The sequence below is a fragment of the Citrobacter sp. CtB7.12 genome (assembly GCF_001297795.1).
GTDB classification, from domain to species: domain Bacteria; phylum Pseudomonadota; class Gammaproteobacteria; order Enterobacterales; family Enterobacteriaceae; genus Citrobacter_A; species Citrobacter_A amalonaticus.
Map to the genome: position 1 here is coordinate 172295 of NZ_LIFT01000003.1, position 57671 is coordinate 229965.

Here is a 57671-nt window from a genome sequence, read left to right on the forward strand (position 1 = left end):
TCTGATTTGCCTTCATGCGGCGACGATCTTTCTCTACCGCCACTTTCGAGGTGGTTTCCGGCTCCAGTTCCACCAGCTCACGCAGATAGTTGGTCTGGGCGAGATCCAGTTCCGTCCAGCCGCCGCGCGGCAGACCTTTCGGCAACGGAATATCACCGTAGCGTACGCGAATCAGACGGCTTACCTGCACGCCAACGGCTTCCCACAGGCGACGCACTTCACGGTTGCGCCCTTCGGTCAGGGTGACGTTGTACCACTGGTTGATCCCTTCACCACCGCTGAACTTGATGGTCTTGAACGCTGCCGGACCGTCTTCCAGCTGCACGCCACGGCTTAGATCGCGCAGTTTAGCATCGTCAACCTGGCCAAAGACGCGCACCGCGTATTCACGTTCAACTTCACGGCTCGGATGCATCAGGCGGTTTGCCAGTTCACCATCGGTAGTGAACAGCAGCAGACCGCAGGTATTGACGTCCAGACGCCCTACCGCAATCCAACGAGCACCGCGCAGTTTCGGTAAGCGATCAAACACCGTAGGACGACCTTCCGGGTCGTTACGCGTGCACAGTTCACCTTCCGGCTTGTAATAGGCCAGAACGCGACAAATTTGTTCCGCCGACTCTTTCACTGAAATCAGGTGACCGTCGATACGAATTTTCAGGCCGGGAGTCACTTCAACGCGATCGCCCAGCGTGGCAATTTTGCCGTCTACGCTGACGCGACCTGCTGCAATGATGGATTCAATTTCACGGCGGGAGCCGTGGCCAGCGCGCGCCAGCACTTTCTGTAACTTTTCGCTCATAGAGCTTCCTTTAGCTGTCGCCTTCACAGGCGTCGAACAGGAGAATCAACGGCGCTTCTCAGCGCCATTTTAAGGCCGCGTAGTATACAGAGTTGCGTCCTTATAAGAAAGGTTTAACGTCTCCGACGCCTTCACGCAAGACAACCGGAGAATCATCGGTTAAATCAATCACCGTTGTGGGTTGCTGGCCCAGATAACCGCCATGAATAATCAGGTCCACCTGCTTTTCCAGTCGATCTTTAATTTCTTCCGGATCGGACTCGGTAAAATCACTGCCTGGCAGCATCAGCGAGGTAGAGAGCATCGGCTCGCCCAGCGTCTGCAACAGTTCGAGCGCGATCGGGTTCGACGGCACGCGCAGACCAATGGTCTTCCGTTTTTCCTGCAACAACCGACGCGGTACCTCTTTCGTCCCCTTAAGGATGAAGGTGTAGTTGCCCGGCGTGTTGTTCTTGATCAGGCGAAAAGCCACGTTGTCGACAAACGAATAGGTCGACAGTTCGGACAGATCGCGACACATCAGGGTGAAGTTATGTCCATCCGGCAACTGGCGAATACGGCAAATCCGTTCCATCGCGCCTTTGTCTTCAATTTTACAACCGAGCGCGTAGCCGGAGTCGGTTGGATACACAATCACCCCGCCCTTACGCACAATCTCAACCGCCTGGTTGATCAGGCGCTGCTGTGGGTTATCAGGATGAATATAAAAAAACTGGCTCATACTTCCCTCACTGTGGTGTTTTGTGGCTGCTCCCACGTCTGCCAGACGCCTTCAACGCCTGCCGGCAGCCAGAGCTTGCGACCCAACTCGATCCACGGGCAAGGTTGATGAAAATCAGATCCTTGCGATGCCCATAGCTGATGCTGGTGGGCGAGCGTAGCCAGTTGCGTGCGCTCATTCGGGGACTGTTGGCACTGCGCGACTTCCATCGCATCACCACGATGTTGCGCAAAATACGCCACCAGCCTTTTCAGCCATTTAGCGCTAAGATCATACCGCCCAGGATGGGCCAGTACCGCCTTACCGCCAGAATGATGAATGACATCAATAGCTTGTTCTATTGTACACCACTGTGGCGGAACGTATCCTGTTTTCCCGCGCGCGAGATACTTTTTAAACACATCGGCCATGGTGGTCGCTTTACCACACTCCACCAGATAACGGGCGAAATGGCCACGGGTCACCGCGCCGCCATCGGCCAGGCGCAATGCCCCTTCCCATGCGCCGGTGATGTGCGCTTTTTCCAGGCGGTCAGAGATGAGCCGCGCCCGCTGCTGTCGGCGTTCCGTCTGTTGCGCCAGAAACGCGCACATCGCCGGATTTTCAATATCAATGTTCAGACCCACAATATGGATTTCGTGGTTTTCCCAGACCGTGGAGATCTCAACGCCAGGGATCAAATTTAGCGCAAGGCCAGAACGTGAAATTTCTTCGCTTGCCGCGGGGATCGCGGCTGTGGTGTCATGGTCGGTAATCGCCAGCGTGCCTACACGCATCTCGACGGCGCGGTGGACTAGCGCTTCTGGCGTCAGCCGGCCATCGGATGACGTGGTGTGACTGTGCAGGTCATAAATCACTGCATAATTCGTGTCGCTCAAGGCGAACTCCCGTCTCTCAAAAATAGTCTTTCCTGCGCATCATAACGGTTCCGGCAAATTTACTGAAATCAGGTGTTGACAATAACCCATCGAACTAGTTAACTAGTACGAAAGTTCACAAGCAAAAGGGTATCGAAATGAAAGCAACGTTTGTTCTGCACGGTGGGTGGCGCACTTCCTGATTTCGGGCAGTGTATTTCGCGTGTAGATCGCCACCAGATACCCGGCCCGCCAACAGCGCGGGCTTTTTTTTGAACAAAATTAATGAGAATAACCATGCAGACATCAAAACCGACACTTGAACTCATTACCTGCGATGCCGCCTATCGCAAAAACCCGACGGAATTGTTCCACCAGGTTTGCGGCAATCGTTCGGCAACGCTGCTGCTGGAATCTGCGGATATCGACAGCAAAGACGACCTTAAAAGCCTGTTACTGGTGGATAGCGCGCTACGCATCACCGCTACCGGTGACACTGTCACTATTCAGGCCTTAACTGACAATGGCGCCGCATTGTTGGCATTGCTCGATGCCGCCCTGCCCGCAGGCGTTGAAAATGAACGCCAGGACGCAGGTCGCGTGCTGCGTTTCCCGCCAGTCAGCCCATTATTAGACGAAGATGCGCGTCTGTGCGCACTCTCGGTCTTTGACGCCTTCCGCCTGCTGCAGGGACTGGTGAACGTCCCGGCGCAAGAGCGCGAAGCGATGTTCTTTGGCGGTCTGTTTGCGTACGATCTGGTTGCCGGTTTTGAAGATTTACCGCAGCTTAAGGCTGGCAACCGCTGCCCGGATTACTGTTTCTATCTGGCGGAAACGCTTGTGGTGATCGACCACCAGAAACAAAGCTCCCGCATTCAGGCCAGCCTGTTCAGCGAGAATGAGGCGGAAAAACAGCGTCTCACCGCACGTCTGGCACGTCTGAGCCAGCAGTTGACCGAACCTGCGCCGCCGTTGCCGGTCGTTTCCGTGCCACAAATGCGCTGTGAATGTAATCAGAGCGATGAAGAATTTGGCGCAGTGGTTCGCTCAATGCAGAAAGCGATCCGCGCCGGGGAAATTTTTCAGGTGGTCCCGTCCCGCCGCTTCTCACTGCCCTGCCCGTCGCCGCTGGCGGCCTATTACGTGCTGAAGAAGAGCAACCCCAGCCCGTACATGTTCTTTATGCAGGACAACGATTTCACCTTGTTTGGTGCGTCGCCGGAAAGTTCACTGAAATACGATGCCACCAGCCGCCAGATTGAAATTTACCCGATTGCCGGTACGCGTCCTCGTGGTCGTCACGCCGACGGAACGTTAGATCGCGACCTCGACAGCCGCATTGAACTGGAGATGCGCACCGACCATAAAGAGCTTTCCGAGCATCTGATGCTGGTTGACCTGGCGCGTAACGATCTTGCCCGAATCTGTACGCCAGGCAGTCGGTACGTGGCAGACCTGACGAAAGTTGACCGTTATTCTCACGTTATGCACCTGGTCTCTCGCGTCGTCGGCGAATTACGCCACGATCTCGATGTCCTGCACGCCTACCGCGCCTGCATGAACATGGGCACGCTGAGCGGGGCACCGAAAGTGCGGGCAATGCAGTTGATTGCCGAAGCCGAGGGCCGTCGACGCGGCAGCTACGGCGGTGCAGTCGGTTACTTCACCGCGCATGGCGATCTGGATACCTGCATTGTGATTCGCTCCGCGCTGGTGGAAGACGGTATCGCCACCGTCCAGGCGGGCGCCGGTATTGTGCTCGATTCTGTTCCCCAGTCAGAAGCCGACGAAACCCGTAACAAAGCGCGCGCGGTCCTGCGTGCCATTGCCACCGCGCACCACGCACAGGAGACTTTCTGATGGCTGACATTCTGCTGCTCGACAACATCGACTCATTCACCTATAACCTGGCAGATCAGCTGCGTACCAACGGTCATAACGTGGTGATTTACCGTAACCATATTCCGGCTCAGACCCTGATTGAGCGTTTGGCCACCATGAAGAACCCGGTACTGGTGCTGTCTCCAGGCCCTGGCGTACCCAGTGAAGCAGGTTGCATGCCGGAACTGCTGACCCGTCTGCGCGGCAAGCTGCCAATTATCGGCATCTGCCTGGGCCATCAGGCGATTGTCGAAGCCTACGGCGGCTACGTCGGACAGGCAGGTGAGATCCTGCACGGTAAGGCATCCTGCATTGAACACGATGGACAGGCTATGTTTGCCGGTCTGACGAATCCGCTGCCGGTTGCCCGCTATCACTCTCTGATCGGTAGCAATATCCCCGCCGGCCTGACCATCAACGCCCATTTTAACGGCATGGTGATGGCGGTTCGTCATGATGCCGATCGCGTGTGCGGCTTACAGTTCCACCCGGAATCCATTCTGACCACCCAGGGTGCACGTCTGCTTGAGCAGACGCTGGCCTGGGCGCAGCAGAAGCTGGAGCCGACCAATACCTTGCAGCCGATCCTCGAAAGACTGTATCAGGCACAGACCCTGAGCCAGCAGGAAAGCCACCAGTTGTTCTCCGCCGTGGTACGCGGTGAACTGAAACCGGAACAGCTGGCTGCCGCGCTGGTCAGCATGAAGATTCGCGGCGAGCATCCGAATGAGATTGCCGGTGCGGCAACCGCCTTACTGGAAAACGCTGCGCCGTTCCCCCGCCCTGATTATCTGTTCGCCGATATCGTTGGCACCGGCGGCGACGGCAGTAACAGCATTAATATTTCTACCGCCAGTGCATTTGTCGCGGCGGCATGCGGCCTGAAGGTGGCAAAACACGGCAACCGCAGCGTTTCCAGTAAATCCGGCTCATCAGACCTGCTGGCCGCCTTCGGTATCAATCTCGATATGAATGCCGACCGATCGCGTCAGGCGCTGGACGAACTGGGCGTTTGCTTCCTGTTTGCCCCGAAATATCACACCGGATTCCGTCATGCGATGCCGGTACGCCAGCAGTTAAAGACCCGTACGCTGTTCAACGTACTGGGGCCGCTGATTAACCCGGCGCATCCGCCGCTGGCGCTGATTGGCGTTTATAGCCCTGAACTGGTTTTGCCGATTGCCGAAACCCTGCGCGTGCTGGGTTACCAGCGTGCCGCGGTCGTACACAGCGGCGGAATGGATGAAGTCTCTCTGCATGCGCCGACCATTGTGGCGGAGCTACATGACGGCGAGATCAAAAGCTATCAGCTGACGGCAGATGACTTTGGCCTGACCCCTTACCACCAGGAACAACTGGCAGGCGGTACGCCGGAAGAAAACCGTGACATTCTGACACGCTTACTACAAGGTAAAGGTGACGCCGCCCATGAGGCAGCCGTTGCCGCAAACGTCGCAATGTTAATGCGACTGCATGGTGAAGAAGATCTCAAGGCTAATGCGCAAACCGTTCTCGAGGTCTTGCACAGTGGTTCCGCTTATGACCGAGTCACCGCTCTGGCGGCAAGAGGGTAAATGATGCAAACCGTTTTAGCGAAAATCGTCGCAGACAAGGCGATTTGGGTGGAAGCCCGCAAACAGCAACAACCGTTGGCCAGTTTTCAAAACGATGTCCAGCCCAGCTCGCGTCACTTTTATGACGCCTTACAGGGCGCGCGTACGGCTTTTATTCTGGAGTGTAAGAAAGCCTCCCCGTCTAAAGGCGTGATCCGCGATGATTTCGACTCGGCGCGGATTGCCGGGGTGTATAAACATTACGCCTCCGCCATTTCCGTTCTGACGGATGAGAAGTACTTCCAGGGCAGTTTTGATTTCCTGCCGATCGTGAGCCGCATCGCGCCGCAGCCGATTTTGTGTAAGGACTTTATTATCGATCCTTACCAGATTTACCTTGCGCGCCACTATCAGGCCGACGCCTGCCTGCTGATGCTTTCGGTCCTCGACGACGAGCAGTATCGCCAGCTTTCTGCCGTGGCACACAGTCTCAAAATGGGCGTGCTGACAGAAGTCAGTAATGAAGACGAACTGGAGCGCGCCATTGCGCTTGACGCGAAAGTGGTCGGGATTAACAACCGCGACCTGCGCGACCTGTCGATTGACTTAAATCGGACGCGCCAACTGGCGCCGAAACTGGGCCAGGGTGTGACGGTGATTAGCGAATCGGGGATCAACACCTACGCTCAGGTTCGCGAGTTGAGCCATTTTGCTAATGGTTTCCTGATTGGTTCCGCACTCATGGCGCATGACGATCTTAACGCCGCCGTACGCCGTGTTCTGCTGGGCGAGAATAAGGTCTGTGGCCTGACGCGTCCGGAAGATGCCAAAGCCGCCTGCGAGTCTGGCGCGATCTATGGTGGACTGATTTTTGTCCCTTCATCACCTCGTTTTGTCAATATTGAACAGGCCCGCGAAGTGCAGTCCGCCGCCCCGCTACAGTATGTTGGCGTATTCCGTAATCACGACATCGCCGACGTCTGTGAAAAAGCAACACAGCTTTCACTGACAGCCGTACAGCTGCATGGCCGCGAAGATCAGGCGTATGTTGATGCACTACGCGCCGCGCTGCCTGAAAACGTACAGATCTGGAAAGCGCTGAGCGTCGGTGACACTCTCCCGGCCCGCGACTATCAGCATGTCGACAAATACGTGCTGGATAACGGCCAGGGCGGCAGCGGTCAGCGTTTTGACTGGTCGTTACTGCAAGGACAATCGCTGGATAACGTATTGCTGGCAGGCGGTCTTGGCGCGGATAACTGCGTTGAGGCGGCTAAAACCGGCTGTGCCGGTCTCGATTTTAATTCAGGTGTAGAGTCACAGCCGGGCATCAAAGATGCACGCCTTCTGGCCTCGGTATTTCAGACACTGCGCGCATATTAAGGAAAAGGACATGACAACATTACTCAATCCCTATTTTGGTGAATTCGGTGGCATGTATGTGCCGCAGATTCTGATGCCTGCTCTGCGTCAACTGGAAGACGCGTTTGTCAGTGCGCAAAAAGATCCCGAGTTTCAGGCCCAGTTTACCGACCTGTTGAAAAACTACGCAGGGCGTCCCACCGCGTTGACCAAATGTCAGAACATCACCGCCGGGACCAATACCACGCTGTACCTGAAACGTGAAGATCTGCTGCACGGCGGCGCGCATAAAACCAACCAGGTGTTAGGTCAGGCATTGCTGGCAAAACGCATGGGTAAAACCGAGATTATTGCGGAAACGGGCGCGGGCCAGCACGGGGTAGCTTCGGCGCTCGCCAGCGCCCTGCTCGGCCTGAAATGCCGTATCTACATGGGGGCGAAAGACGTTGAGCGCCAGTCACCAAACGTCTTCCGTATGCGTCTGATGGGTGCGGAAGTGATTCCGGTTCACAGCGGTTCAGCCACGCTGAAAGACGCCTGTAACGAGGCGCTGCGTGACTGGTCTGGTAGCTACGAAACCGCGCACTACATGCTCGGCACCGCTGCTGGCCCGCACCCGTTCCCGACCATCGTGCGTGAATTCCAGCGCATGATCGGTGAAGAAACCAAAGCGCAGATCCTCGAAAAAGAGGGTCGCCTGCCGGACGCGGTGATCGCCTGCGTGGGCGGCGGTTCCAACGCCATCGGGATGTTTGCCGATTTTATTAATGAGCCAAACGTTGGGCTGATTGGTGTAGAACCGGGTGGTCACGGGATTGAAACCGGTGAACACGGTGCGCCGTTGAAGCACGGTCGCGTCGGGATCTATTTTGGTATGAAAGCGCCAATGATGCAGACCGATGAGGGACAGATCGAGGAGTCCTACTCCGTCTCTGCGGGTCTGGATTTCCCGTCCGTCGGCCCACAGCATGCGTACCTGAACAGCATTGGTCGTGCCGACTACGTGTCGATCACCGATGATGAAGCGCTGGACGCCTTTAAAACGCTCTGTCTGCACGAGGGCATTATCCCGGCGCTCGAGTCGTCACACGCCCTGGCCCACGCGCTGAAAATGATGCGTGAGAATCCGGAGAAAGCGCAACTGCTGGTGGTTAACCTTTCCGGTCGTGGGGACAAAGACATTTTCACCGTACACGATATTCTGAAAGCGCGAGGGGAAATCTGATGGAACGCTATGAAAGTTTGTTTGCACAACTAAACGATCGCAAGGAAGGTGCCTTTGTTCCCTTCGTGACCCTCGGCGACCCTGGCGTTGAACAGTCGCTGAAGATTATCGATGCCCTGATTGAGGCAGGTGCAGATGCGCTGGAGTTAGGGATCCCTTTCTCCGATCCGCTCGCTGATGGCCCGACCATTCAGAGCGCCACGCTGCGCGCGTTTGCCGCTGGCGTCACGCCGACCCGTTGTTTTGAGATGCTGGCCGCCATTCGCGAAAAACATCCGACCATTCCCATTGGTCTGTTGATGTACGCGAATCTGGTATTCAGCAAAGGTATTGACGCGTTTTATGCCAAATGTGCCGAGGTCGGCGTGGATTCGGTTCTGGTCGCCGACGTGCCGGTGGAAGAGTCCGCGCCATTCCGTCAGGCGGCGCTGCGCCACAACGTTGCGCCGATTTTCATCTGCCCGCCCAATGCCGATGATGACCTGCTGCGCCAGATCGCCTCTTATGGCCGGGGTTATACTTATCTGCTGTCTCGCGCAGGGGTGACGGGCGCAGAAAACCGCGCTGCGCTGCCTTTGCATCATCTGGTAGAGAAACTGAAAGAGTACAACGCCGCGCCTGCTTTGCAGGGCTTTGGCATCTCGGCACCGGAGCAGGTGTCTGCCGCCATTGACGCCGGCGCCGCTGGCGCGATCTCCGGTTCCGCGATCGTCAAAATCATTGAGAAAAATGTCGAGCAGCCTGATCAGATGCTCGCAGAACTCAAATCATTCGTCAGCAGATTAAAAGCCGCTACCCGTCAGTAATACCCAAAGACCGCCAGTCTCGCGCTGGCGGTCCCATTATTTAGCCTGCTTCATTTTGTACATCTCGCCATCTGCATACTGAATGGCATCATCAATGCCCTCAGTCACTTCGGCTACGCCCCATGAGATGGAAAGCGGCACCTGCGTCTCCTTCACGAGAAACTGATACTCATTGATTTGCTGGGTGATACGTTCCGCGATGGCGACCGCATCGCTCGTTTTCGCCTTATACAGCACAATCACGAACTCATCTCCCCCGGTGCGAATCACCAGATCGTCACTGGTGCGGGTATTGGACAACATCCGGTTGGCAATAATCTGTAGCGCTCTGTCCCCGGCAACGTGTCCCCAGGTGTCGTTAATTGCTTTGAATTTATTGCAATCAACCAACACCACCGAACTGTCAGAGAGATCCCGCCGCTTGATGATGTCGAGAATTTTACGGTTGAAACAGCCCGTCAACGAGTCGATGTAGACTTTCAGATCGCTCTCATTTAGCCAGGATTTTAACCCCATCATGATCAGTACAAAGAAGAACGGTGCCATCAGGATCAGCAACCCCGCCTGGGTGTCATGCATCGCAAACCCACTGAGCGAGATAGCGTAGTGAATGACATATTTCTCAGAGAGCACTTTGAAGGCAATTTCCGGACGCTTTTTACATTCCCCCCACAGACAAAGCGACTGCTGATTCAAAGTATTCACCAGCGAAACGTTCAGCCCATGCGGCACCTGTCCATCAAAGGCGTCGCGTAATGCCTCCTGAAGTTCCGGCTTCGCATGATCGTAAACCAGATAGCCAAGGATATGGTCGGAAATCTCAGTACGCGAGAGGTCATAAATATAACTCACGACGCTAAAGGCTTTCTCATCCGTGATTTTATCGTTATAAAAATCAGTGGAGCTTAAGGCCTTCGTTTTGACACTCTTTTCCAACAGGCGGGTATAAAAATCGACGGGAGGTAAAAAGAAGTCGGAGATATTCTGCGCCATTTGCGACGTACGATAATTAAACGCTTTGGTGTCAGTCGGCGTAAACCAGTAAAAATAGCTCGCATCCTCGGCAATAACGTAGCGATGAGCATCGAAATTTCCGGGGTTAAGCGCATTCACCCTACCGCGAATAAACTCAGCGGCGGTATACATGCACAGTGCGTTCAACGTCGGTTCACGCGCCACCATCGCGCCCGATGCGGAGTGAATGCGTTTCCTGTCGGCGTTAATTCCCCAGACCCTTCCACGAGGGAGAAATAGTGACATGGCACCACACTGATCGGCGGCTTTGATCTGCCGGTAGCGCACGCCGGTCGCATCCGCGATCATTTCATTATCATTGAAGATATCAAGCATCCGCGTTTGCAGGCGGTTCATTCCTTCATTGACTGCTGCCAGTCGCTGCTCATAAATAATAAACAAGAAAAGTGATGTAAATAGCAGCGTGGTTAGCGCTGAAATAATAAGTGCCTGTCTGTTTCTTAAACTGTCCTGCACGATTTTCACTAAGGCACCCTGAGCATCAACACGCTGTTAACACTACGTTATTCGATTTTAAGAAGGCAGTACAGGTCTCACGGGAGAATCTCGCCCTTCTGTCAGACGACTTGTGAGTAGAACCGCCCCGCTACAAATAATTTTAGTCTACCTGCGCCGCTTTACGTGGTGCGCAAACACTCAGCGTTAGCCTGTCATCAGGCTGAAAGAGCGGTTTTGATGCCTGCGTCCTCTGGGTTGTAGCACAGATCTGCGACCAGGAATATTCTTAAAGAGACAGTCTTATGATTATTTACAATGTCAGCCCATCCACATAAATGTAAATTTACGTCAATTACATTAACAGTATTAATATAACCACACATTATGATACCATGAGTTATTAATAGAATAGTGAATTATAAGGCGTTAAGTCGCTCATTTCTAAAGGGCTACATTATTATTTTCTGATGGCTGCACCACATTATATTTCCCCCTCGTGACAAATCCGTAACAATTTGACTATCCCGGGATAGCGACTAATTTTAGAAAGGTACCGACACCGGTCACAAATTAACATTTATGTTTACCAACGAAACAGGAGAAATAACATGGCCGAACATCGTGGTGGTTCTGGAAATTTCGCCGAGAATCGTGAAAAAGCATCAGAAGCGGGCCGTAAAGGTGGCCAACATAGCGGCGGAAATTTTAAAAACGATCCGCAACGTGCTTCTGAAGCAGGTAAAAAAGGCGGCCAAAACAGCCGTGGCGGAAATAAATCCGACAAATCGTAGACATCCTTTTTTTTTATAATTTTTAAGATTTATCGTTTACGAACGCTGCGAGTCTTTCGACTCGCAGTATCATCCCAGGAGAATAGAGATGAATATTAAAACTGTTGAAGATGTTTTTATCCACCTGCTTTCAGACACCTACAGCGCAGAAAAACAATTGACTCGGGCGCTATCGAAATTAGCCAGAGCTGCCTCCAGTGAAAAATTAAGTCAGGCATTTCAGTCCCACCTTGAAGAGACCCAAGGGCAAATTGAACGTATTGATCAGATCGTTGAATCCGAAGCGGGTATTAAAGTAAAACGCATGAAGTGTGTGGCGATGGAAGGTCTGATCGAAGAGGCCAACGAGGTCATTGAGAGCACCGAGAAAAACGAAGTGCGTGACGCTGCGCTTATTGCCGCCGCACAGAAAGTTGAGCACTATGAGATTGCCAGCTACGGCACCCTTGCCACTCTCGCAGAACAACTGGGCTATCGTAAAGCAGTGAAACTGCTGAATGAAACCCTGGAAGAAGAGAAAGCAACCGATATTAAACTGACCGATTTAGCCATCGGCAACGTGAATAAGAAAGCGCAAAATAAATCCTGAATTATTTTTACCCTGGTTATTAAATATCCGCTTTTAATTAATTCATTCCCAGAGGACATTACAAATGAATGCTATCGAACATTATCATGACTGGCTTCGTGACGCCCATGCTATGGAAAAACAAGCCGAATCGATGCTGGAATCAATGGCGGGTCGTATCGATAACTATCCTGATCTACGCTCGAGAATTGAGCAACATATTAGCGAAACCAAACATCAAATTACGATTCTGGAAGAGATCCTCGACCGCAATAATATCTCACGTTCTGTCATTAAAGATTCGATGAGTAAAATGGCGGCGCTGGGACAATCCATTGGTGGTATTTTTCCATCTGATGAAATCGTAAAAGGTTCGATCAGCGGTTATGTTTTTGAACAATTCGAAATTGCCTGCTATACCTCCCTGCTTGCTGCGGCGCAAAAAGCAGGCGATACCGCCTCAATTCCGGCTATTGAATCTATTCTCAATGAAGAGAAACAAATGGCTGACTGGCTGATTAAGCATATTCCGCAAACGACGGAACAATTTTTACTGCGCTCGGAAACTGACGGCGTAGAAGCCAAAAAATAACAAATACATCAGGAGGCATAATGTTTCGACACGTTAAGCAACTTCAATATACGGTGCGAGTCAGCGAGCCTAACCCTGGTTTAGCGAATCTTTTGCTGGAGCAATTTGGCGGCCCACAGGGCGAACTGGCTGCGGCATGTCGTTACTTCACTCAGGGCCTGGGTGATGATGATGCTGGACGCAAAGAGATGCTGATGGACATTGCGACCGAAGAACTGAGTCACCTTGAAATCATCGGCTCCCTTGTCGGGATGCTGAATAAAGGGGCCAAAGGCGCATTGGCTGAGGGGACGGAAAATGAAGCAGAACTGTACCGATCCTTAACGGCAAATGGGAATGACAGCCATATCACCTCGCTGCTGTATGGCGGCGGTCCGGCCCTCACTAACTCCGCCGGTGTGCCCTGGACTGCGGCGTATATCGATACGATTGGCGAAGTGACAGCCGATTTACGCTCCAATATCGCGGCTGAAGCACGCGCTAAAATCATCTACGAACGCCTGATCAACGTAACGGACGATCCCGGTGTTAAGGATGCACTGGCATTTTTGATGACGCGCGAAGCGGCACACCAGCTCTCCTTTGAAAAGGCGCTCTACTCTATTCGTAATAATTTTCCGCCGGGCAAATTGCCGCCGGTCGAGCAATACTCGAATGTGTATTACAACATGTCGCAAGGCGACGATCCGCGTGGAAGCTGGAACAGCGATGACTATTTCGATTATGTTGCCGATCCGCAGCCTGCCGTGGATGGCGGAGATGGCCTGGCGACCGTCAAACTGACCAAAGAGCAACAGGCGATGGTCAAAGCCATGGCGAAAAGGACCCAGTCCGATCCGAACGCAGACCCATTAACCGGCGCTGAGCTGGGTGATGGCGAACCAAAGGACAAAGCATAAGCAGATATAGCGATAAAACCGTGTGTGTCATGTCCCTGTTGACCCCGTAAATACGGGGTCTTTTTTTAGGCCAATCAGAAACGGTAACCGGCAGAGAACATAAATACCCACGGGTCGAGGCGGATATCGTCGTGCTGCTTAACGCCGCCGAGTTTGTAGTCTGCGGTGGTATCGATATCCATGTACCAGACTGACATGTTAATCAGCCAGTCACGGTTGATCAGATAGTCCATACCGACCTGACCTGCTGCCCCCCAGGAGTCTTTAAGACTCAAATCGGAAACGCCGGTCTCTTCGCCATTCTTATTAACATCAGTATTAAAGAAGGTCGTGTAATTAAGACCAACCCCAACATAAGGACGCAGTTTGCTGCTGGAATCACCGAAATACCACTGCGCCATCAGGGTTGGCGGCAGGTGATGAACGGTGGCGATATCACCGGTCGCCTGCGTGCCTACTTTATGGCGGAATGGCGTTGCCGCCAGCAGTTCAACACCGATGTTATCGGTCGCCATATAAGTGAATGTCAAACCTAACTGCGTGTTGTTACTGACATTAAAGCCGCCTAAATGGCCTAACGTTCCATCCGCACCTTCCGTCGGTCTTACCGTCGCCGAACCGGCACGAATAAAGAACTCGCCAGCTTCATGCGCGTAAACGCTGCCAGAGAGAAGTGTACATACTGCCAACGCCGCCACTGTTAATTTTTTCATATCCGCTCCATCGTTATGGTTATAAATACGTTACAAATATACCTACATTGGAGTAATAAGTGATCTCTCCAGGGTCACATTCGACTATCAAATTCAATGTTTGTTGATCCAGATTAAAGTAGAAGTGGTATTGAAAATACAATTATTGGAATCAGATCAATTTTTAATATTTCCATGATGAATACATTTCTTGCGTTTTTTGCGTTTGTTAAAACTGACTCCCCGTAGATTTGTTGAGCAAATTACTCTGGCTTTACAAAGATATGCTTTTCCATACACCCCTTGATGCTGCCACTGCGCAGTTATCCAGGGTACAATTGCATGCTTAACAACACCTGCAGAACTCAAGGAGAGTGCATGTCTATCACGGCGAAATCTGTATACCGTGACACCGGGAATTTTTTCCGTAATCAATTTTTAACCATCCTGCTGATCTCGCTGCTGTGTGCGTTCATCACGGTGGTATTAGGGCATGCCTTCTCACCCAGCGATGCGCAGATTGCGCAACTGAGTGAAGGGGATCATCTTGAAGGAAGTGTAGGCTTGTTCGAACTGGTGCAAAACATGACGCCGGAGCAGCAGCAGATCCTGTTGCGCGCCTCGGCAGCGTCTACCTTTTCAGGACTGATTGGTAATGCCGTCCTGGCCGGTGGCGTTCTGCTGATGATTCAGTTAATTTCAGCCGGTCATCGCGTCAGCGCCCTGCGCGCGATCGGTGCCAGTGCGCCGATCCTGCCGCGTCTGTTCATCCTGATTTTACTGACGACCCTGCTGGTACAGCTCGGGATTATGCTGGTCGTGGTACCAGGCATCCTGTTGGCAATCCTGCTGGCGCTTGCGCCGATTATGCTGGTTCAGGATAAAATGGGTGTATTCGCCGCAATGCGCAACAGTATGCGTCTGGCGTGGTCTAATATGCGACTGGTCGCCCCGGCTGTGATGGGCTGGCTGCTGGCAAAAACGCTACTGTTGCTGTTTGCCTCCAGCTTTGCTGCGCTTGACCCTAACGTTGGCGCCGTTATCGCGAATACGTTGAGCAATCTGATCTCCGCCATATTGCTCATCTACCTGTTCCGTCTGTATATGTTGATTCGCCAATAACCCTGTCTGCGTCGCCGGCAGTAATGCCCGACGCGTTTGATTACGGAATCGAAGAATGAAGCAGTTTCTTGATTTTTTACCGCTGGTTGTCTTCTTTGTTTTTTACAAAGTGTACGACATCTATGCGGCCACCTCGGCGCTCATTGTCGCAACGGCTATCGTGCTCATCTACAGCTGGGTTCGCTATCGCAAAGTTGAAAAAATGGCGCTGATCACCTTTGTTCTGGTGGCCGTGTTCGGCGGACTAACCCTCTTCTTCCATAACGATGAATTTATTAAATGGAAGGTGACGGTGATTTACGGCCTGTTTGCCGGTGCGCTTCTGGTAAGCCAGTGGATCATGAAAAAGCCGCTGATCCAGCGCATGCTGGGTAAAGAACTGACGCTACCACAGCCGGTCTGGTCTAAGCTCAACCTCGCGTGGGCCATCTTCTTTATTCTGTGTGGGCTTGCCAATATCTACATCGCCTTCTGGCTACCGCAAAATATCTGGGTGAACTTTAAGGTATTCGGCCTCACCGCCTTGACGCTGATCTTTACCCTGTTGAGTGGTGTTTATATCTATCGCCATCTCCCGCAAGAAGACAAATCGTAAATGCTCATCCAACCAGGCCCATGGGCCTGGTTTTGCTTTCTGCACAATCCCTGCCGTACTCGCCCTAAATTGCCTGAATGGTGAAGATATTATGGAGATTGCCTTCACAACATTGAAATGAGAATAATTATCATTGATATTCCGTATCGAATTTTTACAATTGGGATGTCAGTTGATGAATACGATAACTAAAATTTCTCCACGCCCTCTGGCGCTTTTGATTGCCACAGCATTAAGCGGAAATGCATTCGCCGCAGACGACGTTCTGAACGACGGTGAAACGATGGTCGTCCAGGCCACCGCCGAAGAAGCTCTCAAGCAACAACCCGGTGTTTCTATTATCACCGCCAAAGACATTGAAAAATCCCCACCGGTCAACGACCTCTCCGATATTATTCGCACCATGCCCGGTGTGAACCTGACGGGCAACAGCGCCAGCGGCAGTCGGGGAAATAACCGTCAGATTGATATTCGCGGCATGGGTCCGGAAAACACGCTGATCCTGATTGACGGCGTACCGGTCACCTCGCGAAACTCGGTGCGCTATAGCTGGCGCGGGGAGCGTGATACCCGTGGTGACACAAACTGGGTACCGGCAGAGATGGTCGAGCGTATTGAGGTGCTGCGCGGCCCGGCAGCGGCACGTTACGGTTCCGGCGCGGCGGGTGGCGTCGTAAATATCATCACTAAACGGCCAACGAACGACTGGCATGGCTCGCTGTCTCTTTATACCAACCAGCCCGAGAACAGCAAAGAAGGTGCCACCAGGCGAGCGAACGTCAATCTGAGCGGCCCGCTCATTGACGATGTTCTCACCATGCGTTTGTATGGCAACATCAACAAAACTGACGCCGATGCGGCGGATATCAATACCCGGCAAAATGGATCCTATGCCGCAGGGCACGAAGGGGTGCGCAATAAAGACATCAACGCCCTGCTCTCCTGGAAACTGACGCCACAGCAAATTGTCGATTTTGACTACAGCTACAGTCGTCAGGGCAATATCTATGCCGGGGATACCCAGTATAGCAACGCCAACGTCAGTCCTGACGGGCTGGTCAGTACCCTTTACGGCGATGAAACCAACCGGATGTATCGTCAGTCGTGGGGGCTGACGCATAACGGCATCTGGGACTGGGGACAGTCTACATTCGGCGTCTACTACGAAAAAACCAACAATACCCGGATGCAGGAAGGCTCGACCGGTAAAGTGGAAGGGATGATCAATAACACCGAATACGCCACCAGCCGCCTGGAATCTTATCGTTCTTCCGGAGAACTCAACATCCCTGTCTTCTGGCTGGTTGATCAAACCCTGACGCTGGGTGCGGAGTGGAACCGTGACGAACTCAACGATCCGGCGTCTATGCAGGCCACCAGCGCATCCGGCGTGCAGATTGGCAATGTCTCCGGTGACGCCTCCAGTCGCAGCACCCAAAATAGCGCCACGCTCACCGGTATCTATCTGGAAGATAATATCGAAGCGCGGCCTGGCACGGATATTATTCCGGGGATCCGTTTTGACTATCACGACGAATTTGGCAGCAACTGGAGCCCCAGTCTGAATATGTCGCAGGAACTGGGCGATCTGTTTAAGCTGAAAGCCGGGATTGCGCGCGTCTTTAAAGCGCCAAACCTGTATCAGTCCAGCGAGGGATATTTGCTCTCCACGCGCGGCAACGGGTGTCCGAATACTATCGCCACCGGCAGTTGTTATCTGCTGGGTAATCCGGATCTGGACCCGGAAATCAGTATTAACAAAGAGATCGGCCTGGAATTTAATTACGCTGGGTGGGATGCGGGAATCACCTGGTTCCGTAATGACTATAAGAATAAAATCGTCGCCGGGACCGATATTATCGGTTACGCCTCCAACGGAAATAACATCCTGCAATGGGAAAATGGTGGCAAAGCGATTGTCGAAGGTCTGGAAGGTAACGTGGTGATCCCGCTGGTGCCGGAAACGTTAAGCTGGCGCACAAACGCGACGTATATGATCAAATCAGAGAACAAGGACACCGGTAACCCGCTCTCCGTGATCCCGAAATACACCATTAATACCCTGCTCGACTGGCAGGTGAACGACAAGCTTTCCACGCAGCTACAGTGGACGCAGTACGGTCGACAAAAACCGCGCGAGTATGCTGAAACGCGCAACGAAACGGGTGCCATGTCGGATAAGGAGATGGGTGCCTACGCGGTTGTCGGACTTGGCGCTAATTACCAGATGACGAAAAACCTGCGCCTGAATGCCGGGATCAGTAACCTCTTCGACAAGCGGATCTATCGTGAAAACGATGGCGCCTCAACCTACAACGAACCCGGACGCGCTTACTATGCGGGCGTAACGATGTCATTCTAATCACCCAAACGCCCGTCTCGCGGGCGTTTCCCCTCTGTTCTCCATGCTAAAATCATAGTAGCATCGCGCCTGAAATTTTTTTCTACAGTCGGTTTTACAATGACAACAACAACTCACGCCCCGCAGGGCGAACTGGTTTTACGCACACTGGCTATGCCTGCCGATACCAATGCCAACGGTGATATTTTTGGCGGCTGGCTGATGTCGCAGATGGATATTGGCGGTGCTATTCAGGCCAAAGAGATTGCCCATGGTCGCGTGGTGACCGTCCGTGTGGAAGGAATGAGCTTTCTGCGTCCGGTTGCCGTCGGCGATGTGGTATGTTGCTACGCCCGTTGTGTGAAGCGCGGAACCACTTCCGTCAGCATCAATATTGAAGTCTGGGTCAAGAAAGTGGCGTCAGAGCCAATTGGCCAGCGCTACAAAGCGACAGAGGCACTGTTTATCTACGTCGCGGTAGATCCAGACGGTAAACCCCGCCCGCTACCGGTAGAATAAATACAAAAAAGCCTCCATTACGGAGGCTTTTACGTTATCACCAGATGATCATTCGATTTGCGTGGTGCCGTTCAGACGGAAGACGATATTCACGACCAGCCCTGAACCCGGTTTACCGGCTTCATAGCGCCATCTGCGCATCGCATTCTTCACTTCACGTTCAAACATGTTAGCCGGTTGCGCTGACACGATTTGTACGTTGTCCACCCGGCCATCGGACGTAACATCAAACTTCACTTTTACCCGCCCCTCAATGCGTAATGCCTGAGCGCGCGCAGGATACTGCGGCTGGTTACGCGTTAACGCACGTGGACCTGCCGGAACGCTCACTGTCGGCTTGCTGGTTGCCGGCGCAGTGCTGGTGGCCGGACGCGAAGGCGCGGTATTCTCAAACGGCGACGCCGGACGCGGCTCGGCAGGTTTGACATCACGCTTCGGCTGCTCCTGTACCTTTTTCACCGGTTTCGGTTTGGGCTTAGGTTTAGGCTTCGGTTTCTCGATAACAACCGGCACCTCTTTGGGCGGTTCGGGAATCGGTTCCGGCTCAGGTTCAGGCTCGACAACCGGTTCCGGCGGCGGCTGGACAGCCTGCGGCGGTTCCAGGTCGGCTGGCGAAACCATCGTTACGGAGATGGGCTGCGCAGGGGCAGGCAATTCAATAACCTGATGTACCGAGGTATACAAGAGTCCCGCCACTAAAGCGCCATGAATGCCGACAGAAAGTAGCGTCGGCCAGGGAAAGCGACGAGGTAAATCAAGGGTCATTGAAGTCATAATCGTTTCAGTTGAAAAACCAGGCCCCAATTTTAAATGCAAATAGCAATCATATTCAATAAGCCATCGCCATAAGCGCCATTTTTCTCCTAAAAATTCCCTGACAATTGTACGGCCTTAACAAGGCTGTCATCTTTGCGTTGCAGTAAAGAGGCCTTTCAAATAACGTATTTAGCACTTTTACCGAACAAGGAGCCCTATCCGTGCTTTATGTCATCTACGCGCAAGATAACCCGAATTCACTTGAAAAGCGTCTTTCCGTCCGCCCCGCGCATCTGGCACGACTACAGTTGCTTCACGACGAAGGACGTCTCCTGACTGCAGGCCCCATGCCAGCGGTAGATAGTAACGATCCCGGTGCGGCAGGTTTTACCGGCTCCACGGTGATTGCTGAATTTGACTCACTGGAAGAGGCGCAATCCTGGGCCGAGGCTGACCCGTATGTTGCCGCCGGGGTTTACGCGCAGGTTTCAGTGAAACCCTTTAAGAAGACGTTCTGAAAGACGTGTTCATTGGGCACCGCATGCGGTGCCCTGTTCACTCAGAGGCTATGGATCGCAAACAGCAGCGAATTACGTTGCTGATTCAGGACACATTTTCTGATTGAGTGGATCCGCATATTCCGACGCGACTGTCCTTCAAGCCAACGCGCTTTACGGCGACTGGCCTGACGCAGCATCCGCCAGCGTCCCACTTCCGTTCTACTCCGCTTCATGATACCTACTCTTACAGTGCAAGAATGGGCATTATACCCCCCACAGACAGGCAGGCTAGCGCTTTTGCCGTGTTTTTATTTGCCAGATTTATCATGACGCGTAAACTCATAACAATACGCTTTCAAAAGGATTTTTAATCTATGACAACCTTCTACACGGTGGTGAGTTGGCTGGTCATTCTGGGCTACTGGGTGCTCATTGCCGGTGTAACATTACGTATTTTAATGAAACGTCGCGCGGTTCCTTCTGCGATGGCCTGGCTGCTGATCATTTATATTCTGCCGTTGGTCGGAATTATTGCTTATTTATCCTTCGGGGAACTGCATCTGGGCAAGCGTCGGGCAGAACGCGCTCGCGCAATGTGGCCATCCACCGCAAAGTGGCTGAACGATCTTAAAGCCTGCAAACATATCTTTGCCGAAGAGAACAGCAGCGTCGCCGCTTCGCTGTTCAAACTCTGTGAGCGTCGCCAGGGCATCGCGGGGGTTAAAGGCAACCAACTCCAGTTGCTCACCGATTCTGACGATGTGATGCAGGCGCTGATCCGCGATATTCAGTTGGCACGACATAACATCGAAATGGTGTTCTATATCTGGCAACCTGGCGGTATGGCGGATCAGGTGGCGGAATCCCTGATGGCTGCCGCACGACGCGGGATCCATTGCCGACTCATGCTGGACTCTGCCGGTAGCGTCGCTTTCTTCCGCAGCCCCTGGGCGGCGATGATGCGCAACGCCGGTATCGAAGTGGTCGAAGCGCTGAAGGTTAACCTGTTCCGTGTGTTCCTGCGCCGCATGGACCTGCGTCAGCACCGCAAGATGGTGATGATTGATAACTATATTGCTTATACCGGCAGCATGAATATGGTGGATCCGCGCTTTTTCAAACAGGATGCGGGCGTCGGTCAGTGGGTGGATCTGATGGCGCGAATGGAAGGTCCGGTGGCAACCGCAATGGGCATCGTCTATTCCTGCGACTGGGAGATTGAAACCGGCAAACGCATTCTGCCTCCGCCGCCGGACGTCAACATAATGCCGTTCGAAGAGGCCAGCGGACACACAATTCATACCATCGCTTCCGGCCCAGGCTTTCCGGAAGATCTGATACACCAGGCGCTGCTGACGGCGGCTTACTCGGCGCGTGAGTATTTAATTATGACCACCCCCTACTTCGTGCCGAGCGACGATTTGCTGCATGCCATCTGTACAGCGGCGCAGCGCGGTGTGGACGTCAGTATTATTCTGCCACGCAAGAACGATTCACTCCTGGTTGGCTGGGCCAGCCGCGCCTTCTTTACCGAGCTGTTGGCGGCCGGGGTGAAAATTTATCAGTTCGAAGGCGGTCTGTTGCATACCAAGAGCGTACTGGTCGATGGTGAACTCAGTCTGGTCGGGACCGTGAATCTGGATATGCGCAGTCTGTGGCTGAATTTTGAGATCACGCTGGTGATTGATGACGTCGGATTCGGCGGCGATCTGGCGGCTGTGCAGGACGATTATATCTCCCGTTCTCGCCTGCTGGACGCGAATTTGTGGCTAAAACGCCCGCTCTGGCAGCGGATCACCGAGCGACTGTTTTACTTCTTCAGTCCGTTGCTGTAAAACGTGCCCAAGAGACGGTAAACAGGTAGTCACTATGGATATGGATCTGAACAATCGCCTGACTGAAGACGAAACGCTTGAGCAGGCTTACGATATTTTTCTCGAACTGGCGGCCGATAACCTCGACCCGGCGGACATTATTCTGTTCAACCTGCAGTTTGAGGAGCGCGGCGGCGCGGAGTTATTTGACCCGTCAGAAGACTGGCAGGATCACGTGGATTATGACCTGAACCCGGACTTCTTTGCCGAAGTGGTGATTGGTCTGGCAGACAGTGAAGACGGCGAGATCAACGATATTTTTGCCCGCGTGTTGCTGTGTCGCGAAAAAAATCACAAGCTCTGCCATATTCTCTGGCGCGAATAATCAAAGACAAGAGCCGCAATCGCGGCTCTTTTTATTTAGTCCGGCAATTTACTGCCGCAGTGGTTACAAAATTTCGCGCTATGTTCATGCTGGCTCTGCTGGCACTGTGGGCATTGGCGCTGTTGATTCCGCTTTTGAAACGCCATGCTCATATGCGTGGTGATCAACCCAGTAGGAATGGCAATCACTGAATAGCCAATCAAAATCAGGACTGATGCCACAATCCGCCCCAATGGCGTATGTGGCGAAATATCGCCATACCCAACCGTCGTGACGGTCACAATCGCCCAGTAGACCGACGCATTCAGCGTGGTGAATCCATATTCCGGTCCTTCGATGAGATACATCAGCGTGCCGAAAATAATCATCAAAATGCCGATAAACGAATAAAACAGAATCAGTTGATGCCGGGCACTCATAATCGCCCGCCAGAATACCCGTAATGAAGGCATAAAACGCAACAGCTTAAGGATCCGCAGGATACGAATGGCCCGCATAGCCCGCCAGGCAAAAACGTAATTGAGGCTGATTTCCGGCCACAGCCACATCACATACAACGGCAGAATAGTCGCTAAATCAATTAAGCCCCAGAAGCTGAAGACATATTTCGCCGGATTCGGCCAGCTCACTAAACGCAGCAAATATTCCAGCGTAAAGACCAGCGTGATGATGAGTTCAAGCCAGACAAAAATATGCCACTCATCAAGCGTCAGGTGATATTGCGTGCCAAGGCCCGATTCAATAAAAATAACCAGCACGCTCAACAGCGCGAACAGAGCACATAACCCCTCGCCCCGTCGCCCTGAGCGGGTGTTCAGATCGAACAAGCGGTGATAAATCTGCCTGCGAAGCGATGACAAGGAAAACGACACGATAACCTCTGCGAAAAGAAGGGCTGACAGTTTGTCAGCCCTTGCGATTATAGCGGGTCTACTTTAAGGCAGGAAACCGCATGCCGGAAACTGCCTTCCAGTACCGGACGCGTTTTCGCACACTCCGGGCCGGCTATCGGACAACGGGTACGGAATACACAGCCTGACGGCGGGTTAATCGGTGACGGCAATTCCCCTTCCAGTAGCTGAATCGTCTTGTTCTTTTCCAGATCGGGATCGGGAATCGGTACCGCCGACATCAGCGCTTTAGTGTAGGGATGCAGTGGGTTGTGATAGACCTCGTCATAGGTCCCCAGTTCCACGGCATGACCCAGATACATCACCAGCACGCGATCAGAGATATGTTTTACGACCGCCAGGTCATGGGCGATGAAGATCAGCGACAGCCCCATTTCCCGCTGAAGCTGCTGCAAGAGGTTGACGACCTGCGCCTGAATTGACACGTCCAACGCGGAGACCGGCTCATCGCAGATGATCAGCTTCGGCTCCAGAATCAACGCCCGGGCAATCCCGATACGCTGGCACTGACCGCCCGAAAACTCATGCGGATAGCGGTTAATCAGGTTTGGCAGTAAGCCCACCTTCATCATCATCGCTTTCACCCGATCGCGCACTTCCTGACGCGGTAATTTCGGATGATAGGTCCGCAGCGGTTCAGCGATGATTTCACCAATGGTCATGCGAGGGTTCAGCGATGCCAGCGGATCCTGGAAAATCATCTGAATATCACTGCGAACGTCCCGCCATTCATCGGGGTTCATCCCCAGCAGGTCTTTACCCAACCATGCCACCCGACCATCGGTCGCTTTTACCAGCCCGATAATGGCCCGGGCAAAGGTCGACTTCCCGCAGCCGGATTCGCCAACGACCCCCAGCGTCTCTCCTTCATACAGCCGCAGCGTCACGCCATCGACTGCCTTCAGCGTTTTTGAGGGCTGCCAGAACCACTGCTTGCCATCTTTAATGTCGAAATGCACCTTCAGATCGGCGATTTCCAGGAGGACTTTACGTTTTTCATCTACAGCGTTCATGCCAGATCCTCCACCGGTTTAAAGCAGGCGCGCAGGCGACCTGGACTGAACTCCTCCAGCGGCGGAGTGGTGCTACAAATCTCCATCGCATGCGGACAGCGCGGCTGGAACGGACAGCCTTTCGGCAGACGCAGTAAGTTGGGCGGGTTCCCCGGAATCGTCAGCATCTCGTCACCTTCGCCATCCAGACGCGGCACCGCATTGAGAAGACCTATCGAATAAGGATGAACGGGCTGATAAAAGACATCGCGGGCATTACCGTATTCCATCGTCCGACCGGCATACATCACCAGCACTTTATCGCAAATCCCGGCCACCACCCCAAGATCGTGGGTAATCATGATGATGGCGGTGTTGAATTCACGCTTCAGTTCATTGAGAAGCGTCATGATTTGCGCCTGCACGGTAACATCCAGGGCGGTCGTCGGTTCGTCGGCAATCAGTAACTTCGGCCGGCACAGCAGCGCCATTGCGATCATCACGCGCTGACGCATACCGCCGGAAAATTCATGCGGGAACATTTTCATCCGCTTACGCGCTTCCGGCATTTTGACCGCATCCAGCATTCTGACCGACTCTTCAAACGCCTCCGCTTTGCTCATGCTTTTATGCAGCATCAGCACTTCCATCAGTTGCTCCCCGACACGCATGTAGGGATTCAGCGAGGTCATCGGGTCCTGAAAAATCATCGAGATTTGCTCGGCGCGCAGCTTATTCAGTTCGTGCTCCGGCAGATTGAGGATCTCGCGGCCGCTAAACGTCGCCGAACCGCCTATCCGACCATTCGCGGCCAGCAGCCCCATCAACGCAAACGCGGTCTGTGATTTACCTGAACCAGACTCACCGACGATGCCGAGGGTTTCTCCGGCGCGCAGCGTAAAGTTCAAATCATTCACCGCGGTGACATCACCGTCCGGGGTACTGAACGTCACACGAAGATCTTTTACGTCCAGCAGTGCGTTAGCCCTTTGCTGCGCGAACGGCACGCCTGCAGTTTCAATTACGCTCATGGCTGCACTCCTTAACGGTCTTTCGGGTCGAGGGCATCACGCAAGCCATCGCCAATAAAGTTAAAACAGAACAACGTCACCACCAGAAAAGCGGCCGGGAACAGCAGTAGCCACGGCGACACTTCCATCGAGTTGGCGCCATCGCTCAGCAACGCGCCCCAACTGCTCAGCGGCTCCTGTGTCCCCAGCCCCAGGAAGCTGAGGAACGATTCGAACAGGATCATGCTTGGCACCAGTAAGGATGCGTACACCACCACCACGCCCAGCACGTTAGGCACAATATGACGCAGGACGATGTTACCGGTCGACACGCCGCCCACCTGCGCGGCTTCAATAAATTCTTTCCGCTTCAGGCTCAGGGTTTGCCCGCGCACAATACGCGCCATATCCAGCCAGGAAACCATCCCGATCGCCACAAAAATCAGCAGAATATTTTGCCCGAAGAAGGTGACCAGCAGGATAACGAAGAACATAAACGGGAAGGAGTTGAGGATTTCCAGCAGGCGCATCATCACCGAGTCGATTTTGCCGCCCAGATAGCCTGAAAGCGAGCCGTACAGCGTCCCCACGACCACCGCAACGAGCGCGGCCGCGATGCCGACCATCAGCGAGATCCGCCCGCCAATCGCCACGCGCACCAGCAGGTCGCGTCCAGAGGAGTCGGTACCAAAATAGTGACCAGACTCGCTATCCGGCGCGCTGGACATCATGCCCCAGTCGGTATCGAAGTAGGTGAACTGCGACAGCATCGGTGCCAGCGTCACGAACAGCGCAATCATCACCAACACGATCAGACTGGCAACCGCAGCGCGGTTATGCATAAAACGACGGCGAGCATCCTGCCACAGGCTGCGCCCCTCGACCTCCAGCTTCTCACTGAAATTCTCCAGCGCTTCGCTGTTTTTCTTACCTAACATCATCGCGAGCTCCAGTATCAGTATCGAATTTTCGGGTCGATGACGGCATAGAGCACGTCAACAATCGCATTAAAGACAATGGTCAATGTCCCCACGAGGATCGTCAGACTGAGAACCAGCGAGTAATCGCGGTTCAGCGCGCCGTTAACAAACAGCTGACCAATCCCCGGCAAACCATAGATTGTCTCAATGACCATTGAACCTGTGATAATCCCGACAAATGCCGGTCCCATATAGGAGAGCACCGGGAGTAACGCCGGTTTCAACGCATGGCGGAAAATAATACGGCGCATCGGCAGCCCTTTCGCTCGCGCGGTGCGAATGAAGTTTGAGTGCAGCACTTCAATCATTGAGCCACGGGTGATACGCGCAATACTGGCAATATAGGCCAGTGATAACGCCACCATCGGCAGGATCATAAATTTCAGCGCCCCGCCATTCCAGCCGCCACCCGGCAGCCATTTGAGGGTGATCGCAAATATCATGACCAGCAGAGGCGCGACCACAAAGCTCGGTATGACCACCCCGGTCATCGCCACCCCCATGACCGCATAGTCCCATCGCGTGTTTTGCTTCAACGCGGCAATTACGCCAGCGCTCACCCCGAGGATCACGGCCAGAAAAAAGGCGGCAAGGCCCAGTTTCGCCGATACCGGAAAACTCGAAGCGACCAGGTCGTTAACCGTATAATCTTTGTATTTAAAAGAAGGACCGAAATCACCGTGCGCCAGTTGCTTCAGATAGCTGAAATACTGGGTCATGATAGGGTCGTTAAGATGGTATTTCGCTTCAATGTTTGCCAGAACTTCTGCCGGCAGCGCGCGTTCGCCGGTGAAGGGGCTTCCCGGCGCAAGACGCATCATAAAGAACGAAATGGTAATAAGAATAAACAGCGTCGGAATTGCTTCCAGACAGCGGCGTAGAATAAATTTCAACATTGCCCGTACCTTCTGGCGTGTGCCTTTACACCTCTTCACGCAGAACCGCTAATGAGAGGTGTTGAGAGTCGACGAAAAAAGACACTGTGGGGCAACGTCTGCTGCCCCACCCTTTGCCATTAATGCTTGATAATATACAAATCTTTGACGTGGATATTATCCATCGGGTCTTTACCGGTATAACCACCCACCCACGGTTTCACCAGACGGGCGTTGACGTAGTAGAACACCGGCACAATCGCAGAATCTTTATCAAGCTGCTGCTCGGCTTTGCCGTAAAGCTCAGTACGCTGCTCTTCATTCGTTGCTTTCAGCGCATCGGCAAGGATCTTGTCAAACGCCGGGCTCTTATAATGCGTCGTGTTGTTTGAGCTGTCAGACAACACCATGTTCAGGAAGGAAGTCGGTTCGTTGTAATCCGCACACCAGGCCGCACGAGAAACATCATAGTTGCCCTGATGACGCGTATCGAGGAAGGTTTTCCATTCCTGGTTTTCCAGCTTGACGTTCACACCTAAGTTTTTCTTCCAGATGGACGCCGCGGCGATAGCCAGTTTCTTGTGCAGATCGGACGTGTTATACAGCAGGTTGAAGGTCAACGGTTTATCAGCGGTATATCCGGCTTCGGCCAGTAATTTTTTCGCTTCTTCGTTACGTTTTTCCTGCGTCCAGCCAAACCATTCTGGTTCAGCCAGTTTTGCGCCGTCAGTATACGGAGGCGTGAAGCTGTATGCCGGCAGGTCGCCCTGGTTTTTCACTTTATTAACGATAATATCGCGGTCCAGCGCCAGCTTAAGCGCGGTACGCACGCGGACATCCGTAAACGGTGCTTTCTGGTTATTGATTTCGTAATAGTAGGTGCACAGATACGGGTCAACGTGAACTTCGTTCGGGATCTCTTTTTTCAGTTTCTGGAACAGTTCAATCGGCATGTTGTTATAGGTCATGTCGATTTCACCACTGCGGTAACGGTTAACGTCTGTCACCTCTGATGCGATCGGCAGGTACGTCACCTGATTAATGACCGTTTTGGCGTTGTCCCAGTAATTAGGATTGCGCTCGAGCACGATATGCTCGTTAACCACCCAGTCTTTCAGCTTATACGCACCGTTGGTGATGATATTGGCTGGCTGAGTCCACTTCTCACCGTATTTTTCAACGGCGGCTTTAGGAACCGGGGAAACGGATGAGTGCACCAGCAGTTTGTAGAAATAAGGTACAGGCTCGCTGAGGGTCACTTCAAAGGTATTATCATCAATGGCTTTAACGCCAAGATCGGTTGGCGGTTTCTTGCCGGCAACGATGTCATCAATATTGACAATATGACCATACTGCAGATAACTGGCGTACGGGGATGCGGTATTCGGATTCGCCAGACGTTGCCAGCTGTAAACAAAATCGTGGGCCGTCACCGGTGAGCCATCGGACCATTTTGCATCTTTGCGCAGATGGAATGTCCAGACTTTAAAATCTTTATTTTCCCATTTCTCAGCCACGCCCGGAGACGGTTTACCGTCGACGTCACTGATGATTAAGCCTTCAAACAGATCGCGGCTGATATTGGATTCCGGCACCCCTTCGATTTTATGCGGATCGAGAGACTGAACTTCCGAACCATTATTTCGCACCAGCGTCTGCTTTTCCGCCAGTTGCACACCTGCGGGGACGACGGCAGCTGTCGCGACATTTCCGGCGATGAGCGCAGTTAAAATTCCTGCCGCCACTAAACTTTTCTTCGTGTTGGTCATTGTGTTTGTACTCCCTCATTATAATTACTGGTTTTATCACCAGCCTGTTAATCCCGTCAGGGATCTCTGATCAGCTTCGGAGACTTTCAGCTGCCAGGTCGTTTACTGCCTGCTATCACCGACTTTATTTATTCTGGCGATTCGTTTGATCACCTTACGTCGATTCGTTATGCACCTCCCCTGTCAGGGGGCGCATGAATAGTGGCCAGACTGCTTAGTTGATATTTATTCTCATCAACAAGCAATCCGCTGCAATATGAACTGTCGGAAAGTAACAAAAGCATTTATTAACCGCCAATACAATTTACAGATTTGTTAAGCAATTCTCTTTTAGAGAAAAAATTGCGTTCCGGCGGAACGTTCCGAAACAAGCAAAATAACAACAATCGCTTAGCAATCAATCAATTATTGATACCCCATTCGTCTGAGACCCTTGATCTCTGCAAAAGGCGTATAAATATACAAAAATTTAACAATTGGTTATTTTTTAGCACATTCATCTGCGAGTTCATTGAATTAACTAATATCATCTCAATTATCCTTCAGCAAGCCCCGGATTGTGATGTGAGCAAAATAACAATGCAGAGCCTCGCAAAGGGATTAAAAAGACTGTTAAATCAAGGGACTTAATACCGACAGAGGCATCAGTGATTCCCGGTAGGCGGGACTGAAAGTAAGAAAGGTGACGAGACGGGATGATAAAAAAGACGGAGCCGTGAACAGCTCCGTGGGATATTTCATCTGAAAGCGAATTAGCTTAAAAGTCCTGGAAATATGGCCTTAATACCGGTGACAATAAACTCGATGCCCAGCGCCATTAAGAGTAGCCCCATAATTCGGGTAATCACGTTAATACCCGTTTGGCCCAGAACACGCACCAACCACGGTGCCATGCGGAAGAGTCCCCAACAGCACAGGGCAAAAAGCGCAATCGCCACAAAGAAGCCAAGCAGGTACATCACACTGTGATAACGCGTTCCCCACACAATGGTTGAACTGATCGCGCCGGGGCCTGCCATCAGCGGCAGCGCCAGGGGAACCACACCTACACTTTCACGGATCGCCGTTTCTGATTTTTCCTGCTTGTTCTGCTTATCCTCACCCAGTTTGCCGCTAATCATCGACATCGCAATGGTGACCACAAGGATCCCGCCGGCGATACGAAACGAATCAATTGAGATACCGAACAGTTGCAGAATGCCGTCGCCGAGGAATAGCGAGGTCCACAGAATGATCGCAACGGACAGGTTAGCAGTGAGGTTCGTTTTGTTGCGCGCCGCCGCTGTCTGGTAGCTGGTCATACTGATGAAGACAGGAATAATCCCAACCGGGTTCACTAACGCGAACAACCCGATGAAAAATTTAAAATAAACAGGAAAATCAAACAGCGTTTGGATCACGGTTAGCTCCGAAGCGTTAGCCGTATAAAGTAAGTTAAAATAACCGGGTAAAAACCGTGCTGAAGATACGCCTTTTCACAGCACATTTCACCAGGGCAAACGTAAAATTGCTACCATTCCTGAGTGTTACTAATATGTTTTAATTATGATAATTTGAAACCTATTCACCACTACAATTACACAACACTTAGTGTTTAGGGCTAAAACAGCCTGCTGAAAGGTGTCAGCTTTGCTAAATCTTGATCCAGATCACGTAATCGCTACTCAGAAGTGAGTAACCTTGCTTACGCCACCTGGAAGTAACGCGTTAGAGTTAGATGACGCTGACGCATAAGCTCTTTTAGTAAATCAGAGCAAACTGAACGTTAAGTAACCAATTGATTTTCTGGCTGTTATACAAACTAACGCCCGCTGTCTATACTCACGTATCGAGCAGATGATTTACTAAAAAAGTTTAACATTATCAGGAGAGCATTATGGCTGTTACTAATGTCGCTGAACTTAACGCACTCGTCGAGCGCGTCAAAAAAGCCCAGCGTGAATATGCCAGTTTCACTCAAGAACAAGTTGATAAAATCTTCCGCGCCGCCGCTCTGGCTGCTGCAGATGCTCGAATTCCTCTCGCGAAGATGGCCGTTGCCGAATCCGGTATGGGTATCGTCGAAGATAAAGTGATTAAAAACCACTTTGCTTCTGAATACATCTATAACGCTTACAAAGATGAAAAAACCTGCGGCGTGCTGTCTGAAGACGACACCTTCGGGACCATCACCATTGCTGAACCAATTGGTATCATCTGCGGTATCGTACCAACCACTAACCCAACCTCTACGGCAATCTTTAAGTCTCTGATTAGCCTGAAAACCCGTAACGCGATCATCTTTTCTCCGCATCCGCGTGCAAAAGATGCTACCAACAAAGCGGCCGATATCGTACTGCAGGCTGCTATCGCTGCCGGTGCGCCGAAAGATCTGATTGGCTGGATCGATCAACCTTCCGTTGAACTGTCTAACGCACTGATGCACCACCCGGATATCAACCTGATTCTGGCGACCGGTGGTCCGGGCATGGTTAAAGCCGCATATAGCTCCGGTAAACCCGCTATCGGTGTGGGCGCAGGTAACACGCCAGTGGTTATTGATGAAACCGCTGATATCAAACGTGCAGTCGCCTCTGTACTGATGTCCAAAACCTTCGACAACGGCGTTATCTGTGCTTCTGAACAGTCTGTTGTTGTGGTTGATTCCGTTTACGATGCCGTTCGCGAACGTTTCGCCAGCCACGGCGGCTACATGCTGCAAGGCAAAGAACTGAAAGCGGTTCAGGACGTGATCCTGAAAAATGGCGCGCTGAACGCCGCTATCGTAGGTCAGCCTGCGTACAAAATCGCTGAACTGGCAGGTTTCACTGTGCCAGAAACCACTAAGATCCTGATCGGTGAAGTGAAAGTGGTTGATGAGAGCGAACCGTTCGCTCACGAAAAACTGTCCCCGACGCTGGCGATGTACCGTGCGAAAGATTTTGAAGACGCGGTCATTAAAGCGGAGAAACTGGTGGCGATGGGCGGTATCGGTCATACCTCTTGCCTGTACACCGACCAGGACAACCAGCCGGAGCGCGTGGCTTACTTCGGTCAGATGATGAAAACCGCACGTATCCTGATCAACACCCCGGCATCTCAGGGTGGTATCGGTGACCTGTATAACTTCAAACTCGCACCTTCCCTGACTCTGGGTTGTGGTTCCTGGGGTGGTAACTCCATCTCTGAAAACGTTGGTCCGAAACACCTGATCAACAAGAAAACCGTTGCTAAGCGAGCTGAAAACATGTTGTGGCACAAACTTCCGAAATCTATCTACTTCCGCCGTGGCTCACTGCCAATCGCGCTGGATGAAGTGATTACTGATGGCCACAAACGTGCGCTCATCGTGACTGACCGCTTCCTGTTCAACAACGGTTATGCAGACCAGATCACCTCTGTGCTGAAAGCGGCTGGCGTTGAAACTGAAGTGTTCTTTGAAGTGGAAGCGGACCCGACGCTCTCTGTTGTCCGTAAAGGTGCAGAGCTGGCAAACTCCTTCAAACCTGACGTGATCATTGCGCTGGGTGGCGGTTCCCCGATGGACGCCGCGAAAATCATGTGGGTGATGTACGAACATCCGGAAACTCACTTCGAAGAACTGGCGTTGCGCTTTATGGACATCCGTAAACGTATCTACAAGTTCCCGAAAATGGGTGTCAAAGCGAAAATGATTGCGGTCACCACCACTTCTGGTACCGGTTCTGAAGTAACTCCGTTTGCGGTTGTTACTGACGATGCGACCGGTCAGAAATACCCGCTGGCTGACTACGCCCTGACCCCGGATATGGCAATTGTCGATGCTAACCTGGTCATGGACATGCCTAAGTCCCTGTGTGCCTTCGGTGGTCTGGATGCCGTCACTCACGCCCTGGAAGCTTACGTTTCCGTACTGGCTTCTGAGTTCTCTGATGGTCAGGCACTGCAAGCGCTGAAACTGCTGAAAGAAAACCTGCCGGCGTCTTACAACGAAGGGTCTAAAAACCCGGTCGCCCGTGAACGTGTTCACAGTGCAGCCACTATCGCCGGTATCGCGTTTGCGAACGCCTTCCTCGGCGTGTGTCACTCCATGGCGCACAAACTGGGCTCACAGTTCCACATTCCGCATGGTCTGGCGAACGCCCTGTTGATCAGCAACGTTATTCGCTACAACGCGAACGACAACCCGACCAAACAGACTGCCTTCAGCCAGTATGACCGTCCGCAGGCACGCCGTCGTTATGCTGAAATCGCAGACCATCTGGGTCTGAGCGCACCGGGCGACCGTACTGCTGCGAAGATTGAGAAACTGCTGGCATGGCTGGAAAGCCTGAAAGCTGAACTGGGTATTCCGAAGTCAATCCGTGAAGCAGGCGTTCAGGAAGCTGACTTCCTGGCTCACGTTGACAAGCTGTCTGAAGATGCATTCGATGACCAGTGCACCGGCGCTAACCCGCGCTACCCGCTGATCTCCGAACTGAAACAGATCCTGCTGGATACCTTCTACGGTCGTGAGTTCTCTGAAGGCACCCCAGCGGCGAAAGAAGTTGCCGCTGCTCCGAAAGCAGAGAAAAAAGCAAAGAAATCTGCGTAATTCTCGCTGAACTGTTACAACGTAAAAGCGGCCTCTGATGAGGCCGCTTTTTTTGTCTCCGAACTCCGTCTCTGTTGTTGCCCCACGGTCGGGTCTGTAAACGGTTCAGCGCGTCGCTAAGCGTTTATCAGTAGGTAAAATTAGTCGTGGCTATGGCGTTCCTGTATCGCCGTCAGAGAGCCCTCCGCCAGCGCTTCCTTATAATGCTTACGACAGACCGAGACATACCGCTCGTTGCCGCCAATAACTACCTGCTCGCCTTCATTGTAGGGTCTGCCCGCCTGATCAAGACGCAACACCATACTTGCTTTACGCCCGCAGAAGCAGATCGTTTTTAATTCCACCAGCTTATCTGACCACGCCAACAGGTATTGGCTACCCACAAACAGTTCACCGCGAAAATCAGTGCGTAATCCGTAGCACAACACCGGAATATCCAGTTGATCAACAACTTCCGATAATTCATAAACCTGCTGCCGGGTTAAAAACTGACATTCATCCACCAGCACGCAATGAATAGGTTGACGCGCATTATCGGCTGCAATCTCTTCATACAACGATGAATTCTGGTTAAACAATTTGGCGGGAGAAGACAACCCGATACGCGAACTCACTTTCCCCGCACCATAACGATCGTCTATTTCCGCGGTATATACGACAGTACGCATCCCGCGTTCCTGGTAATTGTATGAAGATTGCAGTAAGGCTGTCGACTTACCTGCATTCATTGCTGAATAGTAGAAATATAGCTGTGCCATCGGCCACAGACCCTCACCAAAGTGAAATAAAGACGGGGCGCAGTGTAGCATAATTTCAATCGTTATCGGTGCCAGGTTCTGTTCTCGTTGGCTATATCTTCCGCCTCCCCCTCCCGGCGCGAGAAAAATCTGTAGGGCCGAATGTACGGAAAATACGAATTAACAATTGAACAAACAATGCGCGGCGGCTCCCATTCTTGTCGAAATGTGCGTTTGATATTCATCAACGCTGCTTATCAACGCTGACCTAATGGAAACCCTGAACTTATTGTTACTGTTCTACATAACTGTTGCGAAGTAATAGACTGTGCCCATCAACAAAACTAATACAAAAGGTTGAAATCACTACAATGAATGTCTATTTTATCATGTGAAAATGTGACCTGAATCCGGATGTTCTCGCCTGATAAAAGGAGTAACCGCTCAGCCAATAAGCCTTTTTTTGTGCGTTCCTTCAAGAAAAATTTAAGTTCGGATATTTATTGCAGGCAAAAAATAAAGGGCAATTTTGAATTCCTTACATTCCTGGCTATTGCACATCTGAATTTAACGCTCTATTATTAGCTCAACAAACCACCCCCAATATAAGTTTGAGATTACTACAATGAGCGAAGCACTTAAAATTCTGAACAACATCCGTACTCTTCGTGCGCAGGCAAGAGAATGTACCCTTGAGACGCTGGAAGAAATGCTGGAAAAATTAGAAGTTGTTGTTAACGAACGTCGTGAAGAAGAAAGCGCGGCAGCCGCTGAAGTTGAAGAGCGCACTCGTAAACTGCAACAATATCGTGAAATGCTGATTGCTGACGGTATTGATCCGAATGAACTGCTGAATAGCATGGCGGCGGTTAAATCCGGTACCAAAGCTAAACGTGCAGCGCGTCCGGCTAAATATAGCTACGTTGACGAAAACGGTGAAACTAAAACCTGGACTGGTCAGGGTCGTACTCCGGCAGTGATCAAGAAAGCAATGGAAGAGCAAGGTAAACAACTGGACGATTTCCTGATTAAGGAATAATCTGTAATCTCCTTGCTTAAAATCCCGCGCTCTGCGGGATTTTTTATGCCTGCAATCTGACGATTTCTCATCAAGCGTTGGTATAAAAAAACGGCGCTGGATGTCAGCGCCGTCTCAGTTCGTTAATTATAACGTCTGGTTACTTTTTAATACCCATCTCTTCTTCGAGCCAGGCCTTAAATTCGCTACCAAGCGAATTATGTCGAATGCCATATTCCACAAACGCCTGCATATAACCTAATTTATTGCCGCAGTCGTGGCTCTTTCCTTTCATATGGTAGGCTTCAACAGTCTCTTTTTCGATCAGCATGTCAATCGCGTCGGTCAACTGAATTTCGTCACCCGCGCCTGGAGGGGTTTTCGCCAGCAGAGGCCAGATGTCCGCGCTCAACACGTAGCGGCCAACAATCGCCAGGTTTGACGGGGCGACATCGGCTTTCGGTTTCTCCACAACGCCCACCATTGGCACGCTCTCACCTGGTGCCAGCGGTACGCCTTTACAGTCAACCACACCGTATGCGGTCACATCCGCGACCGGTTCAACCATAATCTGGCTATTTCCGGTTTCATCAAATCGACGGATCATTTCAGCCAGATTATCCTGGGATAAATCGGACTCAAACTCATCAAGAATAACGTCAGGCAAAATAACCGCGACAGGTTCATTACCAACCACGGGATGGGCGCACAATACCGCATGGCCCAGGCCTTTTGCCAGCCCCTGACGAACCTGCATTATCGTGACGTGTGGCGGACAAATAGACTGAACTTCTTCGAGTAGCTGGCGCTTAACGCGTTTTTCCAGCATCGCTTCCAGTTCGAAACTGGTATCGAAGTGGTTTTCGATCGAATTTTTCGAGGAGTGCGTCACCAGTACAATTTCAGTGATGCCCGCAGCAATACACTCGTTTACGACATACTGAATTAATGGCTTATCAACCAGCGGCAACATCTCTTTCGGGATCGCTTTCGTCGCCGGTAACATCCTGGTTCCTAATCCCGCTACCGGGATAACGGCTTTTTTGACTTTCGTGTTAATGGCAGCCATTTAAATTCTCCTGGACTGTTCATGTATTGAACGTGTTCATCAATCTGTATCGCATCGAGTATATCAGGACTGATACAAGCCTCAGGTCCGAAAAGGATGCGTGTTCGTATAATTAAGATAAATACGTATAAGACTGGCGCAGATAGTAACACCCGCAGAGAAAGGCAGATACGTCAATTTGCATCCGCCCTCTCGATTGTTCATTCCGCAGACAACATAAGACGTAGCCGACCTCCTGCCCCCCAAATTTGACACTGCCAGGCGTCGCAGCGTTGGCTAATTTGGTTAAGGTAAGTATTACCCAACGTTCCCAGTGGAACGCCGTTACTGATCTGCACATTATGCAATCCGGTATTTAATGTCGCATTGAGTCCGGCAGAAACCAGAATCAGATTTTTAAGCTCACTGTGATAATAGCCAACTAATAGCGGAAACTGTCCGGGTAAATTGGCCTGGCGAAGCAGATGGTTGACCTGTTTCAATAATGCCCCCAGTTCCGGCAGACGCTGATTCTGATGTGCAAGTTGATCCTGTAACAGACCATTAAATAACGCCCGCAGGAGTAACGCCGCCAGCACACCGTTGTCGCCAGCCCGGGTAACGTCCAGACAATAAAATGCGAGATCGTTATCCGAAAGTGGCGCGATATCCAGCACCAGTCCAGGCTTATCCGCCGAAACCAGTTGTCGGTAATTGACCCGGCAATGCGAAATAATCTGCTGCACCGGAGGCTGAAGTTCCTGAAGTAATTTTGCCGCGGCGGCAGGATTATCCACCATCGCATCCCAGTCGCGAAACAGGCGCTCTTCTTCTTCAACCCGGGAATTAAACATATTCGGATACAGGCAGGCAAACACCGTTTCCCGCAGCCGGGTCAGGTCTTTCACCGGCTTCAGCAGGACGTCATCTACGCCAAGACGTAAAGCTTTGGCAATATCCGCCATATTTTCTGTCGCCGAGATCACCAGAATCGGCGTCTGGTCACCGCGATTACGCAAATGCTCCACCAGACTGAGGCCGTTCATTCTTGGCATTGCAAGATCGCAAATCATGAGATCGGGTGTGAAATCAGCTAAACGGTCCAGTGCTTCTATGCCATCGGCCGCCAGTGCTGTTGTCGCTCCCAAAGAGGAAAACCACGAATCCAGAAGCGAGCGGAAAACCGGCTCGTCCTCAACGATTAGAATCTGTTTTCCGACCAATGGCTGCGTCATGTTCTCTCCCCTGACTGGCTTTACTCAATAGTGGCATGCTATTGCCACACACGCCTGTCAGAATATGCTTAAGTGTAGTTAAAAATGGTGCGTCAAACGCCGGCACGCACCAGAGGTAAAAGCTCGTCCATCTTTTTCTCTACCGCTAATCGCCCTGCTTCTATGGCAGAGCTGGCGCGATGAAAATCCAGGGTGGAGATTTGTGGACAGAACGGTTGAATTAAGATATCCGGCGGGTCGCCCGCCATGCGATTACGCTTGAGACGATTTTCCAGCACCTGAATCGAGGTGGTCATGATTTCCATCGCGGTTGGCGCTGTCACCACACGGCGGGCGGTAATATTGCCCAGCCGTTCTTTCAGGCGCGCATGCCAGGAAAGTCCGTCATTATCTCCCTCCGGGCTGTCATCGCTGACATTCAATGACAACAGATCCTGTTGCATCAAATGCGCGTCGTGTTGCAGATCGACGGCAATCACAATATCCGCGCCCAGCGCGCGGGTCAGTGAGATGGGAACCGGATTAACGACGCCGCCGTCCACCAGCCAGTAGCCATTGTGAGCGACGGGCGACATCAGGCCGGGAATACTACAGGATGCGCGAACGGCAAGATGGAGATCGCCCTCCGTAAACCATAATTCACGCCCCGTGCTGAGATTGGTCGCCACCGTCGCAAACCGACGGCTGCACTGTTCAATTTCAGCCACGGGCATGACGTTGCGATATTGATTAAAGACGCGCTCGCCGCGCAACAGTCCGCCCCGACGCCAGGAGAGATCCATCAGACGCAGGACATCCCAATAGCTGAATGAACAGACCCACTCTTCAAGCGCGGGCAATTTGTTACAGGCGTAGGCGGCACCAACCAGCGAACCGATGGAGCACCCAGCGACGATATCAACATCAATGCCCATGTGTTTGAGGGCTTTGATGACACCAATATGGGACCAGCCTCGCGCAGCACCTGAGCCCAGCGCCAGACCTATTTTCATTTTTCTCATTTGACCAACAAACTTCCCCTGGCTTACGGGCGTAGCAACATCTCCAACGCTCAGTTAACATAGTGCTACCCAGGCTTTTTTATACGCCGTTTTTTTATCAGGGAGTTTTTTGTGTCTCAGCTTTGTCCCTGTGGTAGCGCAGTCGAGTATAGCCTATGTTGCCACCGATATCTGTCTGGCGAGCAAGTCGCACCCGATCCATTGCACCTCATGCGTTCGCGCTACTGCGCTTTTGTGATGAAAGACGCAGATTATTTGATCAGGACCTGGCATTCGGCCTGTCACGCGGCCCGTTTCCGGGATGAGATCAGTGCCGGATTTGCCACAACTGAATGGCTGGGGCTGACCGTTTTCGAACACACCGTGTCTGAGGCGGACAACACCGGTTACGTCAGTTTTGTCGCCCGTTTTCGCGAACACGAAAAACCAGGGGCGATCATTGAACGTTCTCGTTTTTTAAAAGAAAACGGTCAGTGGTACTATATCGATGGTACACGCCCGCAATTTGGACGCAACGACCCCTGCCCTTGTGGCTCAGGTAAAAAATTTAAAAAATGCTGCGGCTAGTCAATTGCCCGACAGTATTCACTCAGCAAACATCATCAACAGGATTACCGCTGCAATGCATTCTTTACAACGAAAAGTGCTTCGTACCATCTGCCCTGACCAGAAGGGGCTTATCGCGCGTATTACGAATATTTGCTACAAACATGAACTGAATATCGTGCAGAACAATGAGTTTGTAGACCACCGCACCGGTCGTTTTTTCATGCGCACCGAACTGGAAGGCATTTTTAACGACGCCACGCTGCTGGCCGATCTGGATAGCGCCTTACCGGAAGGCTCCATTCGCGAGTTGAATCCTGCCGGGCGCCGTCGCGTGGTGATTCTGGTCACCAAAGAAGCGCATTGTCTGGGCGATCTGTTAATGAAAGCCAACTATGGCGGTCTGGATGTGGATATCGCCGCCGTGATTGGTAATCACGAAACGCTGCGTTCGCTGGTCGAGCGTTTTGAAATTCCTTTCGAGCTGGTCAGTCACGAAGGATTAACCCGTGAAGAGCACGATCAGAAGATGGCGGACGCGATTGACGCGCACCAACCGGATTACGTGGTGCTGGCGAAATATATGCGCGTGCTGACACCGGAGTTTGTGGCGCGCTTCCCGAACCAGATTATTAATATTCACCACTCGTTCCTGCCAGCGTTCATCGGCGCACGCCCTTACCACCAGGCTTATGAGCGCGGGGTGAAGATCATCGGCGCGACGGCGCACTACGTGAATGACAATCTGGACGAAGGTCCGATCATCATGCAGGACGTCATCCATGTGGATCACACCTACACGGCCGAAGACATGATGCGCGCCGGGCGCGACGTCGAAAAGAACGTTCTGAGCCGCGCGTTGTATCAGGTACTTGCCCAGCGCGTGTTTGTGTACGGCAACCGGACGATTATTCTTTAATCGACTGAGAAATGAATTGGTTAGCTTTTACGCCTTTACGGGTAAAAATCAGGCAACCAGTTTATTTTTCTCGCCGGAATGCTTTACAGGGGCGCATCATTTGATATGATGCGCCCCGCTTCCCGAAATGGAAGCAGGCCAGTAAAACGCATTACCCCGTGGTGGGGTTCCCGAGCGGCCAAAGGGAGCAGACTGTAAATCTGCCGTCATCGACTTCGAAGGTTCGAATCCTTCCCCCACCACCATTCACGCTGTAAGTTCTGACAATATATTTACCCCTGGTGGGGTTCCCGAGCGGCCAAAGGGAGCAGACTGTAAATCTGCCGTCATCGACTTCGAAGGTTCGAATCCTTCCCCCACCACCATCACTTCCCTGTTATCCCTTTGCCAAATCAATTGATGTTGCCCTGTATTCTGCCCATGCGGGGAAGGATGAGAAGCTTCGATTAAGGTTCGATTCGAGCGTAGCGAGAAAGCGTTGCCGCAGGCAACGACCCGAAGGGCGAGGCGCTACGCGCCGAGTAATCCTTCCCCCACCACCATCACTTCCCTGTTATCCCTTTGCCAAATCAATCGACGTTGCCCTGTATTCTGCCCATGCGGGGAATTTTCGATTCGAACGGCACCCAGCAAAACGCTACATCGGTGGCAATCTGCGCTTCACCGGCGAGCTTTTCACGATCGATGTATTACACTGCGCATGCTCGGAAAGTCCATCAAGCAAGGTATCGAGTTGATCGATGGTGCGCACCACCAGCCGGATAACGAAACAATCCTCGCCGGTCACTTTGTCGCTTTCAATACATTCGGGCATCGCCTGAATATATTTATCCACTTTATGAAGCAGGCCCGGTAAAGGCCGAACCCGTACCAGCGCCTGCAAGGTATATCCCAGCGCAGTCAGGTTTACCTGCGCGCCATATCCCTGAATGACGCCGCGCTCTTCCAGGCGTTTCACACGCTCAGCGGTACTCGGTGAAGTCAATCCTACCCGACCACTCAATACCTTTAATGACATCCGCGCATCTTCTACCAGACACGCTACTATCCGTCGGTCGATTTCATCAATAAGGTCATTCATCAATTTTTCCTGATAATAAAAAGTTATTCACGCATTTCACCTTATATCAACGCTGTAAAAGCGAACAGCCATTTTCGAAAATAGAGCCTTCAATCAGGAGGTGTGTGATGCGTGATCTTCAGCAAGGCGTCTGGCAAATGAGCCTGGCAATGGTGATTTCCGGTTCAATCGGCGCGTTTGTGTTACTTTCCGGCCTGCCGGTTACTGACGTGGTGTTCTGGCGCTGCCTGATTGGGGCTATCGCGCTATTTCTCTTTATCCGTCTCAGCAAACAACCGTTTAGCCCGCTGACCAGCGTCACGTTGGGGCTGGCAATCCTGGGCGGCATCGCGCTGGTCGTAAACTGGTTGCTGCTGTTTGCCGCCTACGAGCGCATCTCAATCGGTCTGTCGACCGTGGTGTATAACACCCAGCCCTTTATGCTGGTGATGATGGGAATGCTGATGGGCGAGCGAGTCAGTGCAGTAAAATGGGGCTGGCTGTTCCTCGCCTTTGGTGGCGTGGTCATTTTATTATCGGGTGAACTGACCGGAGGCCATCCTACAGCCTGGTTAACCGGTGTGGCCCTCGCACTTGGTGCAGCGTTCTTTTACGCCCTGACGGCAATTATTACCCGCAGACTGAGAAGCATCGCGCCACAGCATATTGCCTTTATTCAGGTGCTGACGGGGGTGGTCATGCTCTTGCCGCTGGCCCAGTTCCCGACGCTCACCCACGCATACCCGTGGGGTATCTTACTGACGCTGGGGATTGTTCATACCGGCATCATGTACCAGTTGCTGTACAGCGCCATTCAGAAATTGCCCACGCCTGTTACCGGTTCGTTATCCTTTATTTATCCGGTGGTGGCGATCGTCGTCGATAACGTGGTGTTTGGTCATTCACTTAACGCCACACAACTGACAGGCGGCGCGTTAATTCTGTTTGCGGCGGCAGGAAATAACCTCGGCTGGGGCGAAAAAAAACCCCGCGAATGCGAGGTTTCTGATAAAGCCACCCATCAGTGACGGGCGCGAACAATCTGGTATTTGCGCGTCAGATACTCCACGGGCGCGCTCCAGATGTGTACCAGACGGGAGAACGGGAACAGCAGGAACAGCGTCATCCCCAGTACCAGGTGCAGACGGAAGATAAACGCCACCCCCTCCAGATGCGCCGATGCCCCCCCGTGGAACGTCACCACAGACTGCGCCCATCCCACCAGTTTCATCATTTCGCTGCCGTCCATATGCTGGGCGGAGAACGGAATGGTCGACAGTCCCAGCGCACACTGGATCACCAGCAGCGAGAGGATCAGGATGTCTGCGCCGGTGGTGGTCGCCCGCACGCGTGGGCTAAACAGACGACGTTTGAGCAACAACACGCCGCCCACGAGACACATCAGGCCCGCCGCGCCGCCGCCAATCATTGCCATCTTCTGTTTCACTTCAATAGGCAGCCACGCTTCATACATCCAGTGCGGCGTCAGCATACCGAGGAAGTGACCGGCGAAGATCCCCAGAATCCCGAAGTGGAACAGGTTTGAGGCCATGTTCATCCCCTTGCGATCCAGCATCTGGCTGGACGCGGCGCGCCAGGTATACTGACCGTAGTCATAACGCAGCCAGCTACCAATCAGAAACACAGACCCGGCGATATACGGATAGATGTCAAAGAAGAACATATTCAGGAAGTGCATTATTGCTGTCCTCCGGTGGTGATATTCAGATATTGCGGCGCAACGGCTCCGGCAAAACGACGCTGGTGAGCGGAGATTTCAGACTCGCCGCAGCCCTGATCGGCAAAGAATTTCACCTGCTCTTCTTCCCAGACCGCATCGAGCGCTTGCGGCGTATCGTCGCGAACTTCATCGGCAATTTTTTCGGCAACTTTGTCTCTGTCGATCGCCGCATTCGCCAGCTTCAGCAGCAGATCGAACAGCACCGCATAGCGGCTTTCACGTTGTTGCAGACGCGCACTCAGTAGCGCCAGAATCGGGGCGATATCCTGCAACCCGCCCAGCGCCTCGCGCTTCGGCAACTGTGCCAGGTATTCCAGATACAGCGGCAGATGATCCGGCAATTCACGACTGTCGAGCTGTAAACCGTGCTGCTCGTACTGCGCCATCAGATCAACCATCGCCTGACCGCGGTCGCGTGACTCACCGTGGACATGTTCGAACAGCAATAGCGAGGTTGCCCGACCGCGGTCAAACAGTTCGCTGTAGTTGGCCTGCACATCCAGCATCTCCTGCGCGGTTAAATCGCGCAGGAAAACGCTGAGCGTATGCGCATCCTCTTTATCAAGATTTTCAGATGACGCGAGTGCATCGTACAGTTCCTGCTGATGCTGCCACAGGGCAGCATCCGGGTACTCGAGCAGACGCGAAACAATGACGAGTTCAATCATTGGTGCGGCTCCGTTTTGCTGGTCACATCGATGGCGTCAATGCGGCGGCTGTTGAACAGGTTGAATTTGGTGTCAGAACCGTGGCAACCGTCGCCGAAGGTAAAGCCACAACCGCTTTTCTCCGGGAACGCATCACGCGCCAGTTCACGATGGCTACTCGGTACGACAAAACGATCTTCGTAGTTGGCAATCGCTAGATAGCGGTACATCTCCTGCGCCTGTGCTTCGCTTAAGCCCACCTCTTCCAGCGCGCGGGTATCCACTTTACCGTCAACGGTTTCCGCACGTTTATAGTGACGCATCGCCAGCATCCGTTTCAGCGCCAGCAGCACCGGTTGGGTATCGCCTGCGGTGAGCAAGTTAGCAAGGTACTGAACCGGAATACGCAGGCTGTCGACGTCCGGCAGAATGCCGTTGCTGCCAAGCTCACCCGCATCCGCCGCCGACTGAATCGGGGACAGCGGCGGCACATACCATACCATCGGCAGCGTGCGATATTCCGGATGCAGCGGCAGTGCCAGCTTCCAGTCCATCGCCATTTTATAAACCGGCGACTGCTGTGCGGCATCAATCACGCTCAATGGAATACCGTCTTTCAGCGCCTGTTCGATGACCACCGGGTCGTTCGGATCGAGGAAGACATCCAGTTGGCGCTGATACAGATCTTTTTCGTGTTCGGTGCTCGCCGCGCTTTCAATCGCATCTGCGTCATACAGCAGTACGCCGAGATAACGAATACGGCCCACGCAGGTTTCGGAACAGACGGTTGGCTGGCCAGCTTCAATACGCGGATAACAGAAGATGCACTTCTCGGACTTCCCACTCTTCCAGTTGAAGTAGATCTTTTTGTACGGACAGCCGGTGATGCACATCCGCCAGCCGCGGCACTTATCCTGGTCGATCAGCACGATGCCGTCTTCTTCACGCTTGTAGATGGCGCCGCTCGGGCAGGTCGCCACACACGCCGGGTTGAGGCAGTGCTCGCACAGGCGCGGCAGATACATCATGAAGGTGTTTTCAAACTGACCGTACATCGCCTTCTGCATGTTTTCGAAGTTCTGGTCTTTGGCGCGTTTTTCAAATTCGCCACCCAGAATTTCTTCCCAGTTCGGACCGCTGGTGATTTTGTCCATCCGCTTGCCGGTAATCAGCGAGCGTGGACGGGCAATCGGCTGGTGCTTACTTTCCGGCGCGTTGTGCAGGTTCTGGTAGTCGTAGTCAAACGGCTCGTAATAGTCGTCAATTCCCGGCAGATGCGGGTTGGCGAAAATTTTACCGAGCAGCATCGCACGGTTCCCCATACGCGGCTGCAGTTTGCCGTTGATTTTACGGATCCAGCCGCCCTTCCATTTCTCCTGGTTTTCCCAGTCATTCGGGAAACCAACGCCAGGCTTGCTTTCCACGTTGTTGAACCAGGCGTATTCCATTCCTTCGCGGCTGGTCCAGACATTTTTACAGGTCACAGAACAGGTGTGGCAGCCGATGCACTTATCGAGATTCAGCACCATGCCGACTTGTGAACGAATTTTCATTTTACGCTCTCCTGTACCTGGTCATTGCCTTCGCCATCCAACCAGTTAATGTTCTTCATCTTACGTACCACAACAAATTCATCACGGTTTGAACCGACGGTACCGTAGTAGTTAAAGCCGTAGGCCAGTTGCGCATAGCCACCAATCATGTGAGTGGGTTTTGGCGTAATACGGGTCACTGAGTTGTGGATCCCGCCGCGCTGCTGGGTAATTTCAGACCCTGGCAGGTTCACGATACGTTCCTGGGCGTGGTACATCATGGTCATCCCGGCCGGAACACGCTGGCTTACCACCGCACGCGCCGTCAGGGCACCGTTACTGTTGAACACTTCGATCCAGTCGTTATCTTCAATGCCCAAATCTTTGGCGTCGGTTTCACTCATCCACACAATCGGGCCGCCGCGTGACAAGGTCAGCATCAGCAGGTTGTCGCTGTAGGTAGAGTGGATGCCCCATTTCTGGTGTGGCGTCAGGAAGTTGAGCGCTTTTTCCGGGTTACCGTTGGATTTCTCGCCCATCACTGATTTCACCGAACGGGTGTCGATAGGCGGACGGTAAACCAGCAGGCTTTCGCCGAAATCACGCATCCACTGGTGATCCTGATACAGCGACTGACGACCGGTCAGCGTACGCCACGGAATCAGCTCGTGTACGTTGGTGTAACCGGCGTTGTAAGAGACGTGTTCGTCTTCCAGACCGGACCACGTCGGGCTGGAGATGATCTTACGCGGCTGCGCCTGGATATCGCGGAAGCGGATTTTTTCCTCTTCTTTATTGGTCGCCAGATGCGTATGGTCGCGTCCGGTAAACTCGCTGAGCGCGGCCCAGGCTTTTACCGCCACGTGGCCATTCGTTTCCGGCGCCAGGGTCAGGATCATCTCTGCCGCGTCAATGGCGGTGTTGAGCATTGGTTGGCCTTTTGCCGGGCCGTCTGCCTTGGTGTAGTTAAGCTTACGCAGCAGGTCCATTTCGCTCTGAGTATTCCAGGCGATCCCTTTACCGCCGTTACCGATTTTCTCCATCAGCGGGCCGATCGAGGTGAACCGTTCATAAGTCGCCGGGTAATCGCGTTCAACGGTCATAATGTGCGGCGCGGTGACGCCCGGAATCAGATCGCATTCGCCTTTATTCCAGTCCTTCACGTCCAGCGGCTGCGCCAGTTCGGCGGCAGAATCGTGTTGAATCGGCAGCGTGACGACATCTGTCTCTTTCCCGAGATGCCCCACGCAGACTTCTGAGAATTTCTTCGCGATAGCCTTGTAGATTTCCCAGTCGCTTTTCGATTCCCAGGCCGGGTCAACGGCCGCAGACAGCGGATGAATAAACGGATGCATATCCGAGGTATTCATGTCGTCTTTTTCATACCAGGTAGCCGTTGGCAGCACGATGTCGGAGTACAAACAGGTACTCGACAGACGGAAGTCCAGCGTCACGACCAGGTCCAGCTTGCCGTCGAGACCGTTGTCCTGCCATTCCACTTCTTCCGGCTTCACGCCTCCCTGCTGACCCAGATCTTTCCCCTGGATCCCGTGTTCAGTTCCCAGCAGGTATTTCAGCATGTATTCATGCCCCTTACCGGACGAGCCCAGCAGGTTGGAGCGCCAGATGAACAGGTTGCGCGGATGGTTTTTCCCGTTCTCCGGCTGCTCGGCCGCGAAACGGATCGAACCTTCTTTCAGTGATTTGACGGTGTAATCCACCGGCGTCATCCCGGCTTTCTTCGCGTCTTCGGCGATAGTCAACGGGTTGGTACCAAGCTGCGGTGCGGACGGCAGCCAGCCCATGCGCTCAGCACGCACGTTGAAATCAATCAGATGACCGCTGTAGCGCGATTTATCCGCCAGTGGTGACAGCAGTTCCTGCGCGGTAACGGTCTCATAGCGCCACTGGCTGGAGTGGTTGTAGAAGTACGACGTACTGTTCATGTGACGTGCCGGACGCTGCCAGTCGAGGGCAAACGCCAGCGGCTGCCAGCCGGTCTGCGGACGCAGTTTTTCCTGGCCGACATAGTGCGCCCAGCCGCCGCCGCTCTGGCCGATACAGCCACAGAACACCAGCATGTTGATCAGACCACGATAGTTCATATCGAGGTGATACCAGTGGTTCAGACCGGCACCGACGATGATCATCGAACGGCCATGCGTCTTATCGGCGTTGTCGGCAAACTCACGCGCGATGCGGGTGATCTGTGCACGTGGTACGCCGGTAATCTGTTCTGCCCACGCCGGGGTATACGCTTTGATGTCGTCATAACTGGTGGCGCAGTTGGCATCGTTCAGACCGCGTTCCAGACCGTAGTTAGCCATCGTCAGGTCATAGACGGTGGTAACCAGCGCCGTTGTGCCGTCTGCCAGTTGCAGACGTTTAGCCGGCAGTTTGTGCAGCAACACGTTTTCCAGTTCGACTTTATTGAAGTGCTCGGTGCCTTCACCACCAAAGTACGGGAAGCCCACCTCGGCGATCTCGTCCTGGCTACCCAGCAGACTCAATTGCAGTTCTGTCTCGGCACCGGTCGTACCATCGCGCTGCTCGAGGTTCCATTTGCCTTTTTCACCCCAGCGGAAACCAATCGAGCCGTTCGGCGCAACCATGTCACCATTGTTGTTAATGGCAACGGTTTTCCATTGCGGATTATTTTCCTGGCCCAGCGCATCCACAAGGTCAGCAGCGCGCAGCATACGGCCCGCGGCATAGTAACCGTCACGCGCTTCCAGCATCACCAGCATCGGCATGTCGGTGTAGCGACGTACGTAGTCGGTAAAGTACTGGCTCGGATTGTCGAGATGGAATTCACGCAGCATGACGTGACCCATTGCCAACGCCATCGCCGCATCGGTGCCCTGCTTCGGCGCCAGCCAGAGGTCGCACAGCTTGGCGATTTCAGCGTAGTCCGGCGTTACCGCAACGGTTTTGGTGCCTTTATAACGGACTTCGGTAAAGAAGTGAGCATCCGGCGTACGGGTCTGCGGAACGTTAGATCCCCAGGCGATGATGTAGCTGGAGTTGTACCAGTCAGCGGATTCCGGCACGTCGGTCTGCTCACCCCAGGTCTGCGGAGATGCCGGTGGCAGGTCACAGTACCAGTCGTAGAAGCTCAGGCAGGTGCCGCCAATCAGGGAGAGATAACGCGCGCCGGACGCATAAGAAACCATCGACATCGCCGGGATCGGCGAGAAGCCCGCTACGCGGTCCGGGCCGTACGTTTTCACGGTATAGACGTTAGAAGCGGCAATCAGCTCATTCACTTCCTGCCAGGAGGAACGGACGAAACCACCGCGACCACGCGCTTGTTTAAAGCTTTTTGCTTTATCGGCGTCTTCGATGATGGACGCCCAGGCGTCAACCGGATCGCTGTGCAGTGTCTTCGCCTCACGCCACATCTTCATCAGACGTTTGCGCATCAGCGGGTATTTCAGTCGGTTAGCACTGTAGAGATACCAGGAGTAACTCGCACCACGCGGACAGCCACGAGGCTCGTGGTTTGGCATGTCCGGACGGGTACGTGGGTAGTCGGTTTGCTGGGTTTCCCAGGTCACCAGACCGTTTTTAACGTAGATTTTCCAGCTACATGAGCCGGTGCAGTTAACCCCGTGGGTTGAGCGCACAACTTTATCGTGCTGCCAACGCTGGCGATATCCATCCTCCCAGTCCCGGTTGGTTTCGAGAAGCTGGCCGTGCCCATTGGCAAAGGTTTCACCCTTCTGCTTGAAGTAGCGAAACCGGTCCAGGAATTTACTCATCGGTTCTCTCCTGTGGAGCCTGACGGCTCTCTGATAAATCGACATTGCTTGATTGAGAGCGAAGGTAACGCTCTGAAAGGTCGTGAGAATTGATAACGATCAAGGCATACAGGGATGAAAATGGAGGGTAATTTTTGAAATACCCCTTTCGGAGGATTGGGCATTTAACAATATCCATCTGTTTTTAAAGCTTATTTTTTCAATCGTATTTTCCGCAAATGTTAAATTCTTTACGAGCGGGTATTAAGGGGTATGCCCCTCTGGTTGACCTCTTTTCGCAACGAACTGACAGAACGACGTGACAATAAAACCAACAGTATGTTGTAACTAATTAGAGGCAAAAAAAAGCGCGGTCTAACGCCGCGCAATGGGGAATACATGACTGCTGTTTTTATTTTTTCGAATGTCGTCCGTATACCAACCAGGTGATAATCACACAGGCGATATAGAAGATCAGGAAGACTTTCATCGCGTCAACCGGTGAGCCGGTTAAGGCCAGCGAGGTACCAAACGCTTTCGGGATAAAGAAGCCGCCAATCGCGCCAATCGCAGAGATAAAGCCTAACGCTGCTGCCGTATCGGTCGCCGCTTCGCGCATCGCTTTCTCTTCAGAGCCGCCTTCCGCCTTCACGCGATCCATCGTCAGCTTACGGAAGATAACGGAGATCATCTGGAAGGTGGAGCCGCTACCCAGCCCGGCCGTCATAAACAAGGCAAGGAAGACCGCGAAGAAGGCGATGAAACTGCCGCCCGCGCCGTTGGTTGGTAAGGTCAGGAACAGCAGACCGCTGAAAATCGCCATCAGCACGAAGTTCACCAGCGTGACACGAGTCCCGCCTAATCGGTCAGAGATCGCCCCGCCCGCAGAACGCGCCAGCGCGCCAATCAGGGGACCAAAAAATGCATAATGCAGGATCTGAATCTCCGGAAACTGGGTCTTTGACAGCATCGCAAAACCTGCGGAAAACCCTATGAACGAGCCGAACGTCGCCAGATAAAGCAGGCTCATGATCCACAGATGACCGCGCTTGAGAACCGGCAATTGCTCCTTCAACGATGCTTTTGAGGTCGCCAGTTCGTTCATACCAAACCAGGCCGCCAGCGTGAAGAAGGCGAGGAACGGCACCCAGATCCATGCGGCATTCGCCAGATACAGTTGCGAACCATCCGGTTGCTCAACGCCGTGGCTGCCAAAGACAGCGAAGATCGACAGCGAGACCACCAGCGGCGCAACCAGTTGCATCACGCTGACGCCCATATTTCCCAGACCGCCGTTCAACCCAAGCGCACCGCCCTGCTTCTGCTTTGGAAAGAAGAAGCTGATGTTCGCCATACTGGAGGCAAAGTTTGCGCCGGCAAAGCCGCACAGCAGTGAAATCACGATAAAGGTACTGAACGGTGTGGACGTATCCTGCACCGCGAACCCTAACCAGACGCACGGGATAATCAGGATCCCGGTACTGAACGCGGTCCAGCGACGACCGCCGAAGACCGGTACCATAAAGGAGTAAGGCACACGTAATAACGCGCCAGAGACCGACGGTAACGCCGTCAGCATAAACAATTGTTCAGTGGTAAACGTGAAACCGACTTTCGGCAGATTCACCGCAACGGCACTGAATAACATCCAGACGCAAAACGCCAGCAGCAGACAGGGGACAGAAATCCACAGGTTGCGACTGGCGATACGATGACCTCGCTGTGCCCAGAATGCCGGATCTTCCGGCCGCCATTCTGTGATTACAGCTCCAGATGCCCTTTCGGGGGCGGATGAGTGACTCATAGACACCTCTGATACTCGATTCGATGCCTGAAACATTAGGGTTTACAGCGCGAGGTAAGTTGATATAAATCAAAGCAAAAGTTGTCGATATCTCAACGGAAAAATCATGATCACCCTAAGTGAGTAGGATAATTCACCAAAAAATACGTGGTTTTTCACAGTGCTGCCTGCCGCAGCTACCCCCTTCCTCAAATCCCCTCCGGATACGGCAATTAAGAGGTAACTCGCTTTAGGTATGGGTATACTCCAGGGGATGGTCGAGAATAACGCCACTGCCGATTCTGCCCGGCACTCTCGTCATTCATTGAGGTTTCCCCATTCGCTGTCCGGAGACCTGAAGGAAGAAGGTTTTATGCTAAAACGTTGTCTCTCTCCGCTCACGCTGGTTAACCAGGTGGCGCTTATTGTGATGCTCTCAACCGCGATCGGCGTGGCGGGTATGGCTGTCTCTGGCTGGCTGGTTCAGGGCGTCCAGGGTAGCGCGCACGCCATTAATAAAACCGGATCGCTGCGGATGCAAAGCTATCGACTGCTCGCCGCGGTACCACTGAGCGCTGACGACCAGAAATTGCTTGATGAGATGGAGCAGACCGCGTTCAGCCCGGAACTGACCCGCGCAGCAGAACGCGACGGTCAGCAGGAACAACTGCGCGCCCTCCAGGATTACTGGCATCGCGAACTCTCCCCCGGCCTGCGGCAAGCCAGTAGCAGAGACGCCGTCGCGGCCGACGTCAACCAGTTTGTCGCTGGCCTTGATCGGCTCGTCTCCGCGTTTGACCACACCACCGAAATGCGCATCGAACGCGTGGTGATGGTGCACCGGGTGATGGCGATTTTTATGGCGCTGCTGCTGGTCTTTACCATTATCTGGCTGCGGGCGCGACTGCTTCAGCCGTGGAAGCAATTGTTGTCGATGGCCCGCGCCGTCAGTCAGCGCGACTTTACCCAACGCGCGCAAATCGGCGGGCGTAATGAGATGGCGATGCTCGGCGACGCGCTTAATAACATGTCCGACGAACTGGCAGAAAGCTATTCAGTGCTCGAACAACGCGTCAGAGAAAAAACGGCCGGGCTGGAGCAGAAAAACCAGATCCTCTCTTTTCTCTGGCAGGCCAACCGCCGTCTGCATTCGCCGGTGCCGCTTTGCGAACGACTCTCCCCGGTGCTGAACGGTCTGCAAAACCTGACCCAAATGCATGACATCGAACTGCGGGTTTATGACCAGGAAGATGAAGAGAACCATCAGGAATTTACCTGCCAGTCCGATATCAGCTGTGATGATAAAGGGTGCCATCTCTGTCCCCGCGAGTCGCTGCCGCCAATTGAAGGGGGAATGACGCTGAAATGGCGCTTAACGGACACCCATACCCAGTACGGCATTTTGCTGGCGACCCTGCCGCAGGGGCATCACCTGAGTCACGATCAGCAGCAACTGGTGGATACCGTCGTGGAACAGCTCACCGCGACGCTGGCGTTGGATCGCAATCAGGAACGCCAGCAGCAGTTGATTGTCATGGAAGAGCGTGCAACCATTGCGCGCGAACTGCATGATTCTATTGCACAATCACTGTCCTGTATGAAGATGCAGGTCAGTTGCCTGCAAATGCAGGGAGAGACATTGCCGGACAGCAGCCGCGACCTGCTCGGCCAGATCCGCAACGAGCTGAATGCGTCTTGGGCGCAACTGCGTGAACTGTTGACGACGTTTCGCTTACGGCTGACGGAACCCGGTCTGCGCCCCGCGCTGGAAGCCAGCTGCCAGGAATACAGCGCCCGTTTTGGTTTTACGGTGAAACTGGATTACCAGTTACCACCGCGCCTGGTGCCTTCGCATCAGGCGATTCACCTGCTGCAAATTGCCCGCGAAGCCTTAAGCAATGCGCTTAAGCATTCTCACGCTGATGATGTGGTGGTCACCGTGGCGCTGAAAGGCAAGCAGGTAAAATTGACTGTACAGGACAACGGCTGCGGTGTTCCTGAGAACGCCGAACGCAGTAACCACTATGGCATGATCATTATGCGTGACCGGGCACAGAGCCTGCGCGGAGATTGCCAGGTACGCCGTCGCGAGACGGGAGGCACTGAAGTCGCTGTCACGTTTATTCCCGAAAAATACTTCACAGAAGTTCAAGGAGATACCCATGAATAATCAGGAACCGGCAACTATCCTGCTCATCGACGATCATCCGATGTTGCGGACCGGCGTCAAACAGCTTGTCAGCATGGCGCCCGATATCACCGTGGTCGGTGAAGCCAGCAACGGCGAACAGGGTATCGAACTGGCCGAATCGCTTGACCCGGATCTGATCCTGCTCGACCTGAACATGCCGGGGATGAACGGGCTGGAAACCTTAGACAAATTACGTGAGAAAGCGCTGTCCGGACGGATCGTCGTCTTTAGCGTGTCGAATCATGAGGAAGATGTCGTGACGGCGCTCAAGCGCGGGGCTGATGGTTATCTGTTGAAGGATATGGAACCGGAAGATCTGCTTAAGTCGTTACAGCAGGCTGCCGCCGGAGAGATGGTCTTAAGCGAAGCGTTAACGCCGGTGCTGGCTGCCAGCCTGCGCGCCAACCGCGCCACCTCCGATCGCGATGTCACCCAACTTACCCCGCGTGAGCGTGACATTCTGAAGCTTATCGCCCAGGGTCTACCGAACAAAATGATTGCCCGCCGCCTGGATATCACCGAGAGCACGGTGAAAGTCCACGTGAAGCATATGCTGAAGAAGATGAAGCTTAAATCACGTGTTGAAGCGGCAGTGTGGGTGCATCAGGAACGTATCTTCTGATTACTCCTCCGGGAGCAACCTCCAGCGCGGATCGTCCCCTGGCATTGCCATAAAGGGTTCCGTCAGCGTGAGCGTGATCTCATTGGAAGAGACACGCTGCCCCTTCTCATCTTCCACCACTACCGACAACTGCCAGCGGTTATTCGCGCCTTCGCTGCTGTCCCAGGCCGGCATAATCACCGTCCAGCCCTCAACGCTTTCCGCGTTTGCCCCCGCCGTCAGGCTCAGCGCCTGCGCGTCCCCCTGCCAGGTGAGATGACGAACGCCATGCCGACTACGTACCTGCAATTTTAGCGGCACCGTTTCGCCCGGATGCAGATCCCACGGTGGGGTTGCCAGAAATACGCTCAGGGTTTTGCGCTGACGATACTCCATCGTCGGCAGGTTGTTGCGCTGCGGATGATCGTAGCGGCTTCCGCGCAGCGACTGGCTCTCCGCCACCTCGCTGGCAGCCAGTTGTTTTTTCAGCGGTACGCCGAAGCGGTAGTTCAGGTTCAGCCCGAGGTTGTTCTGGCTGAGACCGCTCTCCCCCTGCTTGTGCTGGGCGGTGACCGTGACCAGCGGGACCGGGGTGTAATTCAGCCCCAGTTTCACCGCCACCGGATTGTGATAGCCCGTTCCGGAATCGAACAGATCGACGCTGTCACCAAAATATTGTTCCACGCTAACGCTGGTATTGAGATATTCGTAGAACGGCAGTCGCATTTGCGCCGTTACGTCGTAACCGCGCGCCATTCGTTGCTCCAGCGTCGGCGTATGGGCGCGCCATGAGGCAAACGGCTGGTAATAATTGGCCGACAGCCGCAGGTATTCCCCCCACGCTTCAGCGCCCAACCCGCCGCGCTGGAGGTTTTCATCGAGCAGATTATCGTAGAAAGTGTTATAGCCGAGCAGCCAGCCGTCACGCACCCAGCGCTGGCCGATACCCACATTACTCACCAGCCCGTCATCCTGCTGAGTAAGACCCAGTTGACTCCAGGTGAGGTAGCGCGAGTTATCCTGCCAGGGGACAAACCAGCTTCCGCGACTACCGTTGAAATTGCCTTCGTTATCGACCTGCACGTTGACGCTGGCCTTCCCCCATGGCGACAGCCAGGATTCCAGTTGTTGATTCACCTGCTCACTCACCGCATCGCGCACCTGGCCAAAGGCAAATTGTTTTGCCTGCTCGCCGGTGTCCAGACCGTTGTCGATCATGCTCGCCTCGCCAAAGGCTTTTACCATCTCGGCGAAATGTTTTTCGCCTTCATGCGATTCGGGAGCCATGCCCAGATCGGGCAACCCGTCCTGGTTATTATCAAAGGGATTTTCGGCCTGTTGCATAAAGGAGGATTGTGCACTGGCGTGACCGCCTGCTAACAGCAAGAGTAACCAGAGAGGGAGGGAATGCGATACAAAACGACTCAAATTGACGATAGCTTCTTACGGAATTCAGTTAACTTAACCTTTAAAAGCTTACCTGACTCCTCGTCGTTTTGCAGGTTTTCTCACACTTTCAGGAATATCCTTACTCTTGCCAGGCTCTCCTTTTCCTCAGACTTTCGTTGGTATCACCCCGCTTGCGCGGTAACATAAGTGACTGACAATTCAAACTTCCCCGCTAACAGGAGTCAACATGCAAAAGATAGTGATCATTGCCAACGGTGCGGCATACGGTAGCGAATCGTTATTTAACAGCCTGCGGCTGGCGATCGCGTTACGTGAACAGGCGAGCGACCTCGACCTTCGTCTGTTTCTGATGTCGGATGCCGTTACGGCGGGTTTGCGCGGTCAGAAGCCCACAGAAGGCTACAACATCCAGCAGATGCTGGAGATCCTTACTGCCCAGAACGTCCCGGTAAAACTGTGCAAGACCTGCACGGACGGGCGCGGGATCACGACACTGCCGCTGATCGACGGCGTGGAAGTCGGAACGCTGGTGGAACTGGCGCAATGGACGCTGGCCGCAGACAAAGTGCTCACCTTTTAATCCCCCTTTTCAGGCAAGCTTGCTGAAACAGCCGGTTATTTCCGAATTTAATCTTATTGGGGCGTATCTTTACCAAAAGTAAGTGCGCCCGATCACGCTTTTCTCCGGGATTTTGTCACTATTGTTTAATCGTTATGCCATTTTTTGATCAAAATCAGCATCCGCAGCCTAACTCTTTGGTGTTATGCCTCATGGGTAAAATGTGAACAACATCACGCAGCACTTCCGAAAGGAAGTACGTTGTTTTCAATACGGGGTGAGAAATGGCATTAGTAAAGGCAAGTTTGAAGTTATTTGGTGGGGATACCGTGGTCGTACGCTGTTCGGAGCGTTGCCACATCCATCTGATGAGCGAAAAAAATCACGTTAAAGACACGCAGACCGACATATTAAGCGTGCAGAACCGTGATAACGCATGGTTGACCGTACCGTATACCGGCGTCTGGAATGTCCTGATCGACAGTCATAGCCAGTCGCTTGAACATTCCATCAGTTATATCGCTGCCTGATACGCAAATGGCCCGGTCGCGCTTACGCAGCCGGGCCGACATAAGCCTCACGCGAAACCCGGCCGCATAACACCTTCAGGCAGGGACTCCCCTAACAAACCGCGCACGTTAGTCACCAGATCGTTAAGACACTCATCCTGCATCCCCAGTTTCTGCAACTCCTGTTCAAGCGAAAACAGGTACTGCGCGTTCGTGCCAAGCGGCCCACTGGCAGCAGCAATCAACGGGGCGATAATTTGCGCTCGCGTGTCCGACTCATACAGCGGATGGCGCGGATCCATAATAAATACCAGTGCATTGACCGTTCGTCCGTCGTCCAACGTCAGTTGACACCACGTCGGCAGGTAGCAGCCGGTGATCATTTCGCGCTTCCACAACAGCGTTAATTCCTGTTCAAGCGAGGCATCCGGAAGACGATAGGCCACACCGGTGGTGCGTCCGCCCTCTTTTAGTGCAAGCATTCGTCCCGGCTGACACGCGGTTCCGCGCCCTGCCGTGAGACGCAGGCAAAAGGCCCGATGCCATCCCACCAGCGTACCGGTACATGACTCCTCAAATTCTAACGCCGGGTTCCACATCAACGATCCATAACCGAAGATCCACACCGGTCCATCATCTGGTCGGCATGCCAGCGTCGCCGCAAGGGACGCTGCACGTTGCTCTGCTGACCATAAGAGTGATTCTTCAATAGCACCAAATGCCGTTTTACAATCGGCATTCATCAAGAAATCACGCGTTAACACCTTACACCTCCGCCACTGCATACTTCCCTGCGACAACTTTTTGACGCCTTCCGGGCATTTTAACTGCTCATTTTGAAACCAATATCACGACAATATGCAATTCATGGGCCGCTTGCAAGGCAGCAACGGGGGCGGGTAGCACGATTCGCCTACGCGTTCACGGGAGCTATAGCGTTAGACCTTATAATTGAAGTGGTTAGGATTTCTTATGCCACTTCTCATCTTCACCTTTGGCATACTCTTTTTTCACTGCTGACCACGCCACCTTATGTGCGGTCTCTTCCCGACTGGCATCATCGCGGCGATCGGCTTTGTCCTTGTACTGCTCCCAGGCGCTATTGAACGCCTCTTTGTAGATCTCCTGGGCATGGGCGGGTAAGACGTGTTGTACGCTGTCTGGCAGATCTTTTTTTGCTTGATAGGGCATCATTGACTCCACTTTTTGGCTAAACCTTAAGTGTGGTCAACCCTGAGCGCCTCTGCCACTACAATAAGGTTTATTCGTCCTGCAGCCTGCATAAGTTTCTGTTATTTAAACACTCTATAAACAAGAGTTTCTCTTTCTGTCGTTTTAAAGGTGAAAGGCCGAAATGCCGTAAAATTTCGTAAAATATCACCGTAAAGCCTGCGTTTTCTGTTATTTTTTACACGCTTTATTACATTTATAACTAAAATCGACCTGCAGAGATGGAGAGCATTCATGACACATGCACATGAGGCGGTGAAAACCCGCCATAAGGAGACATCGCTTATTTTCCCGGTTGTGGCGCTGGTAGTGCTGTTCCTGTGGGGGGGCAGCCATTCACTACCAGCGGTAATCGGCATTAACCTTCTTGCCCTGATTGGTATTTTAAGCAGCGCCTTTAGCGTTGTTCGTCACGCCGACGTACTGGCTCATCGCCTCGGCGAACCCTACGGCTCACTCATTCTGAGCCTGTCCGTGGTCATTCTTGAAGTCAGCCTGATCTCAGCGCTGATGGCGACCGGTGATGCGGCACCTACGCTGATGCGCGACACGCTCTATTCCATCATCATGATTGTCACTGGTGGTCTGGTGGGCTTTTCGTTATTACTGGGCGGGCGTAAGTTCGCCACTCAGTATATGAATCTGTTCGGTATCAAACAGTATCTGATTGCCTTGTTTCCGCTGGCAATTATCGTGCTGGTGTTTCCGATGGCGCTGCCCGGTGCGAATTTCACCACCGGCCAGGCGCTGTTGGTGGCCTTAATTTCTGCCGCGATGTACGGCGTATTCCTGCTCATTCAGACCAAAACGCACCAGAGTCT

The 57671-nt window shown here is 52.9% G+C and carries 53 protein-coding genes, 2 tRNA genes, 1 other RNA gene, 1 pseudogene and 1 other annotated feature (2 of these 58 running past the window's edge); of the genes and pseudogenes, 30 read left to right on the forward strand and 27 right to left on the reverse strand.

The genetic code is table 11. From position 1 onward, the window contains the following. From rluB to rnm, 3 genes are all read right to left on the reverse strand, one after another. Window positions 1–802, reverse strand: the 5' portion of a protein-coding gene (gene rluB / locus AOY24_RS04795; protein WP_043000531.1) for a 23S rRNA pseudouridine(2605) synthase RluB. It extends 74 nt beyond the left edge of the window; only the first 802 of its 876 coding nucleotides appear in the window; the start codon lies at window positions 800–802; its stop codon lies beyond the left edge, outside the window. A gap of 100 nt (window positions 803–902) precedes the next feature. Further along, complete coding sequence (locus AOY24_RS04800; RefSeq protein ID WP_043000530.1) at window positions 903–1523, reverse strand: L-threonylcarbamoyladenylate synthase; 621 nt, start codon at window positions 1521–1523, stop codon at window positions 903–905. Further along, a complete protein-coding gene (gene rnm / locus AOY24_RS04805; RefSeq protein ID WP_054176243.1) occupies window positions 1520–2401 on the reverse strand; it encodes an RNase AM in 882 nt (293 codons plus the stop codon). Before rnm ends, AOY24_RS04800 begins: the two co-directional genes overlap by 4 nt. 158 nt (window positions 2402–2559) lie before the next feature. Beyond that, window positions 2560–2654: a sequence feature (Trp leader region), on the forward strand. Between the two features lie 23 nt (window positions 2655–2677). Here rnm and trpE point away from each other — a divergent pair. Genes trpE through trpA form a run of 5 tightly spaced genes read left to right on the forward strand, consistent with a single transcriptional unit; the run spans window position 2678 to window position 9207 of the window. Continuing rightward, window positions 2678–4240 (forward strand): anthranilate synthase component I, encoded by a 1563-nt coding sequence (trpE, locus tag AOY24_RS04810; protein WP_054176244.1) that lies wholly within the window; start codon window positions 2678–2680, stop codon window positions 4238–4240. Then, complete coding sequence (gene trpD, locus AOY24_RS04815) at window positions 4240–5835, forward strand: bifunctional anthranilate synthase glutamate amidotransferase component TrpG/anthranilate phosphoribosyltransferase TrpD (protein ID WP_054176245.1); 1596 nt, start codon at window positions 4240–4242, stop codon at window positions 5833–5835. Before trpE ends, trpD begins: the two co-directional genes overlap by 1 nt. A gap of 3 nt (window positions 5836–5838) precedes the next feature. Further along, window positions 5839–7197: a bifunctional indole-3-glycerol-phosphate synthase TrpC/phosphoribosylanthranilate isomerase TrpF gene (gene trpCF / locus AOY24_RS04820; protein WP_054176349.1), complete on the forward strand. Its 1359-nt coding sequence runs from the start codon at window positions 5839–5841 to the stop codon at window positions 7195–7197. A gap of 10 nt (window positions 7198–7207) precedes the next feature. Beyond that, the gene (trpB, locus tag AOY24_RS04825; RefSeq protein WP_054176246.1) at window positions 7208–8401 is read left to right on the forward strand and encodes a tryptophan synthase subunit beta; all 1194 of its coding nucleotides are present in this window, start codon (window positions 7208–7210) and stop codon (window positions 8399–8401) included. After that, window positions 8401–9207: a tryptophan synthase subunit alpha gene (gene trpA / locus AOY24_RS04830; protein ID WP_044327870.1), complete on the forward strand. Its 807-nt coding sequence runs from the start codon at window positions 8401–8403 to the stop codon at window positions 9205–9207. Before trpB ends, trpA begins: the two co-directional genes overlap by 1 nt. 36 nt (window positions 9208–9243) lie before the next feature. Here the strand turns inward: trpA and AOY24_RS04835 are convergent, their stop codons facing one another. Then, complete coding sequence (locus AOY24_RS04835; protein ID WP_043000524.1) at window positions 9244–10707, reverse strand: GGDEF domain-containing protein; 1464 nt, start codon at window positions 10705–10707, stop codon at window positions 9244–9246. Between the two features lie 581 nt (window positions 10708–11288). Between AOY24_RS04835 and AOY24_RS04840 the strand changes: the two genes are divergently transcribed. The 4 genes from AOY24_RS04840 (at window position 11289) to AOY24_RS04855 (ending at window position 13530) form a co-directional block, all read left to right on the forward strand. After that, window positions 11289–11471: a general stress protein gene (locus tag AOY24_RS04840; RefSeq protein WP_044257720.1), complete on the forward strand. Its 183-nt coding sequence runs from the start codon at window positions 11289–11291 to the stop codon at window positions 11469–11471. 88 nt (window positions 11472–11559) lie between these two features. Continuing rightward, window positions 11560–12060, forward strand: a complete 501-nt coding sequence (locus tag AOY24_RS04845; RefSeq protein WP_044267182.1) for a ferritin-like domain-containing protein — start codon at window positions 11560–11562, stop codon at window positions 12058–12060. A 64-nt stretch (window positions 12061–12124) separates the two neighbouring features. Then, window positions 12125–12631: a ferritin-like domain-containing protein gene (locus tag AOY24_RS04850; protein ID WP_043000521.1), complete on the forward strand. Its 507-nt coding sequence runs from the start codon at window positions 12125–12127 to the stop codon at window positions 12629–12631. Between the two features lie 20 nt (window positions 12632–12651). Beyond that, complete coding sequence (locus AOY24_RS04855; protein ID WP_054176247.1) at window positions 12652–13530, forward strand: manganese catalase family protein; 879 nt, start codon at window positions 12652–12654, stop codon at window positions 13528–13530. A gap of 74 nt (window positions 13531–13604) precedes the next feature. On the opposite strand, the gene ompW is transcribed toward AOY24_RS04855, so the two are convergent. Beyond that, window positions 13605–14243 carry an outer membrane protein OmpW gene (ompW, locus tag AOY24_RS04860; protein WP_054176248.1) on the reverse strand — a complete coding sequence of 213 codons (639 nt, stop codon included), beginning with the start codon at window positions 14241–14243 and terminating at the stop codon, window positions 13605–13607. Between the two features lie 251 nt (window positions 14244–14494). Here ompW and AOY24_RS24755 point away from each other — a divergent pair. The 5 genes and pseudogenes from AOY24_RS24755 to yciA all read left to right on the forward strand — a co-directional run. Next, window positions 14495–14572 (forward strand): annotated as a pseudogene (locus AOY24_RS24755) (YkgJ family cysteine cluster protein); the annotation flags it as partial. Window positions 14573–14600: 28 nt separating this feature from the next. Continuing rightward, window positions 14601–15344, forward strand: coding sequence for a YciC family protein (locus tag AOY24_RS04865; RefSeq protein ID WP_044257714.1), 744 nt, complete (start codon window positions 14601–14603; stop codon window positions 15342–15344). Window positions 15345–15399: 55 nt separating this feature from the next. Continuing rightward, window positions 15400–15939 carry a septation protein A gene (locus AOY24_RS04870; RefSeq protein WP_043000517.1) on the forward strand — a complete coding sequence of 180 codons (540 nt, stop codon included), beginning with the start codon at window positions 15400–15402 and terminating at the stop codon, window positions 15937–15939. Between the two features lie 175 nt (window positions 15940–16114). Beyond that, the gene (locus AOY24_RS04875; RefSeq protein ID WP_054176249.1) at window positions 16115–18301 is read left to right on the forward strand and encodes a TonB-dependent siderophore receptor; all 2187 of its coding nucleotides are present in this window, start codon (window positions 16115–16117) and stop codon (window positions 18299–18301) included. Between the two features lie 99 nt (window positions 18302–18400). Then, entirely contained in the window at window positions 18401–18799 is a 399-nt protein-coding gene (gene yciA / locus AOY24_RS04880) for an acyl-CoA thioester hydrolase YciA (protein ID WP_043000515.1), read from the forward strand. 48 nt (window positions 18800–18847) lie between these two features. On the opposite strand, the gene tonB is transcribed toward yciA, so the two are convergent. Beyond that, window positions 18848–19564 carry a TonB system transport protein TonB gene (gene tonB / locus AOY24_RS04885; protein WP_054176350.1) on the reverse strand — a complete coding sequence of 239 codons (717 nt, stop codon included), beginning with the start codon at window positions 19562–19564 and terminating at the stop codon, window positions 18848–18850. Window positions 19565–19776: 212 nt separating this feature from the next. On the opposite strand from tonB, the gene AOY24_RS04890 reads away from it, so the two are divergent. Beyond that, complete coding sequence (locus AOY24_RS04890; protein WP_043000514.1) at window positions 19777–20073, forward strand: YciI family protein; 297 nt, start codon at window positions 19777–19779, stop codon at window positions 20071–20073. Between the two features lie 41 nt (window positions 20074–20114). Here AOY24_RS04890 and AOY24_RS24760 read toward each other — a convergent pair whose 3' ends face one another. Then, window positions 20115–20288 (reverse strand): YciY family protein, encoded by a 174-nt coding sequence (locus AOY24_RS24760; protein ID WP_086512586.1) that lies wholly within the window; start codon window positions 20286–20288, stop codon window positions 20115–20117. A 141-nt stretch (window positions 20289–20429) separates the two neighbouring features. On the opposite strand from AOY24_RS24760, the gene cls reads away from it, so the two are divergent. Together cls and AOY24_RS04900 are read left to right on the forward strand one after the other, a co-directional pair. Beyond that, window positions 20430–21890 carry a cardiolipin synthase gene (gene cls, locus AOY24_RS04895; RefSeq protein ID WP_043000513.1) on the forward strand — a complete coding sequence of 487 codons (1461 nt, stop codon included), beginning with the start codon at window positions 20430–20432 and terminating at the stop codon, window positions 21888–21890. A 34-nt stretch (window positions 21891–21924) separates the two neighbouring features. Continuing rightward, window positions 21925–22254 (forward strand): HI1450 family dsDNA-mimic protein, encoded by a 330-nt coding sequence (locus tag AOY24_RS04900; RefSeq protein ID WP_043000512.1) that lies wholly within the window; start codon window positions 21925–21927, stop codon window positions 22252–22254. A gap of 35 nt (window positions 22255–22289) precedes the next feature. On the opposite strand, the gene AOY24_RS04905 is transcribed toward AOY24_RS04900, so the two are convergent. The 7 genes from AOY24_RS04905 to ychE form a co-directional block, all read right to left on the reverse strand. Then, window positions 22290–23126 carry an ion transporter gene (locus AOY24_RS04905; RefSeq protein WP_043000511.1) on the reverse strand — a complete coding sequence of 279 codons (837 nt, stop codon included), beginning with the start codon at window positions 23124–23126 and terminating at the stop codon, window positions 22290–22292. 47 nt (window positions 23127–23173) lie between these two features. Next, the gene (gene oppF / locus AOY24_RS04910) at window positions 23174–24178 is read right to left on the reverse strand and encodes a murein tripeptide/oligopeptide ABC transporter ATP-binding protein OppF (protein WP_043000510.1); all 1005 of its coding nucleotides are present in this window, start codon (window positions 24176–24178) and stop codon (window positions 23174–23176) included. Continuing rightward, complete coding sequence (oppD, locus tag AOY24_RS04915; protein WP_043000509.1) at window positions 24175–25188, reverse strand: murein tripeptide/oligopeptide ABC transporter ATP-binding protein OppD; 1014 nt, start codon at window positions 25186–25188, stop codon at window positions 24175–24177. Before oppD ends, oppF begins: the two co-directional genes overlap by 4 nt. 11 nt (window positions 25189–25199) lie before the next feature. Continuing rightward, the gene (gene oppC / locus AOY24_RS04920; protein ID WP_044267192.1) at window positions 25200–26108 is read right to left on the reverse strand and encodes an oligopeptide ABC transporter permease OppC; all 909 of its coding nucleotides are present in this window, start codon (window positions 26106–26108) and stop codon (window positions 25200–25202) included. 14 nt (window positions 26109–26122) lie between these two features. Then, a complete protein-coding gene (gene oppB / locus AOY24_RS04925) occupies window positions 26123–27043 on the reverse strand; it encodes an oligopeptide ABC transporter permease OppB (RefSeq protein WP_043000507.1) in 921 nt (306 codons plus the stop codon). 119 nt (window positions 27044–27162) lie between these two features. Then, window positions 27163–28791 (reverse strand): oligopeptide ABC transporter substrate-binding protein OppA, encoded by a 1629-nt coding sequence (gene oppA, locus AOY24_RS04930; protein WP_043000506.1) that lies wholly within the window; start codon window positions 28789–28791, stop codon window positions 27163–27165. A gap of 752 nt (window positions 28792–29543) precedes the next feature. Further along, on the reverse strand, window positions 29544–30191 hold the full coding sequence (gene ychE / locus AOY24_RS04935) for an NAAT family transporter YchE (protein WP_043000505.1): 648 nt from the start codon (window positions 30189–30191) through the stop codon (window positions 29544–29546). Window positions 30192–30667: 476 nt separating this feature from the next. Between ychE and adhE the strand changes: the two genes are divergently transcribed. Further along, entirely contained in the window at window positions 30668–33343 is a 2676-nt protein-coding gene (gene adhE / locus AOY24_RS04940; RefSeq protein ID WP_043000504.1) for a bifunctional acetaldehyde-CoA/alcohol dehydrogenase, read from the forward strand. Window positions 33344–33483: 140 nt separating this feature from the next. On the opposite strand, the gene tdk is transcribed toward adhE, so the two are convergent. Then, on the reverse strand, window positions 33484–34101 hold the full coding sequence (tdk, locus tag AOY24_RS04945) for a thymidine kinase (RefSeq protein WP_054176250.1): 618 nt from the start codon (window positions 34099–34101) through the stop codon (window positions 33484–33486). Between the two features lie 604 nt (window positions 34102–34705). Here tdk and hns point away from each other — a divergent pair. Next, the gene (gene hns / locus AOY24_RS04950) at window positions 34706–35119 is read left to right on the forward strand and encodes a histone-like nucleoid-structuring protein H-NS (protein WP_042318627.1); all 414 of its coding nucleotides are present in this window, start codon (window positions 34706–34708) and stop codon (window positions 35117–35119) included. Between the two features lie 139 nt (window positions 35120–35258). Here hns and galU read toward each other — a convergent pair whose 3' ends face one another. From galU to rssA, 3 genes are all read right to left on the reverse strand, one after another. Beyond that, window positions 35259–36167, reverse strand: coding sequence for a UTP--glucose-1-phosphate uridylyltransferase GalU (gene galU, locus AOY24_RS04955; protein ID WP_043000503.1), 909 nt, complete (start codon window positions 36165–36167; stop codon window positions 35259–35261). Window positions 36168–36367: 200 nt separating this feature from the next. Next, the gene (rssB, locus tag AOY24_RS04960; RefSeq protein WP_043000502.1) at window positions 36368–37381 is read right to left on the reverse strand and encodes a two-component system response regulator RssB; all 1014 of its coding nucleotides are present in this window, start codon (window positions 37379–37381) and stop codon (window positions 36368–36370) included. 92 nt (window positions 37382–37473) lie between these two features. After that, window positions 37474–38382 carry a patatin-like phospholipase RssA gene (rssA, locus tag AOY24_RS04965; RefSeq protein ID WP_043000501.1) on the reverse strand — a complete coding sequence of 303 codons (909 nt, stop codon included), beginning with the start codon at window positions 38380–38382 and terminating at the stop codon, window positions 37474–37476. A 111-nt stretch (window positions 38383–38493) separates the two neighbouring features. Here rssA and AOY24_RS04970 point away from each other — a divergent pair, with 111 nt between their 5' ends. The 5 genes from AOY24_RS04970 to AOY24_RS23520 all read left to right on the forward strand — a co-directional run bounded on the left by AOY24_RS04970 (window position 38494) and on the right by AOY24_RS23520 (window position 40389). Further along, complete coding sequence (locus tag AOY24_RS04970) at window positions 38494–38949, forward strand: YchJ family protein (RefSeq protein WP_072185372.1); 456 nt, start codon at window positions 38494–38496, stop codon at window positions 38947–38949. Window positions 38950–39004: 55 nt separating this feature from the next. Then, on the forward strand, window positions 39005–39847 hold the full coding sequence (gene purU, locus AOY24_RS04975; protein ID WP_043000499.1) for a formyltetrahydrofolate deformylase: 843 nt from the start codon (window positions 39005–39007) through the stop codon (window positions 39845–39847). 160 nt (window positions 39848–40007) lie between these two features. Then, window positions 40008–40092 (forward strand) — tRNA-Tyr (locus tag AOY24_RS04980). 35 nt (window positions 40093–40127) lie between these two features. Further along, a tRNA-Tyr gene (locus AOY24_RS04985) sits at window positions 40128–40212 on the forward strand. Between the two features lie 46 nt (window positions 40213–40258). Further along, a non-coding RNA gene (locus tag AOY24_RS23520) (RtT sRNA) lies at window positions 40259–40389 on the forward strand. Between the two features lie 95 nt (window positions 40390–40484). On the opposite strand, the gene AOY24_RS04990 is transcribed toward AOY24_RS23520, so the two are convergent. Beyond that, complete coding sequence (locus AOY24_RS04990; RefSeq protein WP_044257703.1) at window positions 40485–40928, reverse strand: Lrp/AsnC family transcriptional regulator; 444 nt, start codon at window positions 40926–40928, stop codon at window positions 40485–40487. A 107-nt stretch (window positions 40929–41035) separates the two neighbouring features. On the opposite strand from AOY24_RS04990, the gene AOY24_RS04995 reads away from it, so the two are divergent. Next, window positions 41036–41935 (forward strand): DMT family transporter, encoded by a 900-nt coding sequence (locus tag AOY24_RS04995; RefSeq protein WP_054176252.1) that lies wholly within the window; start codon window positions 41036–41038, stop codon window positions 41933–41935. Here AOY24_RS04995 and narI read toward each other — a convergent pair. The 5 genes from narI to AOY24_RS05020 all read right to left on the reverse strand — a co-directional run bounded on the left by narI (window position 41929) and on the right by AOY24_RS05020 (window position 50371). Next, window positions 41929–42606 carry a respiratory nitrate reductase subunit gamma gene (gene narI, locus AOY24_RS05000; RefSeq protein ID WP_044257700.1) on the reverse strand — a complete coding sequence of 226 codons (678 nt, stop codon included), beginning with the start codon at window positions 42604–42606 and terminating at the stop codon, window positions 41929–41931. The two genes, AOY24_RS04995 and narI, sit on opposite strands and share 7 nt — an antisense overlap. Continuing rightward, entirely contained in the window at window positions 42606–43316 is a 711-nt protein-coding gene (gene narJ, locus AOY24_RS05005; protein WP_054176253.1) for a nitrate reductase molybdenum cofactor assembly chaperone, read from the reverse strand. The genes narI and narJ overlap by 1 nt, the downstream gene beginning before the upstream one ends. Next, window positions 43313–44848, reverse strand: coding sequence for a nitrate reductase subunit beta (gene narH, locus AOY24_RS05010; RefSeq protein ID WP_044257698.1), 1536 nt, complete (start codon window positions 44846–44848; stop codon window positions 43313–43315). Before narH ends, narJ begins: the two co-directional genes overlap by 4 nt. Then, complete coding sequence (locus AOY24_RS05015) at window positions 44845–48588, reverse strand: nitrate reductase subunit alpha (protein WP_054176254.1); 3744 nt, start codon at window positions 48586–48588, stop codon at window positions 44845–44847. The genes narH and AOY24_RS05015 overlap by 4 nt, the downstream gene beginning before the upstream one ends. A 391-nt stretch (window positions 48589–48979) precedes the next feature. Beyond that, window positions 48980–50371, reverse strand: coding sequence for a NarK family nitrate/nitrite MFS transporter (locus AOY24_RS05020; protein ID WP_054176255.1), 1392 nt, complete (start codon window positions 50369–50371; stop codon window positions 48980–48982). A 352-nt stretch (window positions 50372–50723) separates the two neighbouring features. Between AOY24_RS05020 and narX the strand changes: the two genes are divergently transcribed. Then, on the forward strand, window positions 50724–52520 hold the full coding sequence (narX, locus tag AOY24_RS05025; protein ID WP_043000492.1) for a nitrate/nitrite two-component system sensor histidine kinase NarX: 1797 nt from the start codon (window positions 50724–50726) through the stop codon (window positions 52518–52520). Then, window positions 52513–53163, forward strand: a complete 651-nt coding sequence (narL, locus tag AOY24_RS05030) for a two-component system response regulator NarL (RefSeq protein ID WP_042318615.1) — start codon at window positions 52513–52515, stop codon at window positions 53161–53163. The genes narX and narL overlap by 8 nt, the downstream gene beginning before the upstream one ends. Here the strand turns inward: narL and AOY24_RS05035 are convergent, their stop codons facing one another. After that, window positions 53164–54570, reverse strand: coding sequence for a YchO/YchP family invasin (locus AOY24_RS05035; RefSeq protein ID WP_054176256.1), 1407 nt, complete (start codon window positions 54568–54570; stop codon window positions 53164–53166). A 208-nt stretch (window positions 54571–54778) separates the two neighbouring features. Here AOY24_RS05035 and AOY24_RS05040 point away from each other — a divergent pair, with 208 nt between their 5' ends. Next, window positions 54779–55132: a DsrE/DsrF/TusD sulfur relay family protein gene (locus tag AOY24_RS05040; protein ID WP_043000489.1), complete on the forward strand. Its 354-nt coding sequence runs from the start codon at window positions 54779–54781 to the stop codon at window positions 55130–55132. Between the two features lie 263 nt (window positions 55133–55395). After that, window positions 55396–55641: a DUF1883 domain-containing protein gene (locus AOY24_RS05045; RefSeq protein ID WP_042318612.1), complete on the forward strand. Its 246-nt coding sequence runs from the start codon at window positions 55396–55398 to the stop codon at window positions 55639–55641. Between the two features lie 47 nt (window positions 55642–55688). Here AOY24_RS05045 and AOY24_RS05050 read toward each other — a convergent pair whose 3' ends face one another. Together AOY24_RS05050 and chaB are read right to left on the reverse strand one after the other, a co-directional pair. Then, the gene (locus AOY24_RS05050; protein ID WP_054176257.1) at window positions 55689–56384 is read right to left on the reverse strand and encodes a gamma-glutamylcyclotransferase; all 696 of its coding nucleotides are present in this window, start codon (window positions 56382–56384) and stop codon (window positions 55689–55691) included. Between the two features lie 196 nt (window positions 56385–56580). Further along, on the reverse strand, window positions 56581–56811 hold the full coding sequence (gene chaB, locus AOY24_RS05055; protein ID WP_043000487.1) for a putative cation transport regulator ChaB: 231 nt from the start codon (window positions 56809–56811) through the stop codon (window positions 56581–56583). A gap of 273 nt (window positions 56812–57084) precedes the next feature. Between chaB and chaA the strand changes: the two genes are divergently transcribed. Then, a protein-coding gene (gene chaA / locus AOY24_RS05060) for a sodium-potassium/proton antiporter ChaA (protein ID WP_043000486.1) crosses the window boundary here: on the forward strand, window positions 57085–57671 show its 5' portion. It continues 514 nt past the right edge of the window; only the first 587 of its 1101 coding nucleotides appear in the window; the start codon lies at window positions 57085–57087; its stop codon lies off the right edge, out of view.

What these genes read in the sequence shown, in the direction of transcription:
- AOY24_RS04855 (WP_054176247.1), top strand. Translation starts at nt 12,652, where the DNA reads ATGTTTCGACACGTTAAGCAACTTCAATATACGGTGCGAGTCAGCGAG.
- adhE (WP_043000504.1), top strand. Translation starts at nt 30,668, where the DNA reads ATGGCTGTTACTAATGTCGCTGAACTTAACGCACTCGTCGAGCGCGTC.
- trpA (WP_044327870.1), top strand. Translation starts at nt 8,401, where the DNA reads ATGGAACGCTATGAAAGTTTGTTTGCACAACTAAACGATCGCAAGGAA.
- rssA (WP_043000501.1), bottom strand. Translation starts at nt 38,382, where the DNA reads ATGAGAAAAATGAAAATAGGTCTGGCGCTGGGCTCAGGTGCTGCGCGA.
- AOY24_RS24760 (WP_086512586.1), bottom strand. Translation starts at nt 20,288, where the DNA reads ATGAAGCGGAGTAGAACGGAAGTGGGACGCTGGCGGATGCTGCGTCAG.
- tdk (WP_054176250.1), bottom strand. Translation starts at nt 34,101, where the DNA reads ATGGCACAGCTATATTTCTACTATTCAGCAATGAATGCAGGTAAGTCG.
- narJ (WP_054176253.1), bottom strand. Translation starts at nt 43,316, where the DNA reads ATGATTGAACTCGTCATTGTTTCGCGTCTGCTCGAGTACCCGGATGCT.
- oppD (WP_043000509.1), bottom strand. Translation starts at nt 25,188, where the DNA reads ATGAGCGTAATTGAAACTGCAGGCGTGCCGTTCGCGCAGCAAAGGGCT.
- galU (WP_043000503.1), bottom strand. Translation starts at nt 36,167, where the DNA reads ATGGCTGCCATTAACACGAAAGTCAAAAAAGCCGTTATCCCGGTAGCG.
- AOY24_RS05015 (WP_054176254.1), bottom strand. Translation starts at nt 48,588, where the DNA reads ATGAGTAAATTCCTGGACCGGTTTCGCTACTTCAAGCAGAAGGGTGAA.
- narL (WP_042318615.1), top strand. Translation starts at nt 52,513, where the DNA reads ATGAATAATCAGGAACCGGCAACTATCCTGCTCATCGACGATCATCCG.
- AOY24_RS04865 (WP_044257714.1), top strand. Translation starts at nt 14,601, where the DNA reads ATGTCTATCACGGCGAAATCTGTATACCGTGACACCGGGAATTTTTTC.
- ompW (WP_054176248.1), bottom strand. Translation starts at nt 14,243, where the DNA reads ATGAAAAAATTAACAGTGGCGGCGTTGGCAGTATGTACACTTCTCTCT.
- narH (WP_044257698.1), bottom strand. Translation starts at nt 44,848, where the DNA reads ATGAAAATTCGTTCACAAGTCGGCATGGTGCTGAATCTCGATAAGTGC.
- AOY24_RS04995 (WP_054176252.1), top strand. Translation starts at nt 41,036, where the DNA reads ATGCGTGATCTTCAGCAAGGCGTCTGGCAAATGAGCCTGGCAATGGTG.
- yciA (WP_043000515.1), top strand. Translation starts at nt 18,401, where the DNA reads ATGACAACAACAACTCACGCCCCGCAGGGCGAACTGGTTTTACGCACA.
- AOY24_RS05040 (WP_043000489.1), top strand. Translation starts at nt 54,779, where the DNA reads ATGCAAAAGATAGTGATCATTGCCAACGGTGCGGCATACGGTAGCGAA.
- oppA (WP_043000506.1), bottom strand. Translation starts at nt 28,791, where the DNA reads ATGACCAACACGAAGAAAAGTTTAGTGGCGGCAGGAATTTTAACTGCG.
- AOY24_RS04875 (WP_054176249.1), top strand. Translation starts at nt 16,115, where the DNA reads ATGAATACGATAACTAAAATTTCTCCACGCCCTCTGGCGCTTTTGATT.
- AOY24_RS04800 (WP_043000530.1), bottom strand. Translation starts at nt 1,523, where the DNA reads ATGAGCCAGTTTTTTTATATTCATCCTGATAACCCACAGCAGCGCCTG.
- AOY24_RS05045 (WP_042318612.1), top strand. Translation starts at nt 55,396, where the DNA reads ATGGCATTAGTAAAGGCAAGTTTGAAGTTATTTGGTGGGGATACCGTG.
- cls (WP_043000513.1), top strand. Translation starts at nt 20,430, where the DNA reads ATGACAACCTTCTACACGGTGGTGAGTTGGCTGGTCATTCTGGGCTAC.
- narX (WP_043000492.1), top strand. Translation starts at nt 50,724, where the DNA reads ATGCTAAAACGTTGTCTCTCTCCGCTCACGCTGGTTAACCAGGTGGCG.
- hns (WP_042318627.1), top strand. Translation starts at nt 34,706, where the DNA reads ATGAGCGAAGCACTTAAAATTCTGAACAACATCCGTACTCTTCGTGCG.
- AOY24_RS04900 (WP_043000512.1), top strand. Translation starts at nt 21,925, where the DNA reads ATGGATATGGATCTGAACAATCGCCTGACTGAAGACGAAACGCTTGAG.
- AOY24_RS04990 (WP_044257703.1), bottom strand. Translation starts at nt 40,928, where the DNA reads ATGAATGACCTTATTGATGAAATCGACCGACGGATAGTAGCGTGTCTG.
- rssB (WP_043000502.1), bottom strand. Translation starts at nt 37,381, where the DNA reads ATGACGCAGCCATTGGTCGGAAAACAGATTCTAATCGTTGAGGACGAG.
- chaB (WP_043000487.1), bottom strand. Translation starts at nt 56,811, where the DNA reads ATGCCCTATCAAGCAAAAAAAGATCTGCCAGACAGCGTACAACACGTC.
- AOY24_RS04870 (WP_043000517.1), top strand. Translation starts at nt 15,400, where the DNA reads ATGAAGCAGTTTCTTGATTTTTTACCGCTGGTTGTCTTCTTTGTTTTT.
- tonB (WP_054176350.1), bottom strand. Translation starts at nt 19,564, where the DNA reads ATGACCCTTGATTTACCTCGTCGCTTTCCCTGGCCGACGCTACTTTCT.
- purU (WP_043000499.1), top strand. Translation starts at nt 39,005, where the DNA reads ATGCATTCTTTACAACGAAAAGTGCTTCGTACCATCTGCCCTGACCAG.
- trpCF (WP_054176349.1), top strand. Translation starts at nt 5,839, where the DNA reads ATGCAAACCGTTTTAGCGAAAATCGTCGCAGACAAGGCGATTTGGGTG.
- AOY24_RS04850 (WP_043000521.1), top strand. Translation starts at nt 12,125, where the DNA reads ATGAATGCTATCGAACATTATCATGACTGGCTTCGTGACGCCCATGCT.
- trpD (WP_054176245.1), top strand. Translation starts at nt 4,240, where the DNA reads ATGGCTGACATTCTGCTGCTCGACAACATCGACTCATTCACCTATAAC.
- trpB (WP_054176246.1), top strand. Translation starts at nt 7,208, where the DNA reads ATGACAACATTACTCAATCCCTATTTTGGTGAATTCGGTGGCATGTAT.
- AOY24_RS04840 (WP_044257720.1), top strand. Translation starts at nt 11,289, where the DNA reads ATGGCCGAACATCGTGGTGGTTCTGGAAATTTCGCCGAGAATCGTGAA.
- oppF (WP_043000510.1), bottom strand. Translation starts at nt 24,178, where the DNA reads ATGAACGCTGTAGATGAAAAACGTAAAGTCCTCCTGGAAATCGCCGAT.
- AOY24_RS04845 (WP_044267182.1), top strand. Translation starts at nt 11,560, where the DNA reads ATGAATATTAAAACTGTTGAAGATGTTTTTATCCACCTGCTTTCAGAC.
- narI (WP_044257700.1), bottom strand. Translation starts at nt 42,606, where the DNA reads ATGCACTTCCTGAATATGTTCTTCTTTGACATCTATCCGTATATCGCC.
- oppC (WP_044267192.1), bottom strand. Translation starts at nt 26,108, where the DNA reads ATGATGTTAGGTAAGAAAAACAGCGAAGCGCTGGAGAATTTCAGTGAG.
- oppB (WP_043000507.1), bottom strand. Translation starts at nt 27,043, where the DNA reads ATGTTGAAATTTATTCTACGCCGCTGTCTGGAAGCAATTCCGACGCTG.
- AOY24_RS05020 (WP_054176255.1), bottom strand. Translation starts at nt 50,371, where the DNA reads ATGAGTCACTCATCCGCCCCCGAAAGGGCATCTGGAGCTGTAATCACA.
- trpE (WP_054176244.1), top strand. Translation starts at nt 2,678, where the DNA reads ATGCAGACATCAAAACCGACACTTGAACTCATTACCTGCGATGCCGCC.